Origin of the sequence: Streptomyces sp. NPDC014801, from assembly GCF_043082085.1 — a bacterium.
In the GTDB taxonomy this organism is placed as follows: Bacteria; Actinomycetota; Actinomycetes; order Streptomycetales; family Streptomycetaceae; genus Streptomyces.
Window position 1 is genome coordinate 56,562 of record NZ_JBIBXG010000012.1, and the last position, 56,250, is coordinate 112,811.

The following is a 56,250-nucleotide window of genomic DNA, read 5'->3' on the forward strand; positions in this document are numbered from 1 at the left end:
CAGGTCGCGTTCGGTGGTCGGGCACATGCAGGTGCCGGTGCCGGAGCCGCCGAGCAGGGCGATGTCCTCGTCGGTGAGGTGGGTGTTGTGCACGCCCGTGGTGCGCGGGCCGAGCACGCCGTGGTCGGCGAGGAGCCGCGTGGGGGTGCGGCCGTGCGCCTGGAGGCAGGCGTCGTTCTCCGCGGTCTGCTCCGACAGGTGCACGTGCAGCGGGGCCCGGCGCTGGTCGGCCCAGGCGGCGACGGTCGCCAGCTGGTCGGCGGGCACGGCCCGCACCGAGTGGATCGCCGCTCCGATCCGTGCGTGTTCCTGGTCCTTGAGCAGGGAGGAGCGTTCGGCCCAGGCCGCGGCGGTGCCGTCGCTAAAGCGGAGCTGGTGGGCGTTGGGGGCGTCGCCGAAGCCGGCGGACAGGTAGCAGGTGTCCAGCAGGGTGATGCGGATGCCGGCGTCGGCGGCGGCCGCGATCAGTGCCTCGCCCATCGCGTTGGGGTCGGCGTACGGGGTGCCGCCGGGCGCGTGGTGGACGTAGTGGAACTCCCCGACGGCCGTGATGCCGGCGAGCGCCATCTCGGCGTACACCGCGCGGGCGAGGGCGTGGTAAGTGTCGGGGGTGAGCCGGTCGGCGACGGAGTACATCACCTCGCGCCAGGTCCAGAAGGTGCCGGAGCCGACCTGGACGGTGCCGCGCAGGGCCCGGTGGAAGGCGTGGCTGTGCGCGTTGGCCAGCCCCGGCAGGGTCAGTCCGCGCAGCACCTCGGCGCCGGGCGGCGGGGTGTCCACGCCGGTGCGGACGGCGGCGATGCGGCCGTCCGCGATGTCGAGGGCGACGCCGGGCTCGACATGGGTGCCGAGCCAGGCGTGTTCGAGCCAGTACGTCCCGTGGGTCACCGGCAGGCCAGTCCTTCCAGTACGTCGGCGAGGGCGTGCACGCCGGCCACGCAGTCGTCCTCGGTCGCGGACTCGGCCGGGGAGTGCGAGACGCCCGTGGGGTTGCGCACGAACAGCATGGCGGTCGGGATGCTCCCGGACAGGATCCCGGCGTCGTGTCCCGCGCCGGTGCCGAGGACGGGGACGGTGAGGTCGCCGTCGTGGCCGAGGAGGCGGGCGAGTTCGTCGCGCAGGGCGTGGTCGAACTCCACGACGGGCGTGAAGGACTCGCGGACCACGTCCAGGTCGACGCCGTGGGCGTCGGCGTACTCCCGGGCCGCCTTCTCGATGCCGGCGAGGACGGTGTCGAGGGTGTCCTGGCCGGGGGCGCGGGAGTCGAGCCAGCCGCGCACCAGGGAGGGGATGGCGTTGACGCCGTTGGGTTCCACGGCGATCTTGCCGAAGGTGGCCACGGCGCCGGCGAGTTCGGCCTCGCGGCGGGCGGCGAGGACGGTCTCGGCGTAGGGCAGCATCGGGTCGCGGCGGTCCGTCAGCCGGGTGGTGCCGGCGTGGTTGGCCTCGCCGCGGAAGTCGAACCGCCAGCGGCCGTGCGGCCAGATGGCGCTGGCGACGCCGACCGCGTCGCCGGAGAGGTCCAGCGCGCGGCCCTGCTCTACGTGGAGTTCGACGAAGGCGCCGATGCGGGCGAGCCGCTCGGGGTCGGCGCCGATGGCGTCGGGGTCGTGGCCGGCGGCCTCCATGGCGCGGGCGAGGGTGACGCCGTCGCCGTCGGTGAGGCGGTGGGCCTGCTCGCGGGTGAGCTGCCCGGCGGTGAGGCGGGAGCCGACGCAGGCGAGGCCGAAGCGGGCGCCTTCCTCGTCGCCGAAGTTGACGACGGCGAGCGGCCTGGTGAACTGCGCTCCCCTGTCGCGCAGTTCGTCCAGGGCGGCGAAGGAGGACACCACGCCGAGGGGGCCGTCGAAGGCGCCGCCGTCGGGGACGGAGTCCAGGTGGGAGCCGGTGACGACGGCGTCGCCGGCCTGCGGGTCGCCGAGCCAGGCCCACTGGTTGCCGTTGCGGTCCACCTCGTAGGACAGTCCGCGGGACTCCGCCTGCTGCCGGAACCAGGCCCGGCAGTCGGCGTCGGCGCCGGTCCAGGCGTAGCGCCGGTAGCCGCCGGAGGCGGAGTCGCGGCCGATCGGCAGCAACTCCGCCCACATGCTGTGGAAGCTCACGCCCCGTCACCCTCACGCATCGGCACCCGCACGCCGCGCTCGGCGGCGACGGACTCGGCGATGTCGTAGCCGGCGTCGACGTGCCGGATGACGCCCATGCCGGGGTCGTTGGTCAGGACGCGGCGGATCTTCTCGCCGGCGAGCGGGGTGCCGTCGGCGACGGTGACCTGGCCGGCGTGGATCGAGCGGCCCATGCCGACGCCGCCGCCGTGGTGCAGGGAGACCCAGGAGGCGCCGGAGGCGACGTTGACCATGGCGTTGAGCAGCGGCCAGTCGGCGATGGCGTCGGAGCCGTCGAGCATGGCCTCGGTCTCCCGGTAGGGGGAGGCGACGGAGCCGCAGTCGAGGTGGTCGCGGCCGATGACGATCGGCGCGGCCAGCTCGCCGGAGGCGACCATGTCGTTGAAGCGCTCGCCGGCCTTGTCGCGCTCGCCGTAGCCGAGCCAGCAGATGCGGGCGGGCAGGCCCTGGAAGTGGACGCGCTCGCCGGCCATCTTGATCCAGCGGGCCAGCGACTCGTTCTGCGGGAAGAGGTCGAGGATCGCCTTGTCGGTCTTGGCGATGTCGGCCGGGTCGCCGGACAGGGCGGCCCAGCGGAAGGGGCCCTTGCCCTCGCAGAACAGGGGGCGGATGTAGGCGGGGACGAAGCCGGGGAAGGCGAAGGCGCGGTCGTAGCCGGCCAGCTGGGCCTCGCCGCGGATGGAGTTGCCGTAGTCGAAGACCTCGGCGCCGGCGTCCAGGAAGCCGACCATGGCCTCGACGTGCTGCGCCATGGACTCGCGGGCGCGGGTGGTGAAGCCGGCCGGGTCCTTGGCGGCGGCGTCCGCCATGTCCTCGAAGGCGATGCCGACGGGCAGGTAGGACAGCGGGTCGTGGGCGGAGGTCTGGTCGGTGACGATGTCGATGGGGGCGCCCATCGCGAGCAGCTGCGGGACCAGCTCGGCGGCGTTGCCGAGGACGCCGATGGACAGCGGCTTGCGCTGGTCGCGGGCCTCGGTGGCGAGCTGGAGGGCGTGGTCGAGGGAGTCGGCGCGCACGTCGAGGTAGCGGTGCTCGATGCGGCGGTCGATGGCGCGCGGGTCGCAGTCGACGCAGATCGCGACGCCGTCGTTCATCGTCACGGCCAGCGGCTGGGCGCCGCCCATGCCGCCGAGGCCGGCGGTGAGGGTGATGGTCCCGGCGAGGGTGCCGCCGAACTTCTTCGCGGCGACGGCGGCGAAGGTCTCGTAGGTGCCCTGGAGGATGCCCTGGGTGCCGATGTAGATCCAGGAGCCGGCGGTCATCTGGCCGTACATGGTCAGGCCGAGCTGCTCCAGACGGCGGAACTCCTCCCAGTTGGCCCAGTCGCCGACCAGGTTGGAGTTGGCGATCAGCACGCGCGGCGCCCACTCGTGGGTCTGCATGACGCCGACCGGGCGGCCGGACTGGACCAGCATGGTCTCGTCGGCCTTGAGCCCCTGGAGCGTGCGGACCATGGCGTCGAAGGAGCGCCAGTCACGGGCGGCCTTGCCGGTGCCGCCGTAGACGACGAGCTTGTCGGGGTGCTCGGCGACCTCGGGGTCGAGGTTGTTCTGCAGCATCCGCAGGGCGGCCTCCTGCTGCCAGCCCTGCGCGCTGAGCTCGGTGCCGCGCGGTGCTCGTACGGGGCGGGGTCCCGACATGGTCTGCCTCCTGCTGTTACTACGACTATTCACATCCTGGCTCGCTGAATAGAACTAGTCAACACCGAGGAGGGGCCGCGTCCGCGCGTCGCGGGTGTTTGGCTGGACGCACGCACGGCAGGAACGGCAGGGAAGAGACACCCAGGCGACAGGAGGGGGCGATCGTGGAGCACGAGGACGACACCGAGGCCCGGGAGCGCACGGCCCGGCGGGACGAGGCGGTGCGGGCCGCGGTGGAGCAGGGGCTGCTGGGCCCCGGCGCACCGCTGGCCGGGCTGCTCGACGTGACCGGCATCCGGCGGTCGGCGGCCGCGCTGCGGGCGGCGTTCGAGGAGGTCGCCGCGCCCGGCACCCCGGTGCTGCACGCCTTCGCGGTGAAGGCGACCCCGCTGGTGCCGGTGGTGCGGCTGCTGTGGGAGGAGGGCATCGGGGCGGAGGTGGCGAGCCCGGGCGAACTGGCCCTCGCGCGGGCGGCCGGGGTGCCGGCCGCGGCGACCGTGCTGGACTCGCCGGCCAAGACACCGGACGAGCTGCGCGAGGCGCTGGCCCTGGGCATCGCGGTCAACGCGGACAACCCGCAGGAGCTGGACCGCCTCGACGCCCTGATGCGCGGCCCGGCCAGTGCGTCCCCGCTGGGCATCCGGGTCAACCCGCAGGTCGGCGGCGGCGCCATCGAGGCGCTGTCGACCGCGACCGCCACCTCCAAGTTCGGCGTGGCGCTGCGCGACGACGGCGCCCGGGAGTGGGTGGTGCGGGCGTACCTGGAGCGGCCGTGGCTGACCCGGCTGCACGCGCACACCGGGTCGCAGGGCATCCCGCTGGAGCTGATGGCGCGGGGCGTGGCGGAGGTGTACGCGCTCGCGGAGGAGATCAACGCGCGCGCCGGGCGCCAACAGGTCGACACCCTCGACATCGGCGGCGGGCTGCCGGTCAACTTCGCCTCCGACGCGACGGCGCCGACGTACGCCGCGTACGCGCGGCTGCTGCGGGACACCGTGCCGGGGCTGTTCGACGGGCGGTACGGGCTGGTCACGGAGTTCGGCCGGTCACTGCTGGCCAAGCACGGAACGGTGGTGGCGCGGGTGGAGTACGCCAAGCGCGCGGGCGGGCGGCCGGTGGCGGTCACGCACGCGGGCGTGCAGGTGGCCACGCGCACGGTGTACGCGCCGGAGGCCTGGCCGCTGCGGATCGCCGCCTACGACGCGAAGGGCCGTCCCAAGGAGGGCCCGGCCGTGGTGCAGGACGTGGCGGGACCGGCGTGCTTCGCGGGCGACCTGCTGGCCCGGGAGCAGGCGCTGCCCCTGCTGGAGCAGGGCGACTACGCGGCGGCGCTGGACACCGGCGCGTACTACTTCGCGCACCACTACGCCTACAACTCGCTGGCCCGGCCCGCGATCCACGGGTTCGCGCCGGACGGCACCGGGGGCGTGGCCTTCGCGGTCGTGCGGGAGCAGCAGACGCTCGCCGAGATCGTCGCCGAGTCCGGCGGGGCGCACGCCGACGCGCTCACCACCCTGGGCGCACCCGGACGCGGGTGAGCGGCCCTCCCCCGAACGGGTCACGGGAGCCGAACATGTGCTCAGTCGGCCCACACTAGTCCGCGCCGCGCATGTTCCGCTGGAAAATGCCAGAACGCTCACCGGTCCTCCGTACGGTGCGTAGTGTCGTCGTCACTCGCCCGGACCAACGCGGAGGGGAGCGACGTGCCCGGAATCGACGAGTGCCTGCTGGAGGCCATGCGGCTGCCCGGCGCACGCGGGGCGGCCCTGGTCGACTGGACCAGCGGACTGGCCCTGGGCGTCGTCGGGGAGTTCCCCGGCGGCGACCCCGAGGCGGCCGCGGCGGAGGTGGCGGAGCTGGCCCGGCTGGCGGCCGAGCAGCCCGCCTTCACCGCCGCGCAGCCCTCCGGCGGCGCAGGGGACGACGCCGACCCGCCGGTGGAGGACGTGATCGTCAGCAACCGGGACGGCTACCACCTGCTGCGGTTCGTCCCGGCGCCGTTCGACAGCGGCGCCGTGCTGCACCTGTGGCTGGGCCGCGCCGACGGCAATCTCGCCCTGGCCCGCATCCGGCTCGGCGAGATGGCCGGGCGGCTGGTGCTGGGATGACCGTGGTCGAGGCCCCTCCCCCGCTCCCGGTGCGGGACAAGGCGCTCGGCGAACCGGCCGGCGGGGTGTCCCCGATGCTGACCCGGCTCGCCGCCGAGCGCGCCACGGGCGTCCTGGTCCGCGAGGGCGGCACCCTGCACCTCGCCGACGGCCTCGTGGTGCACGCCGAGAGCCCGTACGCACCGGGGCCGGGCGCCCTGCTCACGGCCCAGGGCGCGCTCAGCGCCGAGCAGTGGTGGGCGGCGGCCGGAGCGGGGGGCGACCCCGCGGGCACCGCGCGCCTGCTGGTCGACGCCGGGCTGCTGACCTGGGCCGGGATGGAGATCTGCCATCTGCAGGCGCTGTACGACGCCGCCTACTTCGCGCTGGCGCCGAGCAGCAGGCCGGGCCGGTTCCACTACGCGAGCGGCCCGCGGCCGGTCGCGGCGCTGCCGGCGGTGCCCGTGGCCGCCGTGGAGCGCGAGGTGCTGCGCCGGCGGGCGCTGCTGCACCGGCTGTGGCCCGATCCGCTCGCCGACAGCGTGCCGCTGGTGCGCACCGACCGGGCGGCGGCACCGGCGCTGACCGCCCGCCAGGCGGCCGTACTGGCCCTGGCCGACGGGGTGCGTACGGCGCCGGACATCGCGCTCGCGCAGGGCCGGCGGGCCTTCCCGACGCTGGTGGAGGTGCGCCGGCTGGCCGCAGCGGGCCTGCTCGCCACGCCGCCCCCGGCCCCGCCGCCGGACGTGCCGCCGCCCCTCCCGGCGGCCGCGGCCGAGGAGTTCGATCCCCACATCGCCTTGCTGAAGAGGGTCAGGGATGCGCTGGAGGCCCTTTGACCGGCCACGCCCCCGTGCCGAGCCCCCCACCGACTCACCCGACGAGAGGAGACACCTGATGGCGGCCGAGCCAGAGATCCTCGCCGAGCTCCACCGGCTGCGCGCCCGCCTCCCCCAGCTCACCGGCGCGATCGCGGCCGGCCGTGACGGCCTGGTCCTCGCGCACGACGCCCCCGGCGTCGAGCCCGACAGCCTGTCCGCGCTCACCGCCACCACGCTCGCGGTCGCGATCGGCATGACCGAGGCGACCGGCCGGGGCGAGTTCCGCGAACTGCTGATCCGCGGCGCGCACGGCTACGTCGCCACCTACGCGGCGGGCCGCAGCGCCGTGCTGACCCTGCTCACCGAGGACCGCGTCAACGTGGGCCGGCTGCATCTGGAGGGGCGCCGCGCCGGCGCCCGCGTCGGCGAACTGGTCGACGCCCACGAGGCGCTGGCCCAGGCACCCGCCCGTCCCGCGGTCCCGCCCCGGGAAACCTCGCGCCCGCTGCCCGTCCGGGCGGTCCCCGCGCGCACCACCACAGACACCTGAGAGGTACTCACCGTCATGGCCACCACCGAGACCGCACTGAAGGAAGCCCTCGCCTCGATCGAGGGCGCGACCGGCGTCGCCCTCGTCGACTACACCAGCGGCATGGCGCTGGGCACGATGGGCGGCAGCAAGACCTTCGACCTGAACGTCGCCGCCGCCGGCAACACCGACGTGATCCGCGCCAAGATGCGCACCATGGAGATGCTCGGCCTCAAGGCCGAGATCGAGGACATCCTGATCACGCTCACCGACCAGTACCACCTGATCCGCCTGCTGAGCGGCCGCAGCGGCAACGGGCTCTTCCTCTACCTGGTGCTCGACGCCAAGCGGGCCAACCTGGCGATGGCCCGCCACCAGCTGAAGAAGATCGAGCAGGAACTGGAGGTCTGACCGGCCCTCACACCAGCGCCGCGGTGCGGCGGCGGGCCCCGCCGGGGGCCGCGTCGCCCGCCGCGAGGCCGGTGCCGCGCCAGGCCCTCACCGCCGGGCCGGCGGGCCGGCCGCCGCGCCGGTCGAGCCAGTCGACGCGCACCCACAGCAGCGCGTCGGCGGCCCGCTCCCGCCGCCCGAGCCAGGCCGCCTTCAGCCACAGCCCGGCGCCGCACCCGGCGAGCAGCAGCCCGCCGGCCACCGGCACGGCGAACGCCGAGCCGACGGCGGCGGCGAAGGCGAGCAGCAGCCACCAGCGGTGGCCCCGGCGCCAGGTGCGCGTGGTGACCGCCCGGTCCTGCAGGATGTCGTACTTGCCGGCGCGGGCGGCACCGCGGACGAGGGCGGCGTAGCGCCGCCGCCGCACGAGCGCCACCACGACGGCGGCGACGAGGAAGAGCGCGGCGCCGCCGAGCGCGCCGATCCGGCGTCCGGTCAGTCCCTGCGGCACCGCTCCGATGCCGGCGGCGATCACGCCGAGCCACCACAGCGGGCCCGCGCCCGCCCTCACGACGACGGCCACCCGGGCCAGCCCCTGTCCTCCGCGCGCCACGTCAGCCTCCCGTGTCACGTGTGCACAAGCCTTCGGCGAAGAATCCTCCGGGAAAGCTAGTACCAGAACCTGAGACGAATCTGAGAGCGCCCGGACGCGGCGGGCCTCACTCCACGAACAGCCCGCGCGCGGCCGCCTTGGCGTCGAACTCCTCCAGCCGGGCCTGGGCGTCGGGCAGTTCGTCGGCCATCGCCTCCAGCAGCACCCGCCCGAGCAGCATCGGCGCGCAGGCGGTGTCGAAGGCGAGCCCGGTGCCGACGGCGGCCGGCAGCAGCAGGTCGGAGACCTTGGCGACGGGCGCGAACGCCGAGTCGGCGACCGTCACCACGGTGAGCCCCGCCTCCTTGGCGTACTCCAGGGACTCGACGACCTCGCGCGGGTGGCGGGGCAGCGCGAAGCACAGCAGGGCGGTGGCGCCGGCGTGCACGGCGGAGTCGAGGCGGTCGTGGATCATCGTGCCGCCCTCGTTGAGCAGCCGGACGTCCGGGTGCACCTTGGCGGCGAAGTAGGCGAAGCCGTACGCCTGGGAGGCGGCGGCGCGCAGGCCGAGCACCGGCAGCGGCCGGGAGGCGGCGAGGACGCGGCCCGCCTTGTGCACCGGGCGCGGGTCGGCGAGCAGGTCCGCGAGGTGCCGCAGGTTCTCGATCTCGGCCTCGACGGCCTGCTGGTACTCGTTGTACGAGGAGGAGTCCGCGGCGGGTTCGGCGGGTACGACCTCGCGCAGGTGGCGGCGCAGCGCCGGGTAGCCGTCGAAGCCGAGGGCGACGGCGAAGCGGGTCACCGAGGGCTGGCTGACCCCGGCGAGTTCGGCCAGTTCCACGCTGGACAGGAAGGGCACGTCGGCGGCGCGGCGGACCATGCTGTGCGCGATGCGCCGCTGGGTCGGTGTGAGCCGGTGTCCCTCGAAGAGGGCCTGCAGCCGGCTCGCCGGGCTGTCGGTCGCGCTCATGACGTACTCCCCCTCCGGGTGGCCTCGGTCGCCCCGGGAGAGTACAGCGCCGAGGCATTGACAATTTATTCAGTCTAAGTGAACCCTGCATACGGTTATACAGCCGGACCGGGGAGTACGCATGGCTCAACTCGTCGAACTGCGTTCCATCGACGTCGTACCGGACGAGGAGCGGCACGGCACGGCCTTCAGCCAGTTCACGCTCTGGCTCGGCGCGAACCTCCAGATCACCGCCGTCGTCACGGGCGCGCTCGCGGTCGTCTTCGGCGGCGACGTGGTCTGGTCGCTCGTGGGCCTGGTGCTCGGCAACCTGCTCGGCGGCGCGGTGATGGCGCTGCACTCCGCGCAGGGGCCCAAGCTCGGCCTGCCGCAGATGATCCAGTCCCGCGCCCAGTTCGGGGTGCGCGGCGCGGTCGTCCCGCTGCTGCTGGTGATCGTGATGTACGTCGGCTTCTTCGCCTCCGGCAGCGTGCTCGCCGGGCAGGCCGTGGGCGAGCTGACGCACACCGACGACACCACCGGCATCATCGTCTTCGCCCTGGTCACGGCGGTGATGGCGACCGTCGGCTACCGGATCATCCACACCCTCGGCCGGATCGCGAGCACCATCTGCGCGCTCGCCTTCGTCTACCTCGGCATCCGCCTGCTGGACCGCGCCGACCTCACCGCCCTGCTGCACGACGCGCACTTCTCGCTGCCGATGTTCCTGCTGGCGATGTCCCTGTCGGCGTCCTGGCAGCTGGCGTTCGGCCCGTACGTGGCGGACTACTCCCGCTATCTGCCGCGCACCACCTCCGCGAAGGCCACCTTCTGGTGGACGCTGTCCGGCTCGGCGCTGGGCAGCCAGTGGTCGATGACGTTCGGGGTGCTGGTCGCGGCGACGGCCGGGGAGAAGTTCCTGGACAGCCAGGTCGGCTATGTCGTCGCCCTCGGCGGCACGGGCCTGGTCGCCTCCTTCTTCTACTTCGTCATCGCGCTCGGCAAGCTCACCATCAACGTGCTCAACACCTACGGCGGCTTCATGTCGATGGTGACCAGCGTGAGCGGCTTCAGCGGCAAGACCGTGCTGTCGCGGCGCGGCCGGGCCGCCTGCATCGCGCTGATCATGGTGGCGGGCACGGCGGTGGCCCTCGCCGGCAAGGACAGCTTCCTGGCCTCCTTCAAGGACTTCCTGCTGTTCCTGCTGACCTTCTTCACCCCGTGGTCGGCGATCAACCTCGCCGACTACTACCTGGTCTCCCGCGAGCGCTACGACCTGCCCGCCCTGTTCGACCCGCACGGCCGCTACGGCGCCTGGCGCTGGGGCACCCTCGCGGTCTACGCGGCGGGCCTGCTGGCCCAGCTGCCGTTCCTCGCCACCGGCTTCTACACCGGCCCGCTGGTCGAGCCGCTGGGCGGCGCCGACATCTCCTGGCTCGTCGGCCTGGTCGTACCGGCCGTGCTGTTCCTGCTGATCTCCCGGCGCCCGGCGGACCCGAGCGGCAACACGGGGGTTGTCCCCAGTGCGGCGGGCGCCCGCACTCCCTAGCGTGGACGGCGGACCACGCGACGGGAGACGCTGATGGACGCGCACGACACGGAGCTGAAGAAGGAACTCAACGCCACCCTGCACGCGCGCAGGGAGCTCGGCGAGGAGTACGAGTCGGCGCTGGTCGACTCCTTCCTGGAGAAGGTCGACCAGCGCGTCGACGCCGCCGTGGACCGCCGGGTGCGCCGGCAGCTCGCCGAGCAGCAGATGGCGCAGGCCCGCGACGCGCGGTCCGCGACGCCCACGGACTCCTTCGCCGAGCGGTTCGGCTTCGGCCTCGTGTCGCTGGTGCTCGCCATCCCGCTGTCCGCGATCGGCGCCACCCAGGCGCACCTGCCGGGCCTGATCGTCGCCTGGGCGGGCATCGTCGGCGTCAACGCCGTCCAGGCCGCCCGCTCCAACGCCGCACTGTTCGGCCGCCGCAGGCGGGAGAAGGACTCCGACTGGCAGGAGTGAACCGCCCCCGCCCGGCGGGTGGTTCAGCCGTCCCCGAAGCCGCGGAAGGTGCCGGAGGCGTCGGCCGCGTCGGCGTAGTCGGCGAAGTCGAGGTTGGCGATCGACAGGTTCGCCGCCATGTCCGCGTACCAGCGCACCGGCACCCGGAAGGTGCGGCCCGGCTCGTCGTGGAGGTCGACGGCGAGCAGCGGGAGTTCGGGGTCAGTGAGGGTGGTGGCGTCGGCCAGGAAGACCTCGCAGATCCGCTCGTCCTCGGCCGCCGCGTTCTCCTCGTCGAGCAGCGCCGCGACGCTCGCCCCGGCGAACCGGGGGTCGCTGACCCGGGTGGCGGTCTCGTCGGCGGAGTCGAGCTGCGCGCACAGCGCGTTCCAGGCGGTCTCGTCGGAGAAGTCGGTGCGCAGGACGAGCGTCGCGAGGTCGTCGGGCTGGGGAAGGGCCATGCCGGTGATCCTCTCACCCGGCACCGGCGGCGACGGCCGCGCAAGAACACGGAAGCGTCCCGGATCAGTTCCGGAAAAGTAATGCGCGGGGACCGCCGCACCCCCGTTGCCGGGGGGCGGGACGACGGCGGTCCCCGCGAGGGACGCGGGCCGGGTCAGGGCCGGGCTCCTGCGTCCGTGGCGTCGAGGGAGGTCCGGGAGCCGCTCCGGAGGTCCGTGACGCCGTTTCGCGCCGGCCTGGAAGGGGGAGCCGCTCCCCTTCCCTGCCGACACCCACTACTGTGCCGGAGCCGTGTTAAGCGGGTGCTGCGCGGACGTGACGCCCTCGTACCACTTCCGCGACGGCCCGATCGGCCCAGGTCACCCCGAGTTCGCCGCCGCAAGCGGCGGTTCACCCGGGGTTCACCGCGTCGTTCAGCCCTTGGCGAGGAACGCGAGCAGGTCCTGCCGGGAGACGACCCCGGTCGGCTTGCCCTCGACCAGCACGATCGCCGCGTCCGCCTTGCCGAGCACGCTCATCAGGTCCCCGACCGGCTCGCCGGAGCCGACCTGCGGCAGCGGCTCCGACATGTGCTTCTCCAGCGGGTCCTCCAGGGAGGCCCGCTTGCTGAACAGCGCGTCCAGCAGCTCCCGTTCGACGACCGAGCCGACCACCTCGGCGGCCATCACGTCCGGGTGACCGGCGCCGGGCTTGACCACCGGCATCTGCGAGACGCCGTACTCGCGCAGCACCTCGATGGCCTGCCCGACGGTCTCCTCGGGGTGCATGTGCACCAGGGACGGGATGGCGCCGTGCTCCTTGTCGTTGAGCACGTCGGCGACGCGGGCGCTCGGGCCCTCGTCCTCCAGGAAGCCGTAGTCGGCCATCCACTCGTCGTTGAAGATCTTGCTGAGGTAGCCGCGCCCGCTGTCCGGCAGCAGGACGACGACCACGTCGTCCTCGGTCAGCCGCTCGGCCACCTTCAGCGCGGCGACGACCGCCATGCCGCAGGAGCCACCGACGAGCAGCCCCTCCTCCTTGGCGAGGCGGCGGGTCATCTGGAAGGAGTCCTTGTCGGACACGGGGACGATCTCGTCGGCGACGGTGCGGTCGTAGGCGGTCGGCCAGAAGTCCTCACCGACGCCCTCGACGAGGTACGGCCGCCCGGAACCGCCGGAGTACACCGAGCCCTCCGGGTCGGCGCCGATGACCTTCACCTTGCCGTCGCTGGCGTCCTTCAGGTAGCGGCCGGTGCCGGAGATGGTGCCGCCGGTGCCGACGCCCGCCACGAAGTGGGTGATCTTCCCCTCGGTCTGCTCCCACAGCTCGGGGCCGGTGGAGTGGTAGTGCGAGAGCGGGTTGTTCGGGTTGGAGTACTGGTCCGGCTTCCACGCACCCGGCGTCTCGCGCACCAGCCGGTCGGAGACGTTGTAGTAGGAGTCGGGGTGCTCCGGCGCGACGGCGGTCGGGCAGACGACCACCTCGGCGCCGTAGGCGCGCAGCACGTTGATCTTGTCGGTGCTCACCTTGTCGGGGCACACGAAGATGCACTTGTAGCCCTTCTGCTGGGCCACGATGGCGAGCCCGACGCCGGTGTTGCCGCTGGTCGGCTCGACGATCGTGCCGCCCGGCTTGAGCTCGCCGCTCTGCTCGGCCGCCTCGATCATGCGCAGGGCGATGCGGTCCTTCACCGACCCGCCCGGGTTGAAGTACTCCACCTTGGCAAGGACGGTCGCCTTGATGCCCTTGGTCACGCTGTTGAGCCGCACCAGCGGGGTGTTGCCGACGAGGCTGATCATCGAGTCGTGGAATTGCACCGTTGTCTCCGGATGCTGCAAAAGATGTGGTCGTAGTGTCCCGCCAGCCTATGGCCTCACCGGCATCCATGACGGGCGTTCACTCTTCGTCGAGATTGGGCGACGGTCCGTACGGGGCAAGGAGTGGGTGAGGGCGCTTCGAGGAGGTGGCGGCGACGCATGACGAGCATGTCGAGGGCGCGGGTGGCCCGGCGCATCGCGGCGGGCGCCGCCTATGGCGGCGGCGGGATCGGGATCGCGGGCGCGGCCCTGGTGGGGCTGCTGGTGGCCGAGGCGCAGATGGCGCGCCGGCACGTGGGCAACGGCACGACGAACCACGTCCCGAACGCCGAGGGGCTGTACGGCCTGTCGTACGACACGCCGGGTGAGCCCCCGCTGCGGCTGCTGATGCTCGGCGACTCCACCGCCGCCGGGCAGGGCGTCCACCGGGCCGGGCAGACCCCGGGCGCGCTGCTGGCCTCGGGGCTCGCGGCGGTCGCCGAACGGCCGGTGCAGCTGCGCAACGTCGCCCTCCCCGGTGCCCGCTCCGACGACCTGGAACGCCAGGTCCGCCTGGCGCTGGCCGGTCCCGGGCCGGTGCCCGACATCTGCGTGATCATGATCGGCGCGAACGACGTCACCCACCGGATGCCGCCGACCCGCTCGGTGCGCTACCTGTCGGCGGCGGTACGGCGGCTGCGCACCGCCGGCGCGGAGGTGGTCGTCGGCACGTGCCCGGATCTCGGCACCATCGAGCCGGTGCAGCAGCCGCTGCGCTGGCTGGCCCGGCGGGCCTCGCGGCAGCTGGCGGCGGCGCAGACGATCGGGGTGGTGGAGCAGGGGGGCCGCACGGTGTCGCTGGGCGACCTGCTCGGCCCGGAGTTCGCGGCGAACCCGCGCGAGCTGTTCGGGCCCGACAGCTACCACCCCTCGGCCGAGGGCTACGCGACGGCGGCGATGGCGGTCCTGCCGACGGTGTGCGCGGCGCTGGAGCTGTGGCCGGCGGAGGAGGAGCGGCCGGACGTGACGCGCCGCGAGGGGATCCTGCCGGTGGCGAAGGCGGCGGCGGAGGCGGCATCGGAGGCCGGCACGGAGGTCGCGGCGGCGCGGGGGCCCTGGGCGGTGCTGAAGCGCCGGCGGCGGCGACGCGTCCCGGAGCCCGCGGCACCGGCGACTCCGTCGGTATAGGGGGTACCCGGCGACGGGCGAGGGGCACGCCCGCGGCGGCGCGTCCCGGGCGGACGGCGACCGCAACTCCCCAGGGGCGCGGGGAACTGCGCGACCAGCCACCCACCCAGCCGCAAGACGACAACGAACCCGGCACCCCTCGCACCCCATACCCGCACCGCCGTCGGAGACAAAAGCAAGCGCTTAGAAAGTTGCGGTCAAGGTCACACCGCGCCCCCCGTGACCCGGACCATACGTGGGGGTAACTTCCCAGGAAGTCCGCCCGATCCCCGTACGCCCATGGAGCCGTGATGCCCGAAGCCGTCATCGTCTCGACCGCCCGCTCCCCCATCGGCCGCGCCTTCAAGGGCTCCCTGAAGGACCTGCGCCCGGACGACCTGGCCGCCACGATCATCCAGGCGGCCCTCGCCAAGGTGCCCGAGCTCGACCCCCGGGACATCGACGACCTGATGCTCGGCTGCGGCCTCCCCGGCGGCGAGCAGGGCAACAACCTCGGCCGCGTCGTCGCCGTACAGATGGGCATGGACCACCTGCCCGGCTGCACGATCACCCGCTACTGCTCCTCCTCGCTGCAGACCTCCCGCATGGCGCTGCACGCCATCAAGGCCGGCGAGGGCGACGTCTTCATCTCGGCCGGTGTCGAGACGGTCTCCCGCTTCACCAAGGGCAACTCCGACAGCCTCCCGGACACGCGCAACCCGCTGTTCGCCGAGGCGGAGGCCCGCACCGCGGCCGTCGCCGAGCAGGAGGGCACGACCTGGCACGACCCGCGCGAGGACGGCCTGCTGCCCGACCCGTACATCGCGATGGGCCAGACCGCCGAGAACCTCGCCCGCTGGAAGGGCGTCACCCGGCAGGAGATGGACGAGTTCGGCGTCCGCTCGCAGAACCTCGCCGAGGAGGCCATCAAGAACGGCTTCTGGGAGCGCGAGATCACCCCGGTCACCCTCCCGGACGGCTCGGTCGTCTCCAAGGACGACGGCCCCCGCGCCGGCGTCACCCTGGAGGGCGTCCAGGGCCTGAAGCCGGTCTTCCGCCCCGACGGCCTGGTCACCGCCGGCAACTGCTGCCCGCTGAACGACGGTGCCGCCGCGCTGGTCATCATGTCGGACACCAAGGCCCGGGAGCTGGGGCTGACCCCGCTCGCCCGGATCGTCTCCACCGGCGTCTCCGGCCTGTCCCCGGAGATCATGGGCCTCGGCCCGGTCGAGGCGAGCAAGCAGGCCCTGCGCCGGGCCGGCCTGACCATCGACGACATCGACCTGGTCGAGATCAACGAGGCGTTCGCCGCCCAGGTGATCCCGTCCTACCAGGACCTCGGCATCCCGCTGGAGAAGCTGAACGTCAACGGCGGCGCCATCGCCGTCGGCCACCCCTTCGGCATGACCGGCGCGCGCATCACCGGCACGCTCATCAACTCGCTGCAGTGGCACGACAAGCAGTTCGGCCTGGAGACCATGTGCGTCGGCGGCGGCCAGGGCATGGCGATGGTCATCGAGCGCCTCAGCTGACCTCTGCCACCTCTGTGTGACCGCCGGGGCACCATCCGTGACCCCATGGCCCGGAGTCCGCGAACTCAAGCGGCTCCGGGCCGTTTTGTGATCCAATCTCCCCCATGATGTGACCTATATCCCTCTGCCACGGGAAACTCGCAGGTCATGGACGGCACATCAGTCACCGGTGACCCAACACCCTGTCCGTTTCGTGACGTTACGCACTGACAACTTGATGGTCCACCCTTCAAGCTGATGTAGGAAGTCGGGGGTCGACTGTGAACCTGGGAGTACGTCAGTGAGCGCCATGCCGATCGCGTTGCTGGTCACCACGGCCGCCACGGGCGCCGTGGGCCTCGCCGTCCTGCGCACCCTCGTCCTGCTGCGCAGGCAGGTGGCGGCCCTGCAGACCCAGCTGGCCGAGAACCACTCCGGGACCCACGGGCTGCTGCCCGCCGCCAGGGCCGCGACCGAGGCCGACGAGATACGCGCGGCCGTGGCCGAGGCGCTCGCCGAGGAGCGCGAGCGCGAGCTTGCCGAGGCGCGGGCGTTCTGGGCGGCCCAGGAGGCGCGGGACGCCTCCGACGCGCCCTCCCTGCTGGGCCTGGCCGACGGTGAGCTGTTCCTGCCCCGCCAGGCCGACTTCGTGGGCCTGGAGCCGGTCGCCGAGCACGGCCCGGAGGCCGACGAGTTCTCCCCCAAGGACTTCGTCCAGGGAGGCACCCCCGGCGAGTCCCCCGAACTGGCCGCCGCCCGCCGCCGGCACCCGTCCCACCCGGACTTCGTGCCCATGCAGTCACCGGTCGTGAACGACCATGAGCGCACGGTGTCGGTGCTGGAGGAACTGGCCGCGGACCGTGTGGAACTGACCGATGTTCGCCCGGGTCCGCTCGGCACCCTCGACGTCTACGTCTTCGCCGACGGGACGACCCTGTGCATGACGCCGGGTCACCGTGACACGGCGGACCGCCTCGCGGCCGCCCTCCGGGCCGGCGAGACGCCGTACCTCCTCGGCGGCTCGGGCATCTCGGGCGCGTACACCCTGACCTTCGCCTGCGGCGAGGAGAACGTCTACATCCTGGCGGACCGCGTCATCGCGAGCCTGTGACGGCCGCGGCGCGGCAGGCGCCTCGGACGTGACGGCCCCGGCCCGGCAGGCGCCTCGGACGTGACGGCCCCGGCCCGGCAGGCGCCTCGGACGTGACGGCCCCGGCCCGGCAGGCGCCTCGGACGTGACGGGCCCTCCGGCAGGCGCCTCGGACGTGCCGGCCGGTGACGGCCGGGGTGCGGCGGGCTTGTCAGACGCCCGCCCTCTTCTGGGCCTCCTCCACCAGCCGCACCGCCTCGTCCACGTCCTCCTGCGTGGTCAGCACCAGGGCCAGATCCCGCCCGGCGACGGTCACCTGATCGGCGGCGGCGAACATCCCGGCGTCCGGCATCTCCCGCGGCTCGCTCCCCGGCGACTCCACCGTCTGCGTCCACCGGGCCAGCTCCCGGGCCAGGGCCAGCGCCTCCGCGGCGGCCCCCCGTTGCAGACGCGACTGCGGTGCGGCCCGCAACCGATCGGCGAAGTGATCAACTGCTCGGGTCAGAGACGTCGTATCCACCACGGCGCGAGCCTACGCGCCCGCTCGGGACTGTTGCCAACGGGCGAACACTCAGGCACGGTGACCTGAAGGACCGGCTTACATCCCCTGCGTCCGGAGGCGCCGATGTCCCACGTCCTCTCCGAGGAGACCCACCGCAACATTCTCGCCCGCATTCCGCACTGCACCGGTCGTGAGATCGCCGACTGGCTGCGCACCGTAGAAGAAGGACCCGCCCTCCGCTTCGAGGAGAAGGTCAGCTGGCTCCGGCACGAGCACGGTCTCGCGTACGGGCACGCCAAGGCGATCATCCATGAGTACGAACTGAGGAGGGCCGCGCGGAGGCTCTGACGGCCCGCGCACAGTCGTCGCACGCGGAAGGGCCCCGGGATGTGCTCCCGGGGCCCTTCCGCTGTCAGCCGGCCGAGGCCGGGTCCGCGTGGACTCAGTCGTTGCTGCTGAAGATCGCCACCAGGCGCAGCATCTCCAGGTAGATCCACACCAGCGTCATGGTGAGACCGAACGCGGCCAGCCACGCCTCGTTGCGCGGGGCGCCGTAGGCGATGCCGTCCTCGATCTGCTTGAAGTCGAGGGTCAGGAAGAACGCGCCGATCAGGATCGCGATGATGCCCACGACCGCGCCGAGCGGGCCGAAGCTGCGCAGACCGCCGTCCTCGGCGACGCCGAAGACCACCAGCAGCATGTTGACGGCCATGACCAGCACGAAGGCCAGGGCGATGGCCATGCCCACGCGGGCGTAGCGCGCCGTGACCCGGATCCAGCCGGCCTTGTACACGATCAGCGTGGCGGCCGAGACCGCCATGGTGCCGAGCACCGCCTGGAAGGGGGCACCGCTCCACGCGGCGTTGTACATCTTGCTGATCACGCCGAGGAAGATGCCCTCGAAGGCCGCGTAGCCCAGGATCAGGGCGGGCGACGGGGTGCGCTTGAAGCTCTGCACCATCGCCAGGACGAAGGCGACCAGGGCCGCGCCGATCGCGAGGCCGTAGGAACCGGACGAGGCCGGCAGGACGGCCCAGGCGAGGACCGCGCCGAGCACGACCACGCCGAGCGTGGTGGCCGAGCGGACGACGACGTCGTCCATCGTCATCCGGCCGGTGCCGGCCGGGGCCTGCGGGGCGCCGTACTGCGTGTCCTGCTGGGCGTAGGGGTTGGTCGCGTACGGGTTCTGCGCGTAGGGGTCGCCGCCCTGGGCGTACGGGTTGCCCTGGGCGTAGGGGTTGCCCTGTGCGTACCCGGCCTGCGGTGCGGTGTTGAAGCCCGCGTAGCCGTTGTCGCGGCTGAACCCCCGTCGCGAGAAGACCGGGTTGCTGCTCCTCATCTCACTCCTCCATGGCCACCGTGCGTGGCCTTGGCTCAAGAGTAATGGAAAGGCAAAGGATCGACCCTAATACCTGGGAAGGATCTTTCCCGCCCTGTGCTGCGCAACACGCTACGCGCAGGCGTGATTCCCGCCACGGGAGGGCTCGATTCATGACGGATCCGGTACCCGTCCGGAACCGGCCGGAGATCATCGGCGGCCGTCGGCCACGCGGCGGGCGGCCCGGCGGGCGCCCGGGTCAGTCGAGCGGGAAGCCCGTGTAGGCCTCGGCGAGGTCGGTCTCGGCGGCGCGGTGGCCGGCGATGCGTTCCAGCCGGGCGAGCTGGAGCCGGTCGTCGAAGGAGGTGGCGGCGGGGTCGCGGTGCAGCAGGGTCGTCATGTCGTACGAGAAGCGCTCGGCCTGCCAGACACGGCGCAGGCAGGTCTGCGAGTAGGTGTCCAGCAGCTCGGCGGAGCCGGTCTCGCGCCGGTGGACCAGCGCGCGGGCGAAGGTGACGACGTCGCCGACGGCGAGGTTGAGGCCCTTGGCGCCGGTCGGCGGCACGATGTGCGCGGCGTCCCCGGCGAGGAAGAGGCGGCCGTACCGCATGGGCTCGTGGACGAAGGAGCGCATGGGGGTGACCGACTTCTGGGTGATCGGGCCGCGGTGCAGGCGCCAGTCGTCGGCGGTCTCGAAGCGGCGCTCCAGCTCGTCCCAGATCTCCTCGTCGGCCCAGCTCTGCGCGTCGGTGCCGGCGGGGACCTGGAGGTAGAGGCGGGACACCGACGGGGACCGCATCGAAAGCAGGGCGAAGCCGCGGTCGTGGCGGGCGTAGACCAGCTCGTCGTGGCTGGGGGCGACGTCGGCGAGGATGCCGAGCCAGGCGAAGGGGTACGTCCGCTCGTGGACGCGGGAGAGGTCGGCCGGGATCGCCTTGCGCGACACGCCCCAGAAGCCGTCGCAGCCGACGACGTAGTCGCACTCCAGTACGTCCTCGCGCCCCTGACGGCGGAAGCGCACGCGCGGGTGCTCGGTGTCGGCGTCCTCCACGGCGAGGGCCTCGGCCTCGAACAGCAGGGGGCCGCCCTCCTTCAGCCGGAGCGCGACGAGGTCCTTGCAGACCTCGGTCTGGGCGTAGACCATCACCGACTTGCCCCCGGTCAGCGAGGGGAAGTCCACGCGGTGGCGCCTGCGGTCGAAGCGCAGCTCGATGCCGTCGTGGCGCAGGCCCTCGCGGTCCATCCGCTCGGCGGCGCCGGCCGCGCGCAGGACGTCCACCGTGCCCTGCTCCAGGATTCCGGCGCGCTGGCGCTGTTCGACGTAGGCGCGGTCGCGGCTCTCCAGGACGACCGCGTCGATGCCGGCGTTGTGGAGCAGCCGGGCCAGGACGAGGCCGGCCGGACCGGCGCCGATGATGCCGACGGTGGTGCGCATCGGGCGTTCCCTTCGCGTGGGCGGCACTGCCGCGGTCGATGCGGTGAGCGTCTGGTTCGTCTGGTGAACTTTTCTTCACTCACGTCGGACGCGAGTCTGCGCCCGCCGTTCACCCGCTGTCAACGGGTACGCGGGGACACGCAAAGGGGGAAGGGTGCGGTCGGCGGCCGAGGGTCGGAGGTGCCCGGAGCCGGACTTGAACCGGCACGCCCGCGAAGGGGCAGCGAGGTTTAAGCTCGCCGTGTCTGCATTCCACCATCCGGGCAGGCCATGGGCTCCGCATCGAGACTCCGAGCCTATCGGGAGACCTCCCGCCGCCAGTGGGGGGCCGGCCCGATGTTGTCTTATTTTATTGAGGTCTGAGGGAGCATCAGCCACCGGAACGCGCCGTCCGCACTTGCCAACAGCCTCCCGTGTGACGGCCCGTCGCGTACGCGAAATGACGGAATTTCACCGTCCGAACGAGGGTGCGCCACCGGTTCTTGACGTCGCCGCCCCGCCCGCCTTCCCGGGGACCGCCGCCCCGCCTTCCCGGGGACGGCCGCCCCGCCTGCTGAGCAACGGTCCCGCCCCGCCTTCTCAGGGACGGCCGTCATCCCCAGGTATGACAGGCCCGCCCCGCGTCCGACCGCAGTCGCCCCCGGGAACCGGAACAGCGGGTGACTACACGGCGGGAAGCCGACGGAACGATGGAACACGTCCCTTCGAGCACCGTCGTATCCGTGAGGAGTGCCTTCCCGTGACCACCACACCCGTCGCCGGCCGGACCAGCGCCGCCGTGGCCGCCCGTGCCACGGACCTGTCGAAGATCTACGGCCAGGGCGAGACCCAGGTGGTCGCCCTCGACCGGGTCTCGGTCGACTTCCACCAGGCCCAGTTCACCGCGATCATGGGCCCCTCGGGCTCCGGCAAGTCCACCCTGATGCACTGCGTCGCGGGCCTGGACACCTTCTCCTCCGGCTCCGTGCGCATCGGCGACACCGAGCTGGGCGCCCTGAAGGACAAGCAGCTCACCAAGTTGCGCCGGGACAAGATCGGCTTCATCTTCCAGGCGTTCAACCTGCTGCCGACGCTGACCGCGCTGGAGAACATCACCCTTCCGATGGACATCGCGGGCCGCAAGCCGGACAAGCAGTGGCTGGACACGGTCATCGAGATGGTCGGCCTGTCGGGCCGGCTCGGCCACCGCCCCTCGCAGCTGTCCGGCGGCCAGCAGCAGCGCGTCGCGGTCGCCCGCGCGCTCGCCTCCAAGCCGGACATCATCTTCGGCGACGAGCCGACCGGAAACCTCGACTCCCGCTCCGGCGCCGAGGTGCTGGGCTTCCTGCGCAACTCCGTGCGCGAGCTGGGCCAGACCGTCGTCATGGTCACCCACGACCCGGTCGCCGCCGCCTACGCCGACCGCGTCGTCTTCCTCGCCGACGGCCGCATCGTCGACCAGATGATCCGCCCCACCGCCGAAGCGGTCCTCGACTTCATGAAGCAGTTCGACGCGAAGGGCCGCACCAGCTGATGTTCCGCACCGCGCTGCGCAACGTCCTCGCGCACAAGGCCCGCCTGCTGATGACCGTCCTCGCCGTGATGCTCGGCGTGGCGTTCGTCTCCGGCACCCTCGTCTTCACCAACACCATCTCCCAGGCGTACGAGAAGAGTTCCGCCAAGGGCTTCGACCACGTCGACGTCGCCGTCGAACCCCGCTCCAAGGCCGACACCGGCAACACCGTCGGCAAGCGGCCCGAGCTGACCCAGGCGCTGCTCGACACCAGCGCGAAGGTGCCCGGCGCCGCCTCCGCGATCGGCGTGGTCAACGGCTTCACCGCCATCGCCGACCAAAGCGGCAAGCTCATCGGCGGCGGCTTCCGCACCGAGGGCGGCAACTACTGGGGCGCGAAGGACCCGCGCTACCCGCTCGTCGAGGGCCACGCGCCCACCGGCAAGGACCAGGTCCTCATCGACGCCAAGACCGCCGAGCGGGCCGGCTACGAGGTCGGCGACACCGTGCGGATCTCGGTCGACGGCCCCGTCCTGACCCCCACCATCACCGGCGTCTTCACCACCGACGACGGCAACGTCGCCGCCGGCGGCAGCCTCGCCCTGTTCGACACGGCCACCGCGCAGCAACTCTTCGGCAAGCCCGGCACGTACGACGAGATCGACGTCCAGGCCGCCCCCGGCACCTCCCAGACCGCGCTGCAGGCCGCACTGGAGCGGGCGCTGCCCCAGGACGCCGTGGAGACCACCACGGGCAAGCAGCTCGCCGACGACCAGGCCCGGATGATCTCCGCGCAGATGGGCGGGATGCAGCAGGCGCTGCTGGTGTTCGCCGGCATCGCCCTCTTCGTGGGCACCTTCATCATCGCCAACACCTTCACCATGCTGGTCGCCCAGCGCACCCGGGAACTCGCCCTGCTGCGCGCCGTCGGCGCCTCCCGCCGGCAGGTCACGCGCTCGGTGCTGATCGAGGCCTTCGTGGTCGGCACGGTGGCCGGTGTGGCCGGCCTGGCCGCGGGCATCGGCATCGGCGCCGGGATGCGGTCCCTGATGGGCGCGTTCGACGCGACCGTCCCCGACGGGCCGCTGGTCATCTCCGCCACCACCGTCGTCGCCGCGCTCGCCGTCGGCGTGCTGGTGACCATGCTGGCCGCCTGGCTGCCCGGCCGGCGGGCGGCGAAGATCCCGCCGGTGGCCGCGATGAGCAGCGTGCACGCCAAGGCGACCACCAAGTCGATGGTGCTGCGCAACACCCTCGGCGCCCTGTTCGCCGGGGCCGGTGTGGCCGTGGTGCTCGCCGCCACCTCGATGAGCGCGGACGCCGCCCAGGCGCCGATGGGCCTCGGCGCGGTGCTGCTGATCATCGGCGTGTTCGTGCTGACCCCGCTGCTGTCGCGCCCGCTGATCGCGGCCGCCGGGCCCGTGCTGCGCGCGTTCGGCGTCTCCGGCAAGCTCGCCCGGCAGAACTCGGTGCGCAACCCGCGCCGTACCGCCGCCACCGCGTCCGCGCTGATGATCGGCCTGACGCTGATCACCGGGATGACGGTGATGGCGGGCAGCCTGCAGACGTCCATCGACAAGATGGCCACGGCCGCGATCCGCGCCGACTACGTCGTCTCCATGGCGAACGGCAACGAGCTGTCCCCGGACGTGGAGCGGACGCTGCGCAGCACCGGCGGCGTCACCGACGTCAGCCCGCTGCGCAACGCGCCCTCCCGCATCGACGGCCGCACCGAGTACCTGACCGGCGTCAACGGCGCCGCGATCGGCAAGCTCACCGACCTGAAGACCGACGACGGCTCCTTCACCGTCGGCGGCACGCGGGTGGTCGTCGACCAGGACACCGCGAAGGACCACGGCTGGCGGGCCGGTTCCGGCTTCACCGTGCACTACGAGGACGGCGCGGCACAGAAGCTGACGGTCGCGGGCGTGTACGAGGGCAACGACATGATCCGCGGGATCATGCTCGACACCGCCGCCCTGACCCCGCACCAGCCGGCCGGCTCGGGCGACATGCAGGTCATGGTGAAGACCATCGGCGGCGCCTCGGACAAGTCCAAGGACAGCCTGGTGAAGGCGCTCGGCGACAACCCGGCGATCAAGATCCAGGACAAGAAGGACATCTCCAACGAGCTGGCGCAGATCTTCACGCTGATGCTGAACATGCTCTACGGCCTGCTCAGCATGGCGGTGATCGTCGCCGTCCTCGGGGTCGTCAACACCCTGGCGATGAGCGTGTTCGAGCGGGCGCAGGAGATCGGCATGCTGCGCGCGATCGGCCTGGACCGCTCCGGCATCAAGCGGATGGTCCGCCTGGAGTCCCTGGTGATCTCCCTGTTCGGCGGTGTGCTCGGCATCGGCCTCGGTGTGTTCTTCGGCTGGGCGGCCGGCGAGCTGCTCGGCACGAAGATGCCGACGTACGAACTGGTCCTGCCGTGGGGCCGGATGGGCCTGTTCCTGGCCGGGGCCGCGCTGGTGGGCGTGGTCGCGGCGCTGTGGCCGGCCCGTCGTGCGGCGCGCCTGAACATGCTGCAGGCCATCAAGGCGGAGTAGCGCCCCGACGGCGCACGACGGGGCCCCGTCCGCGTGGACGGGGCCCCGTCGTGTGTCGCGGCGGGTCAGTTCCAGGTGCGGGCGCGCAGCGGCATCCCGGACGTGCCGGGGTCCGGGGTCTTCACGGCGAGGACCTGGTTGACGCCGATGCGGTTGCGCTCGAAGGACAGCGCCGAGGCGGCCATGTACAGCCGCCACACACGGGCCCGGCCGGGGCTGGTCAGCGTGATCGCGCGGTCCCAGCCGGCCTCCAGGTTGGCGACCCAGCGGCGCAGGGTGAGGGCGTAGTGCTCGCGGATCGCCTCCACGTCCCGCACCTCGAACCCGGCCCGCTCCAGCAGGGTGACCGTGGTGCCGATGGGCTGCAGCTCGCCGTCGGGGAAGACGTAGGCGTCGATGAAGGCGTCCACGTCGTACGCCGACTCGTCGCTCTGCGGGCGGCGGGCGATCTGGTGGTTGAGCAGCCGGCCGCCGGGCCTCAGCAGGGCGTACAGGTCCTGGGCGTACTCCAGGTAGCGGTCGGCGCCGACGTGTTCGGCCATGCCGATGGAGGAGATGGCGTCGAAGGGCCCGTCGCGGACGTCCCGGTAGTCCTGCACCCGGATCTCGATCCTGTCGGTCAGGCCCTCGTCGGCGGCGCGCTTGCGGGCGTAGGCGGCCTGCTCCTGGGACAGGGTGATGCCGACGACGCTCACCCCGTGTTCGCGGGCCGCGTGCAGGGCCATGGAGCCCCAGCCGCAGCCGACGTCGAGCAGGCGCTGACCGGGCTTCAGGTCGAGCTTGCGGCAGACCAGTTCGAGCTTGTCACGCTGGGCGGTCTCCAGCGTGGCGCCGGGCTCGGGCCAGTAGGCGCAGGAGTACACCATGGACGGGCCGAGGACGAGTTCGTAGAAGTCGTTGCCGACGTCGTAGTGGTGGCTGATGGCCTTCTTGTCGGTGCGGCGGGTGTGCAGGTGGCCGCGGTGGCGGCGGACCTCCTCGGCGGGCGGGGCGGGCGGCAGCGGCGGCCCGGCGAGCTTCACCAGCCCGCGCACGGCGGAGCGCACGGCCGGGTCGCGCAGGGCCTGGCCGAGGGTTCTGGCGTCCTCGCCGCGCTCCCAGATCAGCCCGGCGAGCAGGTCGAGCGCGGTGTACAGGTCGCCCTCGATGTCCAGGTCACCGGCCACCCAGGCACGGGCCAGACCGAGTTCCCCGGGTTTGAACAGCAGCCGGCGCAGCGCGCGGCGGTTGCGCACGACCAGCGCCGGGGCGCCGGGCGGACCGGCCTGTGAGCCGTCCCAGGCGCGGATACGGACCGGGAGCGGGACTCCCAGCAACTGCTCGAACAGGCGCGTGAGCCGCAGCGCGGCGTCGGCCATGGTGCAACACCTCCGTGACAAGCGATCCCGGAATGTCGTGCACCACGTAAACACCCAACCGACGGCACCGCAGTCCCCCACGCGCGTCACGGCTGGGTAAACCCTCCTAAGGGGCGGCTCGCCACAGCTCCTTGAGCGCGTCGAGGGTGACGTCGACCGCGACGTCATAGGGCACGGCGATCTTGAGCTGCTCGCGGTGCGTACCGGTCGGCGCGCAGGCCGTCCACGGCAGCCGTGGAGATCGGCGGGCGTCATCGCAAAGGGTGATCATGGCCGGTCGTTGTGGATCGGGGTGCGGGAGGCGCAGGCTGGAAGGGGGTCATCTCGTGATCGGGAGGTCGCGATGACGGAACAGAGCAGCAACGGCCCACCGCCCCCCTGGCGGCTGAAGGGCGACTGGTTCGACGTGTGCAACTGCGCCATCCCCTGCCCCTGCACCTTCGCGCAGGACCCCACCACCGGCGACTGCAACGGCGTGCTGGCCTGGCACATCCGGGAGGGCCACTACGGTGACGTACGGCTCGACGGCCTCAACCTGGTCATGCTCGCCTCGTTCTCCGGGAACGTCTGGACGGACAGCCACCGCGACCCGAAGGCCGCGTTCTTCATGGACGAGCGCGCGGACGAGCAGCAGCGGGGCGCGCTCGGAGCGATCTTCGGCGGGCAGGCCGGCGGCTGGCCCAGGCAGTTCGTGGAGATGTTCCACGGCGAGATGCAGGGCATGGACGTCGCGCCGATCACGGTGGAGGTCGACGACGACCTCGCGAGCTGGCGGGCCGAGGTGCCCGGCAAGGTCACGGCGGTCGCCGAGGCGCTGACCGGTCCGACCACCGCCGAAGGCGCCCGGGTGCAGGTCCACAACCCGCCGGGATCGGAGGTCGGTCCGGGCCAGGTCGCCACCTGGGGCCGGGCCGCCACCGACCGCGCCGACGCGTTCGGCTTCTCCTGGGACCGCTCGGGCAGGTCCAGCAAGCACTTCCTGTTCGACTGGAGCGGCCCGGACTGACCGCTCCTACGTGGAGCCGATGCGGCCCGCGTACGCCGAAGGGGCCGCCCGCACCACGGATGGCGGGCGGCCCCTTCGGGGGGTTCGGCGGACCGGGAGGGTCAGGAGGCCTTGGCCTTCTCCTCGGTCTTCACGGCGGCCGGGGCGGGAGCCGGGGCCGGCTTGGCGGCCTCGTAGAACTCCTCGCGCGGGGACTCCAGCGCGCCGAGGGAGACGACCTCGCGCTTGAGGAACATGCCGAGCGTCCAGTCGGCGAAGACCCGGATCTTGCGGTTCCAGGTCGGCATCGCCAGACCGTGGTAGCCGCGGTGCATGTACCAGGCGAGACGGCCCTTGAGCTTGATCTTCATCTTGCCCATGACGATCATCGCGACGCCCTTGTGCAGACCGAGGCCCGCGACCGCGCCCTTGTTGGCGTGGCTGTACTCCTTCTGCGGGAAGCCCCGCAGGCCGGAGAGGACGTTGTCGCCGAGCACCTTGGCCTGGCGCAGCGCGTGCTGGGCGTTCGGCGGGCACCAGGCGTTCTCGTTGCCGGCCTTGCGGCCGACGAGGTCCGGGACCTGGGCGTTGTCGCCGGCGGCCCAGATGTAGTCGGTGCCCTGCACCTGCAGCGTGGGCGCGCAGTCGACGTGGCCGCGCGGGCCGAGCGGCAGGCCGTAGCGGGCCAGGACCGGGTTGGGCTTGACGCCGGCGGTCCACACGATGGTGTTGGCGTCGACCTCGAGGCCGTTCTTCAGCACCACGTGGCCGTCGACGCAGGAGTCCATGGAGGTGGACAGGTAGACCTCGACACCGCGGGACTCGAGGTGTTCCTTGCCGTACTGGCCGAGCTTCGGGCCGACCTCGGGAAGGATCTTGTCGGCGGCGTCGACGAGGATGAAGCGCATGTCCTCGCGGGACACGTTCTTGTAGTACTTGGCCGCGTCCCGGGCCATGTCCTCGACCTCGCCGATGGTCTCGGCGCCGGCGAAGCCACCGCCGACGAAGACGAAGGTGAGGGCCTTGCGGCGGATCTCCTCGTCCGTGGTGGAGTCGGCCTTGTCCAGCTGCTCCAGCACGTGGTTGCGCAGGCCGATGGCCTCCTCGATGCCCTTCATGCCGATGCCCTGCTCGGCGAGGCCGGGGATCGGGAAGGTGCGGGAGACCGCGCCGAGCGCGATCACCAGGTAGTCGAAGGGCAGCTCGTACGCCTCGCCGACCAGCGGGGCGATCGTGGCGACCTTGCGGTCCTGGTCGATGGTGGTGACCCGGCCGGTGAGGACCTCCGCCTTGGGGAGCACGCGTCGCAGCGGGACGACGACGTGGCGCGGGGAGATGCTGCCGGCGGCGGTTTCGGGGAGGAAGGGCTGGTAGGTCATGTACGACCGGGGGTCGACGACCGTGACGGTCGCCTCTCCGTAACGCATCTTCTTGAGGATGCGCCGAGCTGCGTACAGGCCTACGTACCCACCGCCTACTACGAGGATCCTGGGACGCTCCGTGGTGCTCATGCCATCGAGTATCCACCCGGTTGGAGGGGGTGGCTCGTGCGCCCCTTCACAAGCTCCGACAGTGCCTGTGCTACACTCCGCGGCCCGCGTGACGCAGATCATGGCGGGCGACGGGAACCGTTGTCCGGTACACCCCGTTGTCAATGCCGCGTGAGCTGCCTCTCTGAGCTTCGCAGGGCACGGTGAGCGGTGCGAAACACCGCTCGGGACGCGTGATTCGAAGGCCCCTCGCACCCCCCTTCTGAACATGTTCAAAGGCCAGTTGAGCCCTCGGACGGGTGATCCGAAGGCATTCGGGGGGCCGCCGGGACGGAATTCCTTGTGAAGAACTTCACGAACTTTCCCGGCGGAGTGTCGCGGCGACCCCCCGGGGACCCGCTCAACCGGGCCCGCAGGCGCTCACCGGAGGCGGCTGACCAGTGCGGATCGCACGCGGCGGGCGCCCGGACGGGGCGCCCGCCGGCACCCGGAACGGCCCCTGGCGGGACCGTCCCCTACCGGTGCTCCGGCCCCATGCCGCGGCGTTCGCCGCCGGGACGGGAGTCGTCCGTCTCCTCGGCGGTGCCCTCGATGCGCTCCTTGCGGACGCGTCCGCGCACCGTCTCCTGCTCGGTGTGCTCCTCGGCGGTCAACCGCACCCGCTCCACCGGCACGGCCTCGGTCTCCACCACCGGCCGCTCCTCGTGCAGCACGACCTCGTGCTCCGCCTCGCCGATGTCCGGGCCGGACAGCGCGGCGTCGCGGTTGGCGTCGGTGATGGGCTCGCGTTCGACGCGCACCTCCTCGTGGCGCAGCGGAACGGTGCGCTCCTCCTCCTCGGTGACCACGTACTTGCGCAGCCGGGCGCGGCCCGTCTCACGGCGCTCGACGCCGACGTGCATGCGCTCCTCGGAACGCGTCATGGCGTCGTCCCCGGAGTCCCGGTGCGCGGCACGGGCGTCGGCGCCCGCGGCGCCCGTCATGCCCGCGGCCCCCGCCGCGCCGGCGGTCCCTGCGGCCCCCGCGGCCCCTGCGGCCCCGGTTCCGCCCTGGTGGGCCCAGCCGCCCTCGCCGGGCTGGTTGGCCCGCGACCACGACCCGTCCCAGTCGATGCCGTAGTAGTCGTAGAGCCGGTGCTCCTCGTCCTCCGAGAGGTGGCCGCCGCCGTCGACGTCGATGTGCGGGGCGTCCTTGACCTTGCTCTTGGAGTACGGGACCTCCGTGTGGCCGTCGATCACGCGGGCGTCACGGATGGGTACGAAGGTCTCGTGGCCGCCGAACATGCCGGTCTTGACCGACACCCACTCGGGCGCGCCCGTCGTGTCGTCGAGGAAGACGTGCTTGGCTTCGCCGATCTTCTTCCCGTCCTCGCCGAGGACCGGGTGGTCCAGGACGGCCGGGATCTGCTCTCTGGTGATCATGGTTCGTCTCACCCTTCTGTAGAGCGACTCCCGTGTCGGGTTCACCACCACAAAAAGGGCGAAACGAACCAATAGCAACAAAAGGCACATACTTTTCGTAAGTGCCCTGAATGCACGTCAGTGCACTACCGTCACGCCACGGACCAGGCGATGCCGTCGAGCATCGCTCACGAACGCGACTCTCCGACCCGACCACGTGTACACGCGAATGCGTACACTGATCTCATGACTGAGAACATCGTGACCGTACGGGAAGCCCGCGCGCACCTCGCCGACCACATCAACCGGGCCGAGGAAGGCGTTCCGACCGTCATCACGCGCAACGGCGCTCCGGTGGCGGCCGTGGTTCCGATCGCGGACTTCGAAGCGCTGGAGGAAGCGGCCGACGTGATGCTGGCGCGCGAGGCCGAAGCGGTTCTGGCCGAGGGCGGTCCCACCGTGACGATGGCGGAACTTCTGGCGGATCTGTTCACCGAGCACGACGGCGAAGCGGCGTGAAGTACGCCTTCCGGTTCACCACGGCAGCGCAGCGGCAGCTTCGGGCCATCAGCCGGCCCGAAGCCATGCGCATCCTGACCGCACTGACCGCGCTCGGCGACGACCCGTACCGCGAGGACGCTGACGTCAAGAAGCTCACCGGCCCGTCGGGGCTCTACCGGCTCCGGGTCGGAAGCTACCGGGTCGCCTACCAGATCAACGATGGTGAACTCGTCATCCTGGTCGTCAAGGTGGGCGACCGGCGGGACGTCTACCACAACCTGTAGGCGGTCGGGCCGAACACCGAGCGATCCCGTCGGGGTGGCCTACGACGGCGTCTCGGCAGCGTAATAGGCGATGCCGTCCAAAATGTCGTGTTCGCTCACCACGACCTCCTCCGCGCCGATCCGGTCCATGATCGACAGCAGGACGAGGGAGCCGGCGGCGATCACGTCGACCCGGCCGGGGTGCATGGACGGCACGGCCGCGCGCTCGGCGTGGGTGGAGTGCAGCAGCCACTCGGTGATCTCACGGACCTTCTCCCGGGAGATCCGGGAGTGGTGGATGCGCGCCGAGTCGTACTCGGGCAGCTCCTGCGCGATCGCCGACACCGTCGTCACCGAACCCGCGAGCCCGACCAGGGTGCGCGCCTCGCGCAGCGGCACGGTCTGCTCGGCCAGGTCCAGGGCGGCCTCGATGTCGGCCCGCATCGCCGCGATCTGCTCCTCGGTGGGCGGGTCGGTGACCGCGCCGCCCGACACCAGGTGCCGCTCGGTCATCCGCACGCAGCCGACGTCCACCGAGCGGGCCGCGCGCACGTGCTCCTCGCCGACCACGAACTCCGTGGAGCCGCCGCCGATGTCCACCACCAGGAACGGCCGCGGCAGGTGCTCGTGCCCGGACAGCTCCCTGGTCGCCCCGGTGAAGGAGAACTCCGCCTCCTGGTCACCGCTGATGACCTCCGGCTCCACGCCGAGGATGTCCTTCACCCCGCGCACGAACTCGTCCCGGTTCTCCGCGTCCCGGGAGGCGGAGGTGGCGACGAAACGCAGCCGTTCGGCGCCGTGCTCCTTGATGACCTCGGCGTACTCCCGGCAGGCGGCGAAGGTCCGCTCAAGCGCCTCCGGGGCGAGCCGGCCGGTGCGGTCGACGCCCTGCCCGAGCCGCACGATCGTCATACGGCGGTCGAGGTCGACGAGTTCGCCCGTCGCCGGGTCGCAGTCGGCGACCAGCAGGCGGATGGAGTTCGTACCGCAGTCGATGGCGGCGACCCGGGTCACTGGGCACTCTCCTCGGTCTCGGCCGGCGTCACGCACGGACCCTTGCGCCACCACTGCGGCAGCATCGCGATCGCCTCGTCGCCGAGCGGGTTGACGCCCGGCCCGGCGGCCAGGGAGTGGGCGACCAGCACGTGCAGGCACTTCACCCGGTCCGGCATGCCGCCGGCGCTCGGGAAGCCGGTCAGCTCCTCGATCTCGTCGCGGCGCCGGATGTAGTCCTCGTGCGCGGCCCGGTAGGCGGCGGCCAGCTCCGGGTCGGTCTGCAGCCGCTCGGTCATCTCCTTCATCACGCCCTCGGCCTCCAGCGTGCCGATGGCGGAGTTCGCACGCGGGCAGGTCAGGTAGTACAGCGTGGGGAAGGGCGTGCCGTCCGGCAGCCGGGGCGCCGTCTCGACGACGTCCGGCTGACCGCACGGGCACCGGTGGGCGATGGCGCGCAGCCCGCGCGGCGGCCGCCCGAGCTGCTGCCTGAAGGCCTCGACGTCCGCGTCGGTGGGCTCGGTGCGCGGGGTGGTCGGTGGGGGCGTTTCCACTACGAAGTTCTCTCTTGTCGAATCACTGGTCGGCGGCGTCGGCCTTGTCGACCCCGTCCCAGACGTTGGAGTACCAGGGGCGGTCCGCCGAGCCGGAGTCGGTGTGCGCCTGCCTGGCCGCGTCCGGGTCGACCACGACGTAACCGGTCTCGCCCGGCAGCACGTAGTGCAGCCGCTTGCGGATCTGCTGCTCGGCGTAGGCGTCGTCCTGCCAGCGCGCCTTGAGGTCGCGCAGCTGTTCGACGCGCTGCTGGGCCTGCTGCTTCTGCCGCTGCAGGTCGGCGATCTCGGCGCGCTGCGAGACGTACTGCCGCATCGGGTAGGCGAGCGCCACGATCAGGGAGCACACCACCAGCGCCAGCAGGGCAGCCCGGCCGGTGAGCCGGGAGCGGCGGGCCTGCCGCTTGGTCTGGGACCGGTAGACACGGGCGGCCGTCTGCTCGCCGAGCAGGCGGATCCTGGTCGCGGTGGAGAAACGGTCCCGGTCCTTCACGGCCATGCCGGCCTCCCCTTTCACACGCGCGTACGTCCCCGGACACGGTACGGGACCGAGTACGGGGACGTACGTGCGACTGGCTCAGGGTTTGCCCGGGATGGGTCAGCCCTTGCTGTGCCTACTGGTTCGCGGAGCGAAACCGCGGGAAGGCCGAGCGGCCGGCGTACACCGCGGCGTCGTCGAGGATCTCCTCGATGCGCAGCAGCTGGTTGTACTTGGCGACGCGCTCGGAGCGGGCCGGGGCACCGGTCTTGATCTGGCCGCAGTTGGTGGCGACGGCCAGGTCGGCGATGGTGACGTCCTCGGTCTCGCCGGAGCGGTGGGACATCATGCACTTGTAGCCGTTGCGCTGGGCCAGCTCGACGGCGTCCAGAGTCTCGGTGAGCGAGCCGATCTGGTTGACCTTGACCAGCAGCGCGTTGGCGGCGCCCTCGTCGATGCCGCGCTGGAGGCGCTCGGGGTTGGTGACGAACAGGTCGTCGCCGACGAGCTGGACCTTGTCACCGAGCTTGGCGGTGATGGTCTTCCAGCCCTCCCAGTCGTCCTCGAACAGCGGGTCCTCGATGGAGACCAGCGGGTACGCCTCGACCAGCTCGGCGTAGTACTCGGTCATCTCCTCGGCGGAGCGGTTCTTGCCCTCGAAGACGTAGGAGCCGTCCTTGTAGAACTCGGACGCGGCCACGTCCAGGGCGAGCGCGATCTGCTCGCCGGGGGTGTAGCCGGCCTCCTTGATGGCCTCGAGGATGAGGTCGAGGGCCTCGCGGTTGGAGCCGAGGTTCGGGGCGAAGCCGCCCTCGTCGCCGAGGCCGGTGGACAGGCCCTTGGACTTCAGGACCTTCTTCAGGGTGTGGTAGACCTCGGCACCCCAGCGCAGGGCCTCGGAGAAGGACTCCGCGCCGATCGGGGCGATCATGAACTCCTGGATGTCCACGTTGGAGTCGGCGTGCGAGCCGCCGTTCAGGATGTTCATCATCGGCACCGGCAGCAGGTGCGCGTTCGGGCCGCCCAGGTAGCGGAACAGCGGCAGGTCGCTGGCCTCGGAGGCGGCGTGCGCGACGGCGAGCGAGACGCCGAGGATGGCGTTGGCGCCGAGGGAGCCCTTGTTGTCGGTGGCGTCCAGGTCGAACATGGCCTGGTCGATCAGGCGCTGCTCGGTGGCGTCGTAGCCGACCAGCTCCGGGCCGATCTGCTCGATGACCGCGAGGACGGCCTTCTCGACACCCTTGCCCTGGTACCGGTTGGAGTCGCCGTCGCGGAGCTCGATGGCCTCGAAGGCGCCCGTCGAGGCGCCGGACGGGACGGCGGCACGGCCGGTGCTGCCGTCGTCGAGGCCGACCTCGACCTCGACCGTGGGGTTGCCTCGGGAGTCCAGGATTTCCCGGGCTACGACGACGTCGATGGACGGCACGAGCATCTCCTTCGTGGATGTGACGCTGAAAGTGCGGGGCTGGTGAGCCTTGCGACTAGAGCCTAACCGCCCCGGGGCCATCGGCCAGCCGACCGCCCGGCCCGTGGACAGACAGACCGTACCTATTGTTCACCGTCGGAACAAAGGGGGGTGGGCTTTCTTCTGAACTCCACAAGACAAAGCCCCGCCCCGGTGCGTACGGGGGAAGACGCACCGGGGCGGGGAGCCCGTGGGGACGGGGAGCGGCCCTTGGACTGCGGGCTGCGGGCTGCGGGCTGCGGCTTACTTCAGGTGCAGCTGCTGGCCGGGGAAGATGAGGTTGGCGTCCTCGACGATGTCCTTGTTCAGGTCGAACAGCTTCTTCCAGCCACCCTGCACGTGGTGCTTCGTGGCGATGGAGCTGAGGGTGTCGCCGGTGACGACCTTGTACTCGCCGTCGCCCTTCTTGACCTTCTTGCCGGTCGGGGTGGTGACGGTCTTGGTGGACTTCTGGGTCTTGGCGGCCGGGCGCTCGGCGGAGCGGGAGGCGCTCTGCTGCTCCGTGGAGCGGGTGGTCGTGCTGCTCTGGCCGCTGCTCTGCGAGGTGCTGCCGCCACCGCTGTACGGGGTGCTCGACAGGCCCTTGCCGCAGACCGGCCAGGCGCCCTTGCCCTGCGAGGCGAGGACCTTCTCGGCGACGGCTATCTGCTGCGCCTTGGAGGCCTGGTTGGCCTGCGGGGCGTAGGCGGTGCCGCCGTACGCGGCCCAGGTGGAGGCGGAGAACTGCAGGCCGCCGTAGTAGCCGTTGCCGGTGTTGATGGACCAGTTGCCGCCGGACTCGCACTGGGCGACCGCGTCCCACTCGGAGGCGGTGGCGGCGGAGGCGTTGCCGGCCGCCATCAGCGGGGCGGCGACGGCGGCGCCGGTGACACCGGCGAGCGCGATGACGCGGGTGGTCTTGGACGGACGACGGTGCTTGCCCTTGCCGGAAAACAGCATGGATGGATCCCCTCACCGACGCCTGCGAGGTGAGCTGTCGGGTTCGGGCCGGTTGAGTTGCCCGGCCACCCCTCCCCTGGGAGGCGTGGCTTCACCCCTAGCCGCTCCGGCTCAACTGCCGGGCGCGGCGCTTACCTTGGGTCCCCCGCTCCTGCCTGCGGCGCGTGACGCGACGACTGTTCCCGTGCGGCCGCTGGCAGGATTCGGCGTTGCGGCCGGCCGGGGCTCGCGGTGGCGAGCGGTCACGACCGTAGACACGCGTTCGGCCGAATTTCAAAGACGATCACGGCTTCTGAGACTCATCCCACACTTTCACCAAACCGGACATTCGCCTCTAAAACCGGGCGTCAACTACCGCTGCATTTCGCCCGTTTCGCCCCCGAAGGTCAGTGTCTGACCGGGGACGATGTGGCTCGGGTCGGCGCCGATGGCCTCCCGGTTCTGCGCGTACAGCGCGCGCCACCCACCCTCGACGTCAAGGGAGTCGGCGATGGAGGTGAGGCTGTCGCCGTCGCGCACGGTGTAGCGCGAGGCGTGCTTGCCGGCCGTGGGCGCCGCGCTCGCCTCGGCCGCGTCCTCCTGGGCGCTGACGCCGCGATGACGACCGCCACCGCCGAGCGCACCGGTGTCGACGAGCCCCGAAGAGCCGACGATCTGGCGCAGGTTGTCCGGATCGTCGTCGTTTGCGGCACCCGTGGAGGCGCTGCCGGACGGCTGGGCCGCTCCGGTGCCGGAGCCGGCGGGCGTACCCGCCTCGGCCGTGCCGCCCGCGGTGGGGGCGGAGGACGACGGGGTGTCAGACGGCGTTCCGGAGGCGCCCGTGGAGGGCTGGGTGGACGGCGTGCCGGACGACGTTCCGGAGGAGTCGGACAAGCCGGGCGAGTCCACCGAACCGGAGGTACCGGAGGATCCGGAGGAACCGGTGGAACCGGTCGAGGAGGAGGAGCCGGTCGAACCGGACGAGGCCGAGCCGCCGCCCGTCGTGTCGCCGGGCACGCCCGTGTCGACGTCCGCCGAGGAGGAGTCCTCCCCGAGGCCCGAACTGATGCCGCACAGCGTCCAGTGGCCGGCGCCCTCGGCCGCGAGGACCTTCTCGGCCACGGCTATCTGCTGCGAGCGGCTGGCGAGGTCCGGCCGGGCGGCGTACTCCAGGCCGCCGTGGCTCTCCCAGTCGTCCTGCGACAGGTGCAGACCGCCGAAGAGGCCGATGCCGGGGTTGTCGCTCCAGCGCCCGCCGCTCTCGCACTCGGCCACCTTGTCCCAGGTGGCGCCGTCGGCCGCGTGGGCGCTGGCCGCGCCGAGCAGCGGGATGGCGATGGCGGAGCCGGTCACTCCGGCCGCGACGAGGAGTGCCGGAGCCTGACGGGGGCGACGGTGACGACCGTTCCCGGAGAGCATGCGGGGACCTTTCGCGAGACAGCAGTGACCGGCGCGACGCCCGAGGTACCGGCGTCGCGCTGACGAGTGAACGTATCGGCAGACGATCGTCAGTCACAAGTTCATGCCGCGCAGATCACGTGAAGATCACAGAGTTGAAGGCGTGTCACGTTTGTGGTGACGGACCGTCACAAGCACCATGGGCTCTGCACGACCGGTGGGGGTGACCTGGGGGCTTTCCGGCCAGGAGGACACGTTGTACCGGCACACCCGACTGCCCGGCGCGTCCGCCGGCTACCTCGCCGCCCGTGAGGAACTCCGGCTCGCCGAGATCGAGCTGATGCGCCACCGCGAGAGGGTCGCGGCGCAGCGCCGGGCCCTGCCCGCGGGGCCCGCGGTGGAGGACTACGTCTTCCTGGAGGGACCCGCCGACCTCGCCGCCGGCGACGAACCCGTCCGCGAGGTCCGGCTGAGCGAGCTGTTCACCGCGCCGGACCGGGCGCTCGTCGTCTACCACTTCATGTACGGCAAGCGGCAGACCAGCCCCTGCCCCATGTGCACGCTGTGGATCGACGGCTTCGACGGCGTCGCCCGCCACCTCGCACAGAACGCCGACTTCGTCGTCGTCGCGGCCGCCGGCCCGGCCGCCCTGCGCCGGCACGCCCGCGACCGGGGCTGGTCCCGGCTGCGGCTGCTCAGCTGCGGGGACAGCACCTTCCAGTACGACCTCGGCGCCGAGGACGAGGACGGGGCGCAGGACTCCACCGTGTCCGTCTTCACCCGGGACGGCGACGGCACGGTCCGTCACTTCTACTCCGCGCACCCGCGGATGGGCGAGGACATCCAGCAGCGCGGCATCGACCTGCTCAACCCGGTCTGGCACCTGCTCGACCTCACCCCCCGCGGGCGCGGCGACTGGTACGCGGGCCTCGACTACTGAGCGCGCGCCGGGGTGAACTCCACCGGCAGCGTGCGCAGGCCCCGCATGATGAGCCCGCCGCGCCAGCGCAGGTCCGCCGGGTCGGCCGCGAGCCGCAGGTCGGGCAGCCGGGTGAGCAGCGTGGCGAGCGCGGCCTGGCCCTCCAGGCGGGCCAGCGGGGCGCCCAGGCAGTAGTGGATGCCGTGCCCGTAGCCGAGGTGCTGGTTGTCGCGGCGGGCCAGGTCCAGCACGTCCGGGTCGGGGAAGCGGGCGGGGTCGCGGTCGGCGGCGGCCAGCACCACCAGGACGGGGTCGCCGGGCGCGATGTCCTGGCCCCCGATGCGCAGCGGTTCGGTGGCGAAGCGCCAGGTCGCCAGCTCCACCGGGCCGTCGAAGCGCAGCAGTTCCTCCACCCCGCTCTCCAGCAGCGCGCGCTCGCCGCGGGCCAGGGACTCCTGCAGCAGCTGCCGCTGCCCGGGGTGGGTGAGCAGGGCGTAGGTGCCGTTGCCGATGAGGTTGACGGTGGTCTCGAAGCCGGCGAAGAGAAGGATGAACGCCATCGCGGCGGCCTCGTTCTCGGTGAGGTGCTCGCCGTGGTCGGAGGCGCGGATCAGACCGGAGATGAGGTCCTCGCCGGGCGCCGGCTCGGCGGGCAGCGCCTCGCGCTTCTTGTGGATCAGCTCGGCGAGGTAGCCGCGCATCTTCTTCACCGACCGGGCGACCCCGCCCCGCGGCCCTCCGCCGTGCCGGATCATCATCCCGGCCCAGTCCCGGAAGTCGTCCTGGTCCTCACGGGGGACGCCGAGCAGGTCGCAGATGGCGTAGATGGGCAGCGGGAAGGCGAACTCGTGGATGAGGTCGGCCGTGCCGCGCCCGGCGAAGCCGTCGATGAGGTGGTCGGTCAGCTCCTGCACGCGCGGCGCGAACTCCGCGACCCGGCGCGGGGTGAACGCCTTGCTGACCAGCCGCCGCAGCCGGGTGTGGTCCGGCGGGTCGATGTTCAGCAGATGCGTCATCAGCTCGGCCTTGCGCTCCCCGGGGATGCCCGTCTTGCCCTTGGCGTGCGCCGGCTCGTCGTGGTGCGCCGGGTTCTTGCTCAGGCGCTGGTCGGCGAGGGCCTGCCGGGCGTCGGCGTACCGGGTGACCAGCCAGGCCTCCACCCCGCTGGGCAGCCGGGTGCGGCGCACGGCCTCGTGCGCGCGCAGCCAGGCGTACGCGGGGTAGGGGTCGGCGGCGAACTCCCAGGTGAAGAGCTCGGGGGCGGGGTCGTCGGGGCGGAGCTGCTCGGTCACTCCCCGACCGTATCCGGATCCGGGTGGGCCTCCGCGTCCCGGTGGGCGTCGGTGGCGGGCGCGGCGCCGGGGGCGACGCCCTCGGCCTCGCGGATCGCGTCCCGGTAGGCGCGGGCCGCCGCGCGCAGGGCGGTCTCCGGGTCGACGCCCTCCGCCTCGGCGCCGGCGGCGAGCGCCAGCAGCCGGTAGCCGATGCCCTCGCCCTCGGGCAGCGCCACGTCCAGGCCGGCGGTGCGGGCGCGGGAGGCGAGCTTGGCGGCGAGGGAGAGCGCGGGCTGGTGCAGCGGGACGCCCTCGGTGACGGAGGCCCGCCGCTTCTCCTGCGCCTTGGTGCGCAGCCAGTGCTCCTTGACCTCCTCGGGGGTCGTGGCGGTGGCGTCCCCGAAGACGTGCGGGTGGCGGTGGACGAGCTTGGCGACGATGGTGCCGGCCACGTCGTCGATGGAGAAGGGCTCCTCGGCGTCCTCCTGCGCGATCCGGGCGTGGAAGACGACCTGGAGGAGCACGTCGCCCAGTTCCTCGCGCAGTTCGTCGCGGTCGCCGTCCTCGATCGCCTCGACCAGCTCGTACGCCTCCTCCATGGCGTACTTCGCCAGGCCCTCGTGGGTCTGCCGGGAGGACCACGGGCAGTCGGTCCGGATCCGGTCCATGACCTGCACGAGGTCCAGCAGGCGGGCGCCGGGCAGGTCGTAGGAGGCGGGCAGCAGCTCCAGCTCCGGCATGGTGACCCGGCCGGAGCCGGCGAGCCGCGCGAGGCCGTCGGTCAGCGCGGGCTCGCCCTCGCCGGCCGCCACGACCACGACGGTGCGGCCGCCCTCGCAGGCGGCGAGGAGGTCGTCTGCGGTCACGGCCGTCACCTCGACGTCGACGCCGGCCTCGCGGAGGTAGGGGAGCTGGGGGTGGGTGCCGTCGGCGCACACGACGCGGTCGGCCGTCCGCAGGGCCTGCCAGGCGGGCCAGGACAGCAGGCCGGGGGCGACGCGGTGGCTGGTGGTGAGCAGGACGACACGGCCGGGGTATGCGTTCACGTCACGAACGTACCGCCCACCGGCACGCGGGGTGACTCCGGGCGGCCGGGGGCGGTTCTGCGTGCCTTACGCCGGCTGCTGGGAGGCCGCCGTCACCTCGCGCACCCACGGGGTCTTCGCGTCCACCAGGCCGACCTTCTGCGCGTCCCATGTGCCGTAGCGCGGGTTGAGGTCGACGCCGAGCTCGTCGGAGGCCTTGGACAGGGCCTTCCAGAAGGCGGGCTGGTCGGTCGTCGTGCCGAGCTTGGCGGCGAGCTTCTGCGCCTCCACCTGCAGCCGCAGATTGTCGTCGACGCGCTGCGGCGGGATGCCGTACTGGCGCAGCCAGGTCGCGTCCAGGGCCTTGGCGCCGCCGACCTGCTGCTCCACGTTGGCGCGCAGCTGCTGCACGTCGCGGCGGGTGACGGTGACGCCCGCGTCCTGCGCGGCGCGGTGCAGCACCTGGTCCAGGACCATGCTGTGCAGGGTCTGCCGGGTGAGGGTGCCGGTGCCGGAGACCACGCGCGCGTAGTTCGCGTCGTCGCCCGCCGCCGCGCGCTGCGCGTCCCGGACCTCGTTCACCCGGCTCTCCAGCGTCGACACGCTGATCTTCTGGCCGCCGACGACGGCTGCCGCGCCCGGATGCGTCTCGCTTCCGCAGGCGGTGAGCAGGGGGGCCGCCGCGACGATCGCGGCGGACAGCAGGAGCGCGGTGCGACGACGGCGGTGCAAGGAAGCCTCCCGAGGAGATTGTGCGACGGTGCACAAGGTCTTGCGGTGATCGATGGTAGGCAGTGGGGCGGCCGGGGCCAACCCATTCGACCAACGATTCACCGCCACTTACGGCACCGCCGCGCGCTCCCGGGGCGGGACACCCCCGTGGGGGTCAGCCGACGATGGCGACCGGGGCGTCCCAGGCGTCGCGGTCCACGGTGAGCGTGTAGCCGCGGCGGGTCTCCTTGCTGTTGACCTGGTACTGGTGGCCGCGGCTGTGGTTGGTGAACTGGCCGGCGCCCCACGGCCAGTCCGCGGTGGTGGTCTCCTTCTTGTCCCACAGCGCGTACCAGAGGTTGCCCGGCAGGTCCGTCTTGTTCGTGGCGGTGGCGATCGCCTTGGCGCTGGAGCTGCTGAAGCCGTAGAAGCCGGCGCGGTACGTCTTGGCGCGCAGCCCCTTGGTGAAGGAGCGCACGTACGTCAGCACGGCGTCGTTGCACGCCTTGTCCGTGATCGTGTACGGCTCCATGTCGAGGTAGATCGCGCTGCCGGCCTTCATGCCGAGCGCGGCCGCCTTGGCCACCGCGTCCTTGGCGTCGCTCGCGCCGAGGGAGGCGGCCGTGGCGGCGGTCAGCCGCTCGGGGTTGCGGCTGGTCTGGCAGGGCGGCTGGGCGCCGACGTAGAGCGGGATGAGCTTCCAGCCCTGGGCGTTGACCGACTTCACCCAGGAGGCGGTGAGGTTGGGCTGGTTGCAGCCGCGGTTCTTGCCGCCGATGTAGACGGCGGCGCCCCCGTAGTAGCCGTCGGCGCGCCAGGCCTTCATCGCGCTGAGCGAGGGCGCGGTGCAGGTGTCGAAGGCGCGGCCGGTGAAGGTCTTCTGCGCGGGCCAGGCCGTCGCGGCCATCGAGGTCTGTGCGGCGATGCCACCGCCCGCGACGACGGCGGCGCCGGCGACCGCCCAGGTGATGTATCTGCGCTTCTTGGACTGACGATGACCGGCCACGCCGACCCCACCCCTTTGATTTACAGGACAACCAAAAGCGGCTCGTACGGTAGCGGGAGCCGCACCGGGCTTTCGGAAACCCGGACCCTCGGGCGCGACAAAGATCGCCCAAGGCAGAGCAAAGGTTATCCGCGCACCTGTCCGAGCCACTGCAGGGTCCGGCGGACGTCCATGGCGAGCGGGTGGCCGGGGCCGTGCAGCCGCTCCACGTCGTGCAGCAGGCGCATCAGCGTGTCGTGGGCGGCGGGCCGGTCGCCGAGGGCGAGCAGCAGATGGCCGATCCGGCGGCGCAGTTCGTGGGCGAGCGCGGGATCGCCGGCGACGTACTGGTTCTCGTAGTACGGCAGCAGGGCCCGGTACTCGGCGAGCGCCGCCGCCGGTTCGCCGAGCTGTTCCAGGCACTGGGCGGCGTCGTAGCGGAACCGCAGGGACTGCGCGTCGGACGGGCCCGACTCGGCGGCGCGTTCGTCGGCCAGGCGGCGCAGCTCGGGCAGCGCGCGCCGGTACTGGCCGTCGTCCATGAGCGTGGCCGCGTACTGCTTGCGCAGGGTGCGCACGACCGGCGAGTGCTCGCCGTGCTCCTCGGCGGCGACCGGCAGGATCGCGCCGAGGATGTCGACGGCCTGCGTGATGCGGCCCTGCCCGAGCAGGCGCTTGACCTCGTCGACGGCCGCGGCCACGTCGGGCTTGCCGGCGGCGGGCGTCGCCGTGGGCGCCGGCTGCGGTGCGGGGATGCGGGCGCGGTCCGGCCAGGGGGCGTGCGGGCGCAGGAAGGGGCGCGTGGGGTCGAGCGGCGCACCGGTGGGCATCCCGCGCGCCGGCAGCAGCGGCGCCAGCTGCTCGTACACCTCCTGCGCGGACGCGGGCCGGTGCTGCGGGTCCTTGGCCAGCAGCCGCAGCACCAGCGACTCCAGCTCCTGCGGCACCTCGGGGCGCAGGCGGCGCACCGGCAGCGGCGGCTCGTACAGGTGCCGGTGCAGCACACCGAGGGCGGTGGAACCGGAGAACGGCACGTTCCCGCTGAGCAGTTCGTGCAGCAGCACACCCAGCGCGTACAGGTCGGTGTACGGGCCGACCGCGCCGCCCATCGCCTGCTCCGGGGCCATGTAGGCGGGCGAGCCGATGGGCGAGCCGGTGTGCGTCAGCCGCGTGGTGTCGGTGTCCATCACGGACGCCACGCCCAGGTCGAGCACGGTGACCGTGCCGTCCTGCTTCACCATCACATTGCGCGGCTTGAGGTCGCGGTGGACGATCGGCACCGCGTGCACGGCGCTGAGCACCGCGCACAGCTGCGCCGCCACCGCGACCGCCCACGGCCACGGGTACGGGTCGTGCTCGGCGAGGTGGTCGGACAGGTCGGCGCCGTCGACGTACTGCATGACGAGGAACAGCTCCTCGCCCTCGCTGCCCGCGTCGTGCACCGTGACCAGGCCCGGATGGTCGACCTGCGCGGTCACCCGGCACTCGCGCACGAAACGGCGGCGCAGCTCGTCCGCCTCCTGCCCGGCCACCTTGTCCGGGCGCAGCAGCTTCACCGCCACCCGCCGGTCGAGCCGGCGGTCGTAGGCCGTCCACACCTGACCCATGCCGCCCTGGCCGAGCAGCGTGGCCAGTTCGTACCGGCCGGCGACCATGCGGCCCGCCGCCACGCTCACCTTCCGCCCTCGCCGTGGCCGTCACGGCGGCGCAGGTAGTCGCTGAGCTCGTCGAGTTCGGCGCGCACCTCGTCGATCCGGGCCGGGGCGGGGCGCTGCGGGGGCGGCGGCACGGGGGTGGCGGGCACCGACGGCTGCACGAGCGGGGGCTGCGGAACGGCGGGCTGCGGCACGGCGGGCTGCGGCACGGTGCCGGGCGTCATGTACGGCGCCGGCTGCGGGTAGCCGTACGGGCCGTGCACGGTCGTGGCGCCCGGGTGCGCGTACCCCGTGGGGTAGGGCCGGAAGTGGCGGATGTCGGCGTACAGGTAGTAGCCGACGCAGGCCGCCATGTTCAGCAGCAGGATGATCATGCCCGCGTTGCCCTTGGGCGTGCTGAAGTCGTCGGTGTGGTCGGTGGCGAGCAGCGAGAAGCTGAGCGCGAGGACGCCCAGCGAGGCCGCGAAGATCCACCAGTCGCCGCGCCTGCGGGTCACGATCGCCGTGCGCAGCGGCGCCGCCCACGCCAGGAAGCCGATGCTGCCGACGGCCACCGCGACGAAGAGCACGCGCAGCAGGACCAGCACCCCGGTCGAGGGTCGAGGGGGCGGAGGCGCGGCGTAGCCGGGGCCCTGCATGGCTGCTCCTGAAGGCCTGGTGGGGAAGAACGTGGTACGGGTTCCGAGCGTATAGGCCGACACGGACGACACGTCACGGGTTGTACCGAACCGTTGTCACACTGATCACTCGGGGGCGACCGTCCCGTCCGTCAGCCCGTCGTACATGCCGCGCACGAGCTGTTCGCCGAGCCGGCTCGCGTGCCGCAGCGCCCGTTCGAACTCGTCCAGGGCGCGGAAGCGTTCGCCGTAACGGCGCTGCTCCTCCAGCGGCAGCCGGGGCAGTTGCAGCCGGCGTACGTCGAGCCGGGTGGCGGTGGAGGCGTAGCTGCTGGCCTGGCGGTTGTTGGCGGTGCCGCGCAGGAAGCCGGCCAGGAACCACGGGTCGAGCGCCCCGGTGTCCGGCCGCAGCAGCACGAGGTTGCGGCCCAGGGCCGCGCCCCGCGTGGCCTCGTCGACGACCCGGGCCACCGCGCCCCCGCCGAGCACCGGCACCACCACGTCGCCCGGCTCGGTCAGCACGGCCTCCTCGTCGCTCTCGGGCAGGGAGCCCGAGGGCGCCGTCCCGGCGAGCACGTCGTGGTCGGTGAGGACCGGCACGCGCGTGGGACCGCCGTTGCCGCCGGTGCGCAGCTCCAGGGCGCCGCCGCGCGCGAGTTCCCCGACGGTGGTGAGCGGCCAGCGCGCACGCCCGGGCGCGTCCACCGGCGCAGGAGTGAGCTCCCCGGTCAGGCGCAGGGTCTCGCCCAGCCGGTCGCGCACCGCCGTGAGCGACCCCGCGCCGCCGGCCGGTGCCGGGGGCGGCAGATGGCGGGCGGGCGCCAGGTCGACGTCGTCGTCGAGCAGGTCGATGACGGCCAGGGAGCGGACCAGCCCGGGCCGTTCCTCGACCGTGCCCGCGCGGTCGAAGGCGGCCCAGGCCTCCAGCACCGCCTCGCGCACGGCCTGCCAGTCGGGCCCGCCGCGCCCCTCCCCCGCGAACTGCCCGGCGTCCGCGAGCAGCACCTCCGGCTGCGCGGCCGTCCCGGTGGGCCGGCGCAGCAGCCACAGGTGCAGCGGGATGTTGTACGGCGGTGCCGCGCCCACCGGCAGCGCGATCACGGCCCGCAGCGCGCCGCGCCGCAGCAGGTCGGCGCGGATGCGGCGGCCGGAGCGGCGGGAGGCGGCGGCGGGCGGCATCAGCAGCACGGCGGTGCCGCCGTCCTTGAGGCGGGCCAGCGCGTGCTGCACCCAGGCCAGCTCGGACTCGGCGCGGGCCGGGAAGCCGTACTCCCACCGCGCGTCGTAGGCCAGTTCGTCGTGGCCCCAGTTGCGCTCGTTGAACGGCGGGTGGCACAGCACGGCGTCGGCGCGCACCGCCGGGTGGGCGTCCGCGCGCAGGGTGTCGCCGACCGCGGCGTGCACGGTGGCCGGGGAGTGCAGGGCGAGCCGCAGCGCGGTGAGCGCGGCCAGGTCGGGGGCGCTGTCCTGGGCGTACAGCTCCTGGCCGGGGCGCGGGGCGACGGCGCGCAGCAGGGCGCCGGTGCCGCAGGCCGGGTCGAGGACGGTGCGGGCGTCGCCGGCCAGGTCGGCCATGAGGGAGGCCAGCTCGGCCGGGGTGAGCGTGTACTGGCGCGGGTTGGCGTCGAGGTGCCGGCCGAGCAGGAACTCGAAGGTCTGGCGTGCGCCGAGCCCGGCGGCGAGCTCGGCGGTGCCGCGCAGCAGGGACACGGAGGGCAGCAGCCGCGGGCCGGTGGGGGCGGGCAGGGCGGGCGCGGGACCGTGCGGGCCGGCCAGGCGGGGGGTGAGGACCTGCTCCAGGGCGGACGGCAGCATCGCGGCCAGGCGGGCGTCGGAACCGGCGGCGAGGTCCAGCCAGAGCGTGGGCCGGTCGTGGATGAGCAGCAGGACGCAGCCGGCGTGGATCAGGGCGGTGACCGGGCCCTCGGGGTGGCCGGCGAGCTGCTGCCAGACGCGTTCGCGCAGCGGGACCTCGGCGAGCTTGCCCTGGCGGCGCAGCCACGCCTCGACCTCGGCGAGCGCGAAGGAGGGGCTGGTCTCGGTGCCGCCGACGGGCTTGGGGAAGTCGGCGTGGCGGCGGCGCCAGTTGCTGACGGCGGCGCGGCCGACGCCGGCGAGGCGGGCGATGCCGGCGGCGGTCACCTCGGTGGCGGTGTCGGCGGGGGCGCCGACGGCGCCGCCCGCCGCGGCAGGGGTTGGCCCCGGGCCCGCCGTCGCAGGGGCTGCTCCCGAGTCCGGGCCCGCCGTCGCAGGGGCTTCTCCCGGGCCCCGGCCCGCCGCCGGGGAGGATGCTCCGGTGCCGGCCGCCGGAGAGGGCGCTCGCGTGCCCGGCCCGTTTCGGTCGTCGTCTGCCGCCTTGTCCCGCACCGGCCGCGCTCCCCTCGTCCGCGCTGTGCGACCGCCTCGTACGGCCGCACCTGTGACGCCGAGAATACCGGCGCAGGCAAGATCCGACCCTTCACAGGCGTGTACCGCCCTCTTCCTGTGAACCGTGTTGACTCGGTTCACAGCTCATGCTCTTATTGACCCAGCGAACGAACGGGCCGCCTCGCAAGGGGCGGTCACACGTCCGAGGGGGACACAGCCATGGCAGTCCTCGGCCTCCGCGGGGGAGAAGCCGGGACCCGGGCCGCGAGTCCCCGAGCCCCGGATCTCGCAGCCCCGAGCTCCGGACCGCGCCGTCCCCCACCGGACGGCACCCCGTACTCACCCATCCCCACCGAGGAACCCCCATGCGTCGCACCGCTCTCGCCGCCACCGCTCTCTGCCTGGTCACCGCGACCGCCGCGGCCCTGACGGGCTGCCAGTCCGGCCAGGACAAGGCCGACGACAAGCCCGCCGCCTCCGCCGCCCCGGCGAAGGCGAAGGACCCCAACGCGGGCCTGGCGACGGGCGCGCGGCTCAAGCAGGCGCTGGCCCCGGCCTCCGTGATGCCGGCCGGGCTCTCCCCGGTCGCGGACGGCAACGTGGACAGCGGCACCACCTACCTCGCGCCGAGCGCCAAGAACACCGCCAAGACGGACTGCACCAAGCTGGAGAACACCTCCTGGATCGACGTGACCGGATACAAGGGCGGTGTGTCGTTCGCGCAGAGCGACTTCGCCAACCAGGACCGGACCGAGGAGATCGCCCAGGAGATCGACGCCTTCCAGGGCACCACCGCGACGACGGTGATGCGGGAGGTGCTGCGCGTGGCCACCGAGTGCGCGACGTTCACGGACGCCACCGACCACGTCAAGGTGCGGGTCACGGGCAAGGCCGCCGAGGGGATCGGCGACGAGGCCTACACCCTCACGCTGACCAGCCCCGGGTGGGAGAACGGCACCACGCTGATGGCCGTGCGCGTCGGCAGCAACCTGGCCACGGTGATGTCCACGGCCGGCTCCGGCAACGGCGCCGCCGCGGCGAAGAAGGTCGCACAGCACGTCGCGGCGTCGCTCAAGACCGCCTGACCGCCGGCCCGAGGGGGGCGACCCTACGCGGGGCCCGAGGGGGGGGACCCGAGGGGAGGGGATGAGGGGCGCAGGCCATGCCTGCGCCCCTCAGGCGCACTGACCGGGCATCATCGCCCTCAGGCGCACTGACCGAGCATCATCTGCTTGTCCGCCGCGGTGACCGGCAGCGCGTACTTCAGCGACACCTGTGCGAAGCGCACGACGTAGGCGCAGCGGATCCCCTTGTCCGGCGGCAGCCAGGTCGCCGGTCCGGAGTCGCTCTTGGCGCCGTTGGTCGGCCCGTCGACCGGGATGAGGTTGAGCGGGTCGTTGGCGATGGCCTCACGCTTGTCCTTGGTCCAGCGCGAGGCACCCATCTGCCAGTCGTACGACAGCGGCATGACGTGGTCGATCTGCACCGTGGTGGCGCGGGACTTGGTCCACTCGATGGTCTTGCCGGTGTAGGGGTCGTGCAGGGTCATCGAGACGACCACGCAGGTGGAACCTTTGCGGAAACGGACGTCCTGGCCGTCGCGCCGCAGCAGGTCGTTGCGGGTGTCGCAGCCGTTGTGGGCGTACGGCACGTCGCCGGGGACGGAGTCCATCCAGGCGTAGCCGAACTTGTCGCGCTCGTATCCCGTCTTGGGGCCGCGGCCCTTGGTCGCGACCTTCTCGATGAGGGCGCGGCCCCGGGCGCGGTCGGCCGCGGAGGTGAGGGGCGCGAGGCCGGGTTTGGTGCCGTCCGGGTTGTCCAGCGGGCTGACGGAGTGTCCGTCGCCGGCCGAGCCCTCCGGTCCGCCGGCGCCCGGTGTCTGCTGCGTGCAGCCCGTGACGCCCAGCATCAGTACGGCGGCAGCCGTGACCCCGCCCCTCAGACACCTCACGGTGCGTCCCTCCCCTTGCTCCGATCGGTTCCGCCGCCCCGCAGGGTGACTTCTTCCCGCACGGTCGACGTGTACACACCGTAACCGCCGAGAGGTTCAGACAAATTCCGGCTTATTTGGGCATCTCAGGCGTACCGGGCGTATGGTCGGAAGGGAGTTCTCACCGGAAGGAGCTTCCGCATGGGCCTCTTGGACAGGTTCCGCCAGAACAAGCAGGTGCAGGACAAAGCCAAGGACATGTCCGACGCCGCCGAGAAGAACGTCAACGACCGGACTGGCGGGAAGTACGAGGACCAGGTCGACGCCGCGCAGCGCCAGGCCGAGCAGCGACTCGGCATGGAGCGTGACCGGCCGGACCAGCAGTAGACCCTGCCGCGACGCAGGACCCAGGTCGAAGCCGCCCGCGGAGCCATCGGCTCCGGAGGGCGGCTTCGCCCGTGTCACCGCGGGCCGCGCGCCGCGTCGGTCACGGGCGGCCCGGCCGCGGCCGGGCCGACCCCGTCACGAGTCCAGCACCGACGTCAGGAACTCGCCCACCCAGGCCAGCAGTTCGCGGCCGACCAGCGGCTTGCCGCCGACCCTCGCCGTCTTCGGGCGCGGGACGAGCACCTGGTGCGTGGCCGGCTTGATGACGCTGCCCGGGTAGAGCCGCTTCAGGCGCAGTTCCTGCGACTCGCGCAACTCCACCGGCGCGAAGCGGATGTTGGCGCCCTGGAGCACGATCTCGCCGACGCCGCAGGCCCGCGCGAGCATCCGCAGGCCCGCCACCAGCAGCAGGTTCTCCACCGGCTCGGGCAGCTTGCCGTAGCGGTCGGTGAGTTCTTCGCGGACGTTCTTGACGTCCTCCTCGCTGTTGGCGGAGGCGATGGCCCGGTAGGCCTGCAGGCGCAGCCGCTCGCCGGGCGCGTAGTCGTGCGGGACGTGCGCGTCGACCGGCAGCTCGATCTTGACCTCCAGCGGCGCCTCTTCCTCGATCTCGCCCGTCTCCAGCTGGCGCCGGTAGTCGGCGACGGCCTCGCCGACCATGCGCACGTACAGGTCGAAGCCGACGCCCGCGATGTGCCCGGACTGCTCGCCGCCGAGCAGGTTGCCCGCGCCGCGGATCTCCAGGTCCTTCATCGCCACGTACATGCCCGCGCCCATCTCCGTGTGCTGGGCGATGGTCGCGAGCCGCTCGTGCGCGGTCTCGGTGAGCGGCTTCTCCGGCGGGTACAGGAAGTAGGCGTACCCGCGCTCGCGTCCACGGCCGACGCGGCCGCGCAGCTGGTGCAGCTGGGACAGGCCGAAGGTGTCGCCGCGCTCCACGATGAGCGTGTTGGCGTTGGCGATGTCGATGCCGGACTCGACGATCGTCGTGGAGACCAGCACGTCGAACTTCTTCTCCCAGAAGTCGACGACGACCTGCTCCAGTGCCGACTCCGACATCTGGCCGTGCGCGGTCGCGATCCGCGCCTCGGGCACGATCTCGCGCAGCCGCGCCGCCGCCCGGTCGATGGACTCCACCCGGTTGTGGATGTAGAAGACCTGGCCCTCGCGCAGCAGCTCACGGCGGATGGCCGCGCCGATCTGCTTCTCCTCGTAGGGCCCGACGAAGGTGAGCACCGGGTGGCGCTCCTCCGGCGGGGTGGTGATCGTCGACATCTCGCGGATGCCGGTGACCGCCATCTCCAGGGTGCGCGGGATCGGGGTTGCGGACATGGTCAGCACGTCGACGTTGGCGCGCAGCTTCTTCAGCTGTTCCTTGTGCTCGACGCCGAAGCGCTGCTCCTCGTCGACGATGACCAGGCCGAGGTCCTTGAACTTCGTCTCCGAGGAGAACAGCCGGTGGGTGCCGATGACGATGTCCACCGAGCCGTCGCGCAGGCCCTCCAGCACGGCCTTGGCCTCGGTGTCGGTCTGGAAGCGGGAGAGCGCCTTCACGTTCACCGGGAACTGCGCGTACCGCTCGGAGAACGTCCCGAAGTGCTGCTGCACCAGCAGCGTGGTGGGGACGAGGACGGCGACCTGCTTGCCGTCCTGCACCGCCTTGAACGCGGCCCGCACCGCGATCTCGGTCTTGCCGTAGCCGACGTCGCCGCAGATCAGGCGGTCCATGGGGACCGACTTCTCCATGTCCTCCTTGACCTCGGCGATGGTGGTGAGCTGGTCCGGGGTCTCCGCGTAGGGGAAGGCGTCCTCCAGCTCGCGCTGCCACGGCGTGTCCGCGCCGAAGGCGTGACCCGGAGCGGCCATGCGGGCGCTGTAGAGCTTGATCAGGTCGGCGGCGATCTCCTTGACGGCCTTCTTCGCGCGCGCCTTGGTCTTCGTCCAGTCGGCGCCGCCCAGCCGGTGCAGCGTGGGCGCCTCGCCGCCGACGTACTTGGTGATCTGCTCCAGCTGGTCGGTGGGGATGTACAGCCGGTCGCCGGGCTGGCCGCGCTTGGCGGGCGCGTACTCCACGACCAGGTACTCGCGCGTGGCGCCCTGCACGGTGCGCTGCACCATCTCGATGTAGCGGCCCACGCCGTGCTGCTCGTGGACGATGTAGTCGCCCGCCTCCAGGGTGAGCGGGTCGATCGTCTTGCGGCGCCGCGCGGGCATGCGGGCGCCGTCGCGGCCGGCCGCCTTCTGCCCGGTCAGGTCGGTCTCGGTGAGCACGGCCAGCTTCAGCCGCGGGTCGACGAAGCCGTTGTCGATGCAGCCGCACGCCACGTGCACGACCGACGGGGACACCTCGCCGAGGTCGATGTCGAGGCGGGCGGCGATGCCCTCCCCGCCGAGCACCTCCACCGTGCGGGCGGCCGGGCCGTGGCCCTCGGTGACGAAGACGGTGCGCCAGCCGTCGGCGAGCCAGCCCTTGGTGTCGGCGAGCGCCCGCGCGGTGTCGCCGCGGTAGGCCTCCGGGGCGTGCATGCCGAGAGTGAGGGTGTCCGCGTCGAGCTCCGCGTCGGCGGCGAAGGGCGACACCGACCACCACATCATGTCCAGCTCGCGCGCCCGGTCGCGGACGTCGGCGAGGGACCACAGGGAGGCCGCGCCGACGTCGATGGGCGCCTCGCCGCCGCCGGCCGTGGCCGCCCAGGACGCCTGCAGGAACTCCTGGCTGGTCGCCACCAGGTCCGTGGCCCGGGTACGCACCCGCTCGGGGTCGCACACGACGGCCATCGAGCCCTTGGGCAGCACGTCGAGCAGCAGCTCCATGTCGTCGACGAGGACCGGGGCGAGGGACTCCATGCCCTCCACGGCGATGCCCTCGGCGATCTTGTTCAGCAGTTCGCCGAGCTCCGGGTGCTCCTCGGCGAGGGCACGCGCGCGGGCCCGCACGTCGTCGGTGAGCAGCAGCTCCCGGCAGGGCGGCGCCCACAGGCCGTGCTCGGCGACCTCCAGGGAGCGCTGGTCGGCGACCTTGAAGTAGCGGATCTCCTCGACGTCGTCGCCCCAGAACTCCACCCGCAGGGGGTGTTCCTCGGTGGGCGGGAAGACGTCCAGGATGCCGCCGCGCACGGCGAACTCGCCGCGCTTCTCCACCAGCTCCACGCGCGCGTACGCCGCGGCCGCGAGCGCTTCGACGACGTCGTTCAGGTCGGCGCTCTGGCCGCTGCGCAGGGCCACCGGCTCCAGGTCGCCGAGGCCCTGGACCTGCGGCTGCAGCACGGACCGCACGGGGGCGACGACGACGGAGACCGGGCCGGTCTCGGGGTCGTCGGCGCTCGGGTGGGCCAGGCGGCGCAGCACGGCGAGGCGGCGGCCGACGGTGTCGCTGCGCGGGCTGAGCCGCTCGTGCGGGAGGGTCTCCCACGAGGGGTACTCCACGACGCCCTCGGGGGGCAGTAGGGAGCGCAGCGCCGCCGCCAGGTCCTCGGCCTCGCGGCCGGTCGCGGTGACCGCGAGGACCGGGCGGCCGGACTCGCGGGCGAGCGCGGCGATGGTGAAGGGGCGGGCCGCCGGGGGGCCCACGAGGTCGACGTGCATACGGTTGCCGTCGGCGGCCGCCGTGATCGCTTCCGCGAGGGCGGCGTCCTTGACGACGGCGTCGAGCAGACCGTGCAGGCTCATGGAGGGCGGGTTCCATCCTGGGGCTGGGCAACACGAGCGCCCCGGCCAAGAGGGCCGGGGGTGTCCAGCGTACGTCGCTGCGGCGGTGACCGTCGGGCCTGTGGACAACCGAAACGACAACCGGAAACGACAGCCGGAGACGTTCCCCACCCGCCCGTCCCGGCCGGGCACGACGAAACGCGCCACCGTGACCCCCGTCCACGGTGGCGCGTCCCCGGTCCCGTCCGGCCCGCGCGGCTAGTCCGTCGCGATGGCGTTCAGGACGTTCATGCGGCCCGCCCGGAACGCCGGGATCAGCGCGGCGAACAGGCCCACGAAGGCCGAGCCGATGAACACGCCCGTGATCGTCGGCCAGGGGATCTCCAGGACGTTCATCCCCTCCAGGGCGAGCAGCTTCTGCGCCGTCGCGCCCCAGCCCATGCCCAGCCCCAGGCCCAGCAGGGCGCCGAAGAGGGCGATCACCACCGACTCCAGGCGGATCATGCGGCGCAGCTGCCGGCGCGAGAGGCCGATGGCGCGCATCAGGCCGATCTCCCGGGTCCGCTCGATCACGGACAGGGCCAGCGTGTTCACCACACCGAGGATCGCCACGATGATCGCCAGCGCCAGCAGGCCGTAGATCATGTTCAGCAGCTGCCCGATCTGGTCCTTCAGCGCCTGCTTGTAGTCGGTCTGGTCGCGCACCGTGTACTGCGGGTAGTCGTGCAGCTTCGCCTTCAGCGCCTGGTACGCGGCGTCCTGCTGCCCGTCCTTGGCGGTGGCGAAGAGCAGCATGTCCAGCGGCATCCTCTCGGCCGGGACGTACTTCGCCATCGTCGCGACGGAGGTGTACATCGCGCCCTTGTCGATCACCACGTCGTCGCTGGTGATCGCGCGGACCGTGAGCCGGGCCGTGGAGCCGTCCTTGAAGGCGACCGCGACCGTCGAGCCGAGCTTGATGCCGTGGTCCTTGGCGAAGCCCTCGAAGACGGACATCGAGTCGGGCCGGTAGGCGTCCTCGAGGCGGCCGGCGACCGTCTTGGTGCGCACGTCCTGCGCGTACGTCGGGTCGGCGGCGTTGATGGTCTCCTTCTTCGTCGTGCGCCCGTCGGGCGTGGTCAGCGTGGCGTCGAGGACCTTGTACTCGGTGACCCGCTCCAGTCCGGGCACGGACTTGGCCGCCCGCACCGCCTGCGGGGTGATCAGCTGACCGCTGTCGGACTGCACGATGAAGTCGGTGCCGACGGACTTGTCCAGCTCGCTCGTCGCGGAGGCGACCATCGAGGAGCCGACCACCGACAGGCACGCCACCAGCGCCAGCCCGATCATCAGCGCGGCGCCGGTCGCGCCGGTGCGGCGCGGGTTGCGCAGCGCGTTGCGCTCGGCCATCCGCCCGACGGGGCCGAAGCCGCGCAGCAGGACCGCGCCCAGGACGCGGACCAGGCCGCCCGCGAGCACCGGGCCGACGACCACGAACCCGACCAGGCTCAGCACCACGCCGAGGCCCAGCCACAGCGACCCCTGGCTCGCCTTGTCCGCCTGGGCGGTCAGGTACAGGCACGCCCCGCCGGCGCCGGTCAGCGCCAGGCCCACCAGGGCGCGCACCCAGCCCGCCTTGACGTCGGCCGGGGTGCCCGCGTCGCGCAGCGCGGCCATGGGCGAGATCTTGCCTGCGCGCCGGGCCGGCAGGTAGGCCGCCAGGACCGTCACGACCACGCCGAGGACGAGGCCGACCACCGGGGTGGTCCAGGCGACGGTGAGGTCGTCGGTGGACAGGTGCATCCCCATCTGGCCCATGAGCTTCATCAGGCCGACGGCGATGCCCACGCCCGCCGCCGCGCCGAGCACCGAGCCGACGACGCCGAGCAGCAGCGCCTCCAGCAGCACCGAGCGGTTGACCTGCTTGCGGGAGGAGCCGATGGCGCGCATCAGGCCGATCTCCCGGGTGCGCTGGGCGACCAGCATGGAGAACGTGTTGATGATCAGGAAGATGCCGACGAGGAAGGCGATCCCGGCGAAGCCGAGCATCGCGTACTTCATGACGTTCAGGAAGCCCTCGACGTCCTTCTGGTTGGCGTCGGCGGTCTCCTTGGCGGTCTGCACCTTGTAGCCGCCGCCGATGCCCGCGACGACGTCCTTCTTGAGCTGCTCGTCGCTGACGCCGGGCGCGGCGGTGACGTTGACGTTGGTGTACACACCGCTCTGCCCGACGAGCGTGGTCTGGGCGGTCTTCGTGTCCAGGTAGAAGATCGCGGCGCCGGGGTTGGTGACCTGGAAGGCGGCGATGCCGGAGATCTTCGCGGTGTGCGTGCCGATCGCGCTGATCACGCCGAGTTCGTCACCGAGCTTGAGGTGGTGCTTGTCGGCGGTGTCCTCGTCGACCATCACCTGGCCGGGCCCCCGCGGCGCCGCGCCTTCGGTGATCTTCATGGTGCGGGCGTCGTTGCCGTTCCAGCTGCCCACGATGGTCGGGCCGCCGGAGGTCGGCGACAGGCTGTCCTTGTCGGCGTCGACGACGGTCACCGAGGTGGAGAAGACGGTGCCCTCGGCGGACTGCACGCCGTGCACGCGGCGCACCTTGTCCACCACGGACGCCGGCATCACCGGCGGCTTGCCGTTGTCGGAGGTGGTCTCCCCGGTGTCGGAGGCGCCCCGGGCGCTGACCGTGACGTCCGAGGAGGTGGCGGCGAACAGCTTGTCGAAGGTGGTGTTCATGGTGTCCGTGAACACCAGCGTCCCGCACACGAACGCCACCGACAGCAGCACGGCGACCGCCGAGAGCGCCATCCGGCCCTTGTGCGCGAAGAAGTTGCGCAGCGAGGTCTTCAGCACGGTCATGACGTGCGCCCCCGGGCGTCGAAGTCCTTCATGCGGTCCAGGACCTGATCGGCCGTCGGCTGGTACATCTCGTCGACGATGCGGCCGTCGGCGAGGTACAGCACGCGGTCGGCGTACGACGCCGCGACCGGGTCGTGGGTGACCATCACGATGGTCTGGCCCAGCTCGTCCACGCTGCGGCGCAGGAAGCCGAGCACTTCGGCGCCCGCCCGCGAGTCCAGGTTGCCGGTCGGCTCGTCACCGAAGATGATCTCCGGCCGGGCGGCGAGCGCCCGGGCGACGGCGACACGCTGCTGCTGGCCGCCGGAGAGCTGGTTGGGCCGGTGCTTGAGGCGGCCGCCGAGCCCGACGGTGTCCACCACACGCCCGAGCCACTGCCGGTCGGGCTTGCGGCCGGCGATGTCCATCGGGAGCGTGATGTTCTCCAGCGCGCTCAGCGTCGGCAGCAGGTTGAACGCCTGGAAGATGAACCCGATGCGGTCGCGCCGCAGCCGGGTCAGCTTCTTGTCCTTCAGCCCGGTGATCTCGGTCTCGTCCAGGTAGATCTGCCCGCTCGTCACCGTGTCGAGCCCGGCGAGGCAGTGCATCAGCGTGGACTTGCCGGACCCCGAGGGACCCATGATCGCGGTGAACTGCCCGCGGGCGATGTCCACGTCCACGTGGTCCAGGGCGACGACGCGCGTCTCCCCCGACCCATAGGCCTTGACGACCTGCCGCGCCCGCGCGGCGACGGCCGTAGTCCCTCCAGTGCCCCCGTGCCTGGGAATGGTCACAGCCGAAGTCACGGTATGTCTCCTATATCGGTCGGCAGAATCGACAGCGAGGCCCCTGCTCACGCCTCGGCGGTGCTCGGTGGTTTCTCCGTCGGGTACGGCATCGAGTCTCGCGGGCGGCAGGGGTGCCGCGCGCTGGTGTGAAGCCCCGTCTTGGGGCGGGGGAAAACCCCACCCCGGTGGTTCGGTCAGCCGCCCCCCAGCGGCGTAAAGCCAGACTAAGGACGCCACCCGGCGCGGCTCGTCCTCCAGGGGGACGAACCCTCCCCGGGCCCGAGTGCGGAGGAACCCCTAGGGGCACTCCACCGCCGGGTGGAGGGGCACTCGGGGTCGCTCTCCACCCTGCGGCCCACTCAGGGTGCACCCTCCCGTCGCGTCAGGCTCAAGTGGGAAGCTGTCCCCGACAGATAGCTGCAAGGGCCACATACACGGTGCGAGGGGGATCCCGGTGGACACAGCGAGACCAGTGACGCGCGACGAGGCCGCCCCGCGGTCCGGCACCGGGCGGCGGGGTGCGGTGGTCGCCGCGCTGATGCTGGCGATGGCGCTGGCCGCGCTGGACTCCACCGTCGTCGCCACCGCCGTCCCGCAGATCGTCGGCGACCTCGGCGGCTTCTCCGTCTTCTCCTGGCTGTTCTCCGGCTACCTGCTCGCCGTGACCGTCACCCTGCCGGTGTACGGCAAGCTGTCCGACACCTTCGGCCGCAAGCCCGTCCTGGTCGTCGGCGCCGCCGTGTTCCTGGCCGGCTCCCTGCTGTGCGCGCTCGCCTGGGACATGAACTCCCTCATCGCCTTCCGCATCCTGCAAGGCCTCGGCGGCGGCGCGCTCCAGGGCACCGTGCAGACCCTCGCCGCCGACCTGTACCCGCTCAAGGAGCGGCCCCGGATCCAGTCCAAGC

The 56,250-nt window shown here is 72.4% G+C and carries 51 protein-coding genes, 1 tRNA gene and 1 riboswitch (2 of these 53 running past the window's edge); of the genes, 20 read left to right on the forward strand and 32 right to left on the reverse strand.

Translation table 11 applies throughout. From position 1 onward, the window contains the following. The 3 genes in view from ACF1AL_RS28040 to hutU are tightly spaced (each overlapping or abutting the next) and all read right to left on the reverse strand, a layout consistent with a single transcriptional unit that may run on beyond the window. Nucleotides 1-888: the 5' portion of a formimidoylglutamate deiminase gene (locus ACF1AL_RS28040; protein WP_391780665.1), read on the reverse strand. It extends 450 nt beyond the left edge of the window; 888 of the gene's 1,338 nt are visible here — the first part of the coding sequence; the start codon lies at nt 886-888; its stop codon lies beyond the left edge, outside the window. Then, complete coding sequence (locus ACF1AL_RS28045) at nt 885-2,102, reverse strand: allantoate amidohydrolase (RefSeq protein ID WP_391704675.1); 1,218 nt, start codon at nt 2,100-2,102, stop codon at nt 885-887. The genes ACF1AL_RS28040 and ACF1AL_RS28045 overlap by 4 nt, the downstream gene beginning before the upstream one ends. Beyond that, nucleotides 2,099-3,763, reverse strand: coding sequence for a urocanate hydratase (gene hutU, locus ACF1AL_RS28050; RefSeq protein WP_391827976.1), 1,665 nt, complete (start codon nt 3,761-3,763; stop codon nt 2,099-2,101). The genes ACF1AL_RS28045 and hutU overlap by 4 nt, the downstream gene beginning before the upstream one ends. Before the next feature lie 164 nt (nt 3,764-3,927). On the opposite strand from hutU, the gene ACF1AL_RS28055 reads away from it, so the two are divergent. The 5 genes from ACF1AL_RS28055 to ACF1AL_RS28075 all read left to right on the forward strand — a co-directional run bounded on the left by ACF1AL_RS28055 (nt 3,928) and on the right by ACF1AL_RS28075 (nt 7,611). After that, entirely contained in the window at nt 3,928-5,301 is a 1,374-nt protein-coding gene (locus ACF1AL_RS28055; protein WP_391827978.1) for a diaminopimelate decarboxylase, read from the forward strand. Nucleotides 5,302-5,466: 165 nt separating this feature from the next. Then, nucleotides 5,467-5,871, forward strand: coding sequence for a hypothetical protein (locus tag ACF1AL_RS28060; protein ID WP_391827980.1), 405 nt, complete (start codon nt 5,467-5,469; stop codon nt 5,869-5,871). Beyond that, nucleotides 5,868-6,689, forward strand: a complete 822-nt coding sequence (locus ACF1AL_RS28065; RefSeq protein WP_391704687.1) for a transcriptional regulator — start codon at nt 5,868-5,870, stop codon at nt 6,687-6,689. Before ACF1AL_RS28060 ends, ACF1AL_RS28065 begins: the two co-directional genes overlap by 4 nt. Nucleotides 6,690-6,747: 58 nt before the next feature. Continuing rightward, entirely contained in the window at nt 6,748-7,221 is a 474-nt protein-coding gene (locus tag ACF1AL_RS28070; protein ID WP_366835710.1) for a roadblock/LC7 domain-containing protein, read from the forward strand. Between the two features lie 15 nt (nt 7,222-7,236). Continuing rightward, nucleotides 7,237-7,611, forward strand: coding sequence for a hypothetical protein (locus ACF1AL_RS28075; RefSeq protein ID WP_366835709.1), 375 nt, complete (start codon nt 7,237-7,239; stop codon nt 7,609-7,611). A 7-nt stretch (nt 7,612-7,618) separates the two neighbouring features. Here ACF1AL_RS28075 and ACF1AL_RS28080 read toward each other — a convergent pair whose 3' ends face one another. Further along, the gene (locus ACF1AL_RS28080; RefSeq protein WP_391660820.1) at nt 7,619-8,203 is read right to left on the reverse strand and encodes a hypothetical protein; all 585 of its coding nucleotides are present in this window, start codon (nt 8,201-8,203) and stop codon (nt 7,619-7,621) included. A gap of 106 nt (nt 8,204-8,309) precedes the next feature. Then, nucleotides 8,310-9,152, reverse strand: coding sequence for a MurR/RpiR family transcriptional regulator (locus tag ACF1AL_RS28085; protein ID WP_386913272.1), 843 nt, complete (start codon nt 9,150-9,152; stop codon nt 8,310-8,312). A gap of 121 nt (nt 9,153-9,273) precedes the next feature. Between ACF1AL_RS28085 and ACF1AL_RS28090 the strand changes: the two genes are divergently transcribed. Both ACF1AL_RS28090 and ACF1AL_RS28095 read left to right on the forward strand, forming a co-directional pair. After that, nucleotides 9,274-10,680, forward strand: coding sequence for a purine-cytosine permease family protein (locus ACF1AL_RS28090; protein WP_391827982.1), 1,407 nt, complete (start codon nt 9,274-9,276; stop codon nt 10,678-10,680). A 33-nt stretch (nt 10,681-10,713) separates the two neighbouring features. Next, nucleotides 10,714-11,136: a hypothetical protein gene (locus ACF1AL_RS28095; protein WP_391827984.1), complete on the forward strand. Its 423-nt coding sequence runs from the start codon at nt 10,714-10,716 to the stop codon at nt 11,134-11,136. A gap of 23 nt (nt 11,137-11,159) precedes the next feature. Here ACF1AL_RS28095 and ACF1AL_RS28100 read toward each other — a convergent pair whose 3' ends face one another. Continuing rightward, a complete protein-coding gene (locus tag ACF1AL_RS28100) occupies nt 11,160-11,576 on the reverse strand; it encodes a DUF6924 domain-containing protein (protein ID WP_384212815.1) in 417 nt (138 codons plus the stop codon). A 414-nt stretch (nt 11,577-11,990) separates the two neighbouring features. Next, the gene (locus ACF1AL_RS28105; RefSeq protein ID WP_384212812.1) at nt 11,991-13,373 is read right to left on the reverse strand and encodes a cystathionine beta-synthase; all 1,383 of its coding nucleotides are present in this window, start codon (nt 13,371-13,373) and stop codon (nt 11,991-11,993) included. A gap of 159 nt (nt 13,374-13,532) precedes the next feature. Here ACF1AL_RS28105 and ACF1AL_RS28110 point away from each other — a divergent pair, with 159 nt between their 5' ends. The 3 genes from ACF1AL_RS28110 to ACF1AL_RS28120 all read left to right on the forward strand — a co-directional run bounded on the left by ACF1AL_RS28110 (nt 13,533) and on the right by ACF1AL_RS28120 (nt 17,141). Beyond that, entirely contained in the window at nt 13,533-14,540 is a 1,008-nt protein-coding gene (locus ACF1AL_RS28110; protein WP_391704691.1) for an SGNH/GDSL hydrolase family protein, read from the forward strand. A gap of 290 nt (nt 14,541-14,830) precedes the next feature. After that, nucleotides 14,831-16,051, forward strand: a complete 1,221-nt coding sequence (locus ACF1AL_RS28115; protein WP_391780662.1) for an acetyl-CoA C-acetyltransferase — start codon at nt 14,831-14,833, stop codon at nt 16,049-16,051. Nucleotides 16,052-16,331: 280 nt separating this feature from the next. Next, the gene (locus ACF1AL_RS28120) at nt 16,332-17,141 is read left to right on the forward strand and encodes a hypothetical protein (protein WP_391780661.1); all 810 of its coding nucleotides are present in this window, start codon (nt 16,332-16,334) and stop codon (nt 17,139-17,141) included. Between the two features lie 190 nt (nt 17,142-17,331). Here the strand turns inward: ACF1AL_RS28120 and ACF1AL_RS28125 are convergent, their stop codons facing one another. After that, nucleotides 17,332-17,643 (reverse strand): hypothetical protein, encoded by a 312-nt coding sequence (locus ACF1AL_RS28125; protein ID WP_366835700.1) that lies wholly within the window; start codon nt 17,641-17,643, stop codon nt 17,332-17,334. A 102-nt stretch (nt 17,644-17,745) separates the two neighbouring features. On the opposite strand from ACF1AL_RS28125, the gene ACF1AL_RS28130 reads away from it, so the two are divergent. Then, nucleotides 17,746-17,970: a DUF4287 domain-containing protein gene (locus ACF1AL_RS28130; protein ID WP_366835699.1), complete on the forward strand. Its 225-nt coding sequence runs from the start codon at nt 17,746-17,748 to the stop codon at nt 17,968-17,970. 94 nt (nt 17,971-18,064) lie between these two features. Here the strand turns inward: ACF1AL_RS28130 and ACF1AL_RS28135 are convergent, their stop codons facing one another. The 3 genes from ACF1AL_RS28135 to ACF1AL_RS28145 form a co-directional block, all read right to left on the reverse strand. Continuing rightward, complete coding sequence (locus ACF1AL_RS28135) at nt 18,065-18,961, reverse strand: Bax inhibitor-1/YccA family protein (protein ID WP_391827986.1); 897 nt, start codon at nt 18,959-18,961, stop codon at nt 18,065-18,067. Nucleotides 18,962-19,199: 238 nt separating this feature from the next. Continuing rightward, nucleotides 19,200-20,375, reverse strand: coding sequence for a 4-hydroxybenzoate 3-monooxygenase (locus ACF1AL_RS28140; protein ID WP_391821143.1), 1,176 nt, complete (start codon nt 20,373-20,375; stop codon nt 19,200-19,202). Nucleotides 20,376-20,556: 181 nt separating this feature from the next. After that, nucleotides 20,557-20,640: transfer RNA gene (locus tag ACF1AL_RS28145), tRNA-Leu, on the reverse strand. A 474-nt stretch (nt 20,641-21,114) separates the two neighbouring features. Here ACF1AL_RS28145 and ACF1AL_RS28150 point away from each other — a divergent pair. Both ACF1AL_RS28150 and ACF1AL_RS28155 read left to right on the forward strand, forming a co-directional pair. Beyond that, nucleotides 21,115-21,888 carry an ABC transporter ATP-binding protein gene (locus ACF1AL_RS28150; RefSeq protein WP_366835696.1) on the forward strand — a complete coding sequence of 258 codons (774 nt, stop codon included), beginning with the start codon at nt 21,115-21,117 and terminating at the stop codon, nt 21,886-21,888. Continuing rightward, complete coding sequence (locus tag ACF1AL_RS28155) at nt 21,888-24,419, forward strand: ABC transporter permease (protein ID WP_391827987.1); 2,532 nt, start codon at nt 21,888-21,890, stop codon at nt 24,417-24,419. Before ACF1AL_RS28150 ends, ACF1AL_RS28155 begins: the two co-directional genes overlap by 1 nt. A 65-nt stretch (nt 24,420-24,484) precedes the next feature. On the opposite strand, the gene ACF1AL_RS28160 is transcribed toward ACF1AL_RS28155, so the two are convergent. Then, nucleotides 24,485-25,777 carry a class I SAM-dependent methyltransferase gene (locus ACF1AL_RS28160; RefSeq protein WP_384212795.1) on the reverse strand — a complete coding sequence of 431 codons (1,293 nt, stop codon included), beginning with the start codon at nt 25,775-25,777 and terminating at the stop codon, nt 24,485-24,487. A 106-nt stretch (nt 25,778-25,883) separates the two neighbouring features. After that, nucleotides 25,884-26,048: a hypothetical protein gene (locus ACF1AL_RS28165; protein WP_391704703.1), complete on the reverse strand. Its 165-nt coding sequence runs from the start codon at nt 26,046-26,048 to the stop codon at nt 25,884-25,886. A gap of 72 nt (nt 26,049-26,120) precedes the next feature. Here ACF1AL_RS28165 and ACF1AL_RS28170 point away from each other — a divergent pair, with 72 nt between their 5' ends. Further along, a complete protein-coding gene (locus ACF1AL_RS28170) occupies nt 26,121-26,783 on the forward strand; it encodes a DUF1326 domain-containing protein (protein WP_391704706.1) in 663 nt (220 codons plus the stop codon). A 101-nt stretch (nt 26,784-26,884) separates the two neighbouring features. Here the strand turns inward: ACF1AL_RS28170 and ACF1AL_RS28175 are convergent, their stop codons facing one another. Both ACF1AL_RS28175 and ACF1AL_RS28180 read right to left on the reverse strand, forming a co-directional pair. Continuing rightward, nucleotides 26,885-28,273, reverse strand: a complete 1,389-nt coding sequence (locus ACF1AL_RS28175) for an NAD(P)/FAD-dependent oxidoreductase (protein WP_366835692.1) — start codon at nt 28,271-28,273, stop codon at nt 26,885-26,887. 494 nt (nt 28,274-28,767) lie between these two features. Continuing rightward, nucleotides 28,768-29,673: a DUF2382 domain-containing protein gene (locus tag ACF1AL_RS28180; protein WP_391827988.1), complete on the reverse strand. Its 906-nt coding sequence runs from the start codon at nt 29,671-29,673 to the stop codon at nt 28,768-28,770. Nucleotides 29,674-29,898: 225 nt separating this feature from the next. On the opposite strand from ACF1AL_RS28180, the gene ACF1AL_RS28185 reads away from it, so the two are divergent. Both ACF1AL_RS28185 and ACF1AL_RS28190 read left to right on the forward strand, forming a co-directional pair. Then, nucleotides 29,899-30,171 carry a type II toxin-antitoxin system Phd/YefM family antitoxin gene (locus ACF1AL_RS28185; RefSeq protein ID WP_391827989.1) on the forward strand — a complete coding sequence of 91 codons (273 nt, stop codon included), beginning with the start codon at nt 29,899-29,901 and terminating at the stop codon, nt 30,169-30,171. After that, nucleotides 30,168-30,437 carry a type II toxin-antitoxin system RelE/ParE family toxin gene (locus ACF1AL_RS28190; RefSeq protein WP_391821147.1) on the forward strand — a complete coding sequence of 90 codons (270 nt, stop codon included), beginning with the start codon at nt 30,168-30,170 and terminating at the stop codon, nt 30,435-30,437. Before ACF1AL_RS28185 ends, ACF1AL_RS28190 begins: the two co-directional genes overlap by 4 nt. Before the next feature lie 39 nt (nt 30,438-30,476). On the opposite strand, the gene ACF1AL_RS28195 is transcribed toward ACF1AL_RS28190, so the two are convergent. The 6 genes from ACF1AL_RS28195 to ACF1AL_RS28220 all read right to left on the reverse strand — a co-directional run bounded on the left by ACF1AL_RS28195 (nt 30,477) and on the right by ACF1AL_RS28220 (nt 36,243). Continuing rightward, nucleotides 30,477-31,430: an exopolyphosphatase gene (locus ACF1AL_RS28195; protein ID WP_384212782.1), complete on the reverse strand. Its 954-nt coding sequence runs from the start codon at nt 31,428-31,430 to the stop codon at nt 30,477-30,479. After that, nucleotides 31,427-31,963: a DUF501 domain-containing protein gene (locus tag ACF1AL_RS28200; RefSeq protein ID WP_366835689.1), complete on the reverse strand. Its 537-nt coding sequence runs from the start codon at nt 31,961-31,963 to the stop codon at nt 31,427-31,429. Before ACF1AL_RS28200 ends, ACF1AL_RS28195 begins: the two co-directional genes overlap by 4 nt. Nucleotides 31,964-31,985: 22 nt before the next feature. Further along, nucleotides 31,986-32,462: a septum formation initiator family protein gene (locus ACF1AL_RS28205; RefSeq protein WP_366835688.1), complete on the reverse strand. Its 477-nt coding sequence runs from the start codon at nt 32,460-32,462 to the stop codon at nt 31,986-31,988. 115 nt (nt 32,463-32,577) lie between these two features. Continuing rightward, complete coding sequence (gene eno / locus ACF1AL_RS28210) at nt 32,578-33,867, reverse strand: phosphopyruvate hydratase (RefSeq protein ID WP_366835687.1); 1,290 nt, start codon at nt 33,865-33,867, stop codon at nt 32,578-32,580. Between the two features lie 282 nt (nt 33,868-34,149). Then, nucleotides 34,150-34,845: a transglycosylase family protein gene (locus ACF1AL_RS28215; RefSeq protein ID WP_384212777.1), complete on the reverse strand. Its 696-nt coding sequence runs from the start codon at nt 34,843-34,845 to the stop codon at nt 34,150-34,152. A 4-nt stretch (nt 34,846-34,849) separates the two neighbouring features. Further along, nucleotides 34,850-35,018: riboswitch (cyclic di-AMP (ydaO/yuaA leader) on the reverse strand. Between the two features lie 178 nt (nt 35,019-35,196). After that, the gene (locus ACF1AL_RS28220; RefSeq protein ID WP_391827990.1) at nt 35,197-36,243 is read right to left on the reverse strand and encodes a transglycosylase family protein; all 1,047 of its coding nucleotides are present in this window, start codon (nt 36,241-36,243) and stop codon (nt 35,197-35,199) included. Nucleotides 36,244-36,478: 235 nt separating this feature from the next. Here ACF1AL_RS28220 and ACF1AL_RS28225 point away from each other — a divergent pair, with 235 nt between their 5' ends. After that, the gene (locus ACF1AL_RS28225; RefSeq protein WP_391827991.1) at nt 36,479-37,162 is read left to right on the forward strand and encodes a DUF899 family protein; all 684 of its coding nucleotides are present in this window, start codon (nt 36,479-36,481) and stop codon (nt 37,160-37,162) included. Here ACF1AL_RS28225 and ACF1AL_RS28230 read toward each other — a convergent pair. The 7 genes from ACF1AL_RS28230 to ACF1AL_RS28260 all read right to left on the reverse strand — a co-directional run bounded on the left by ACF1AL_RS28230 (nt 37,156) and on the right by ACF1AL_RS28260 (nt 45,550). After that, a complete protein-coding gene (locus ACF1AL_RS28230; RefSeq protein ID WP_391821150.1) occupies nt 37,156-38,433 on the reverse strand; it encodes a cytochrome P450 in 1,278 nt (425 codons plus the stop codon). The two genes, ACF1AL_RS28225 and ACF1AL_RS28230, sit on opposite strands and share 7 nt — an antisense overlap. Beyond that, complete coding sequence (locus ACF1AL_RS28235) at nt 38,430-39,461, reverse strand: nucleoside triphosphate pyrophosphohydrolase (RefSeq protein ID WP_391821151.1); 1,032 nt, start codon at nt 39,459-39,461, stop codon at nt 38,430-38,432. Before ACF1AL_RS28235 ends, ACF1AL_RS28230 begins: the two co-directional genes overlap by 4 nt. A 66-nt stretch (nt 39,462-39,527) precedes the next feature. After that, entirely contained in the window at nt 39,528-40,172 is a 645-nt protein-coding gene (locus ACF1AL_RS28240) for a SurA N-terminal domain-containing protein (protein ID WP_366835681.1), read from the reverse strand. A gap of 154 nt (nt 40,173-40,326) precedes the next feature. After that, a complete protein-coding gene (locus ACF1AL_RS28245; protein ID WP_366835680.1) occupies nt 40,327-41,157 on the reverse strand; it encodes a glycoside hydrolase domain-containing protein in 831 nt (276 codons plus the stop codon). A gap of 125 nt (nt 41,158-41,282) precedes the next feature. Then, complete coding sequence (locus ACF1AL_RS28250) at nt 41,283-42,791, reverse strand: protein kinase (RefSeq protein WP_391821217.1); 1,509 nt, start codon at nt 42,789-42,791, stop codon at nt 41,283-41,285. A 17-nt stretch (nt 42,792-42,808) separates the two neighbouring features. Continuing rightward, the gene (locus ACF1AL_RS28255; protein WP_391821152.1) at nt 42,809-43,429 is read right to left on the reverse strand and encodes a hypothetical protein; all 621 of its coding nucleotides are present in this window, start codon (nt 43,427-43,429) and stop codon (nt 42,809-42,811) included. Between the two features lie 105 nt (nt 43,430-43,534). Continuing rightward, a complete protein-coding gene (locus tag ACF1AL_RS28260) occupies nt 43,535-45,550 on the reverse strand; it encodes an N-6 DNA methylase (RefSeq protein ID WP_391827992.1) in 2,016 nt (671 codons plus the stop codon). Nucleotides 45,551-46,140: 590 nt separating this feature from the next. Between ACF1AL_RS28260 and ACF1AL_RS28265 the strand changes: the two genes are divergently transcribed. Then, nucleotides 46,141-46,860 carry a hypothetical protein gene (locus tag ACF1AL_RS28265; protein ID WP_386417111.1) on the forward strand — a complete coding sequence of 240 codons (720 nt, stop codon included), beginning with the start codon at nt 46,141-46,143 and terminating at the stop codon, nt 46,858-46,860. A gap of 119 nt (nt 46,861-46,979) precedes the next feature. Here the strand turns inward: ACF1AL_RS28265 and ACF1AL_RS28270 are convergent, their stop codons facing one another. Further along, nucleotides 46,980-47,684, reverse strand: coding sequence for an HNH endonuclease family protein (locus ACF1AL_RS28270; protein WP_391660852.1), 705 nt, complete (start codon nt 47,682-47,684; stop codon nt 46,980-46,982). A gap of 222 nt (nt 47,685-47,906) precedes the next feature. On the opposite strand from ACF1AL_RS28270, the gene ACF1AL_RS28275 reads away from it, so the two are divergent. Next, entirely contained in the window at nt 47,907-48,092 is a 186-nt protein-coding gene (locus tag ACF1AL_RS28275) for an antitoxin (protein ID WP_366835676.1), read from the forward strand. 135 nt (nt 48,093-48,227) lie between these two features. On the opposite strand, the gene mfd is transcribed toward ACF1AL_RS28275, so the two are convergent. The 3 genes from mfd to ACF1AL_RS28290 form a co-directional block, all read right to left on the reverse strand. Next, nucleotides 48,228-51,761 carry a transcription-repair coupling factor gene (gene mfd, locus ACF1AL_RS28280; RefSeq protein ID WP_391827994.1) on the reverse strand — a complete coding sequence of 1,178 codons (3,534 nt, stop codon included), beginning with the start codon at nt 51,759-51,761 and terminating at the stop codon, nt 48,228-48,230. 237 nt (nt 51,762-51,998) lie between these two features. Beyond that, nucleotides 51,999-54,578, reverse strand: coding sequence for an ABC transporter permease (locus ACF1AL_RS28285; protein ID WP_391821154.1), 2,580 nt, complete (start codon nt 54,576-54,578; stop codon nt 51,999-52,001). Further along, the gene (locus ACF1AL_RS28290) at nt 54,575-55,363 is read right to left on the reverse strand and encodes an ABC transporter ATP-binding protein (protein WP_366835673.1); all 789 of its coding nucleotides are present in this window, start codon (nt 55,361-55,363) and stop codon (nt 54,575-54,577) included. The genes ACF1AL_RS28285 and ACF1AL_RS28290 overlap by 4 nt, the downstream gene beginning before the upstream one ends. A 454-nt stretch (nt 55,364-55,817) precedes the next feature. Here ACF1AL_RS28290 and ACF1AL_RS28295 point away from each other — a divergent pair, with 454 nt between their 5' ends. Beyond that, a protein-coding gene (locus ACF1AL_RS28295) for an MFS transporter (RefSeq protein WP_391821155.1) crosses the window boundary here: on the forward strand, nt 55,818-56,250 show its beginning. 1,046 nt of this gene lie beyond the right edge of the window; the window shows 433 of its 1,479 coding nt (coding positions 1-433); the start codon lies at nt 55,818-55,820; its stop codon lies beyond the right edge, outside the window.

Coding starts and splice junctions, on each gene's coding strand:
- ACF1AL_RS28175 (WP_366835692.1), bottom strand. CDS start 28,273: ATGAGCACCACGGAGCGTCCCAGGATCCTCGTAGTAGGCGGTGGGTAC.
- ACF1AL_RS28220 (WP_391827990.1), bottom strand. CDS start 36,243: ATGCTCTCCGGGAACGGTCGTCACCGTCGCCCCCGTCAGGCTCCGGCA.
- ACF1AL_RS28130 (WP_366835699.1), top strand. CDS start 17,746: ATGTCCCACGTCCTCTCCGAGGAGACCCACCGCAACATTCTCGCCCGC.
- ACF1AL_RS28115 (WP_391780662.1), top strand. CDS start 14,831: ATGCCCGAAGCCGTCATCGTCTCGACCGCCCGCTCCCCCATCGGCCGC.
- ACF1AL_RS28155 (WP_391827987.1), top strand. CDS start 21,888: ATGTTCCGCACCGCGCTGCGCAACGTCCTCGCGCACAAGGCCCGCCTG.
- ACF1AL_RS28285 (WP_391821154.1), bottom strand. CDS start 54,578: ATGACCGTGCTGAAGACCTCGCTGCGCAACTTCTTCGCGCACAAGGGC.
- mfd (WP_391827994.1), bottom strand. CDS start 51,761: ATGAGCCTGCACGGTCTGCTCGACGCCGTCGTCAAGGACGCCGCCCTC.
- ACF1AL_RS28270 (WP_391660852.1), bottom strand. CDS start 47,684: ATGCTGGGCGTCACGGGCTGCACGCAGCAGACACCGGGCGCCGGCGGA.
- ACF1AL_RS28205 (WP_366835688.1), bottom strand. CDS start 32,462: ATGGCCGTGAAGGACCGGGACCGTTTCTCCACCGCGACCAGGATCCGC.
- ACF1AL_RS28180 (WP_391827988.1), bottom strand. CDS start 29,673: ATGATCACCAGAGAGCAGATCCCGGCCGTCCTGGACCACCCGGTCCTC.
- ACF1AL_RS28185 (WP_391827989.1), top strand. CDS start 29,899: ATGACTGAGAACATCGTGACCGTACGGGAAGCCCGCGCGCACCTCGCC.
- ACF1AL_RS28265 (WP_386417111.1), top strand. CDS start 46,141: ATGCGTCGCACCGCTCTCGCCGCCACCGCTCTCTGCCTGGTCACCGCG.
- ACF1AL_RS28275 (WP_366835676.1), top strand. CDS start 47,907: ATGGGCCTCTTGGACAGGTTCCGCCAGAACAAGCAGGTGCAGGACAAA.
- ACF1AL_RS28135 (WP_391827986.1), bottom strand. CDS start 18,961: ATGAGGAGCAGCAACCCGGTCTTCTCGCGACGGGGGTTCAGCCGCGAC.
- ACF1AL_RS28170 (WP_391704706.1), top strand. CDS start 26,121: ATGACGGAACAGAGCAGCAACGGCCCACCGCCCCCCTGGCGGCTGAAG.
- hutU (WP_391827976.1), bottom strand. CDS start 3,763: ATGTCGGGACCCCGCCCCGTACGAGCACCGCGCGGCACCGAGCTCAGC.
- ACF1AL_RS28085 (WP_386913272.1), bottom strand. CDS start 9,152: ATGAGCGCGACCGACAGCCCGGCGAGCCGGCTGCAGGCCCTCTTCGAG.
- ACF1AL_RS28250 (WP_391821217.1), bottom strand. CDS start 42,791: ATGGTCGCCGGCCGGTACGAACTGGCCACGCTGCTCGGCCAGGGCGGC.
- ACF1AL_RS28165 (WP_391704703.1), bottom strand. CDS start 26,048: ATGATCACCCTTTGCGATGACGCCCGCCGATCTCCACGGCTGCCGTGG.
- ACF1AL_RS28065 (WP_391704687.1), top strand. CDS start 5,868: ATGACCGTGGTCGAGGCCCCTCCCCCGCTCCCGGTGCGGGACAAGGCG.
- ACF1AL_RS28140 (WP_391821143.1), bottom strand. CDS start 20,375: ATGCGCACCACCGTCGGCATCATCGGCGCCGGTCCGGCCGGCCTCGTC.
- ACF1AL_RS28160 (WP_384212795.1), bottom strand. CDS start 25,777: ATGGCCGACGCCGCGCTGCGGCTCACGCGCCTGTTCGAGCAGTTGCTG.
- ACF1AL_RS28070 (WP_366835710.1), top strand. CDS start 6,748: ATGGCGGCCGAGCCAGAGATCCTCGCCGAGCTCCACCGGCTGCGCGCC.
- ACF1AL_RS28215 (WP_384212777.1), bottom strand. CDS start 34,845: ATGCTGTTTTCCGGCAAGGGCAAGCACCGTCGTCCGTCCAAGACCACC.
- ACF1AL_RS28255 (WP_391821152.1), bottom strand. CDS start 43,429: ATGCAGGGCCCCGGCTACGCCGCGCCTCCGCCCCCTCGACCCTCGACC.
- ACF1AL_RS28095 (WP_391827984.1), top strand. CDS start 10,714: ATGGACGCGCACGACACGGAGCTGAAGAAGGAACTCAACGCCACCCTG.
- ACF1AL_RS28100 (WP_384212815.1), bottom strand. CDS start 11,576: ATGGCCCTTCCCCAGCCCGACGACCTCGCGACGCTCGTCCTGCGCACC.
- ACF1AL_RS28090 (WP_391827982.1), top strand. CDS start 9,274: ATGGCTCAACTCGTCGAACTGCGTTCCATCGACGTCGTACCGGACGAG.
- ACF1AL_RS28110 (WP_391704691.1), top strand. CDS start 13,533: ATGACGAGCATGTCGAGGGCGCGGGTGGCCCGGCGCATCGCGGCGGGC.
- ACF1AL_RS28075 (WP_366835709.1), top strand. CDS start 7,237: ATGGCCACCACCGAGACCGCACTGAAGGAAGCCCTCGCCTCGATCGAG.